Raw genomic sequence first — 42,345 nt, forward strand, 5'->3', positions numbered from 1 at the left:
GTCTATTTATCGCTGGATTCGGGTTTATTTATCAAACAGATGATAAAATGTGGCTCGTGGCATGTGTAGTTGGTATGGCGATCACACTCGGTTCTATGCTGATTCGTTCCGTGAAAGATGATCTTGGACACCATATTCATAAAGAAGAGCTTGAAGAAGATATTAAGAAGGGGGTTGGCAAATAATGAGTCATGAAGATGTACTGAATCCAAAACAGATGCCGCATGATCCGGAAAAAGCCACCCTTGAAGGTGAAAACAAGTTCCTTGCTTTTTGGTTTTTCCTGGGTGGAGAAACCGTGTTATTTGCGAGTCTATTTGGAACCTATATTGCATTAAATAGTTCCACCGTGGGGGAGAATACTCCTGAACACTTGTTTGGGCTGGAGCTTGTCTTTATAATGACCATGATGCTTTTAACAAGTTCTCTTACAAGTGTGTATGCTATGTACCACATGAAGAATCACGATTTCCGTAAAATGCAGACGTGGTTAGCAATTACTGTTCTTTTGGGTCTTGCTTTCTTGGGTTTTGAGATTTATGAGTTTTTCCATTATGTTCATGAGTATGAGTTTACCTTTGGGTCTTCGGCTTTCGCTTCGGCGTTTTATACACTAGTCGGTTTTCACGGAGCACACGTTCTATTTGGATTATCCTGGATCGTTACATTGATGCTCAGAAATCAAAAACGCGGCTTGAACTTATATAACGCTCCAAAGTTCTATGTCGCCAGTCTTTACTGGCACTTCATTGACGTAGTATGGGTGTTTATCTTCACAGTCGTTTACCTTATGGGAAAGGTGGGTTAAGCAATGGAACATAGCTCCCATTCGAAACCATCCAGACAGAGGGAATATGAAAAGAAACAGCATAAAGAAGAGATGAAGCAGCAGGTCATCACTTTCGTACTAATGATTTTGTTCACTTTTGTGGCCTTTGGTATGGTGATTATGGAAGTGAATTCTTACTTCATTATTCCAACTTTAATTATCCTGGCCATAGTACAGGTGGTCTTCCAGCTTTATTACTTTATGCATATGAAGAACAAAGGGCATACCATGCCTGCGATGATGATGTATGGTGGCGCTGCAGTTGCGGGACTGACCATTATCACTTTTGCCTCCATTATCTGGTGGTAATTAAAAACAAAGTAAGAAAAGATAACTCATTACAAAAAGACCGGGTCTCCGGTCTTTTTGTATGCTTGTGGAAGTTATGGCTAAATTATGAACAATCCTTGTTCTCCCTTTGAAGGACTCGTTTTTTTGTGTAAAGTTAGTTAAAATAGAGAAGAAAGAAATAAAACTGAGGTGAGATGCCAATGTGGTTAGAACTTCAAATCTTCGGCTTCCGAGCATTATGGAGTCCTTTTTATTTAGTATTTGTCTGTTTGTTAGCGGCTCTTTATTTTTATATAACCGGACCAAAAAGACCAGAAGGCACGGAACCTCCTTCTATATCACAACAAGTGATGTTCTATTCAGGTATGGTTCTGCTCTATGTCGTTAAAGGGTCCCCTGTCGATCTGTTAGGTCATATTATGTTTACGGCTCATATGACACAGATGGCTCTTTATTATCTGTTATTTCCTATACTGATCATCAAAGGCCTGCCGTCCTGGATTTGGAAGAAGCTTTTCCAGGTAAAAGGCCTGGGGAATATACTACGTTTCTTCACGAAACCTCTATTGTCGCTTCTATTATTTAACGGCTTGTTTTCTTTGTATCATATGCCTGTCATTTTCGACTTTGCCAAATCAGATGAAATTGCCCACGCCATTATTACTACGGTAATTCTGTTTACTGCTTTTGTGATGTGGCTGTCTGTATTCCCTCCATTAGAGGAGTTAAACAGACTTAGTCCGATCATGAAGATTGGTTTCATCTTTGCCAATGGAGTACTTATAACGCCTGCTTGTGGATTGATCATTTTTGCAGGGACTCCTTTATATGAAACCTATTCCCAATCCGGGGCGTGGATTCAGGCGATGAGTCTATGTGTGCCAGCCAATGTACTTAATGATATCGCAGCCAATTTAAGCGGTCCAAGCTACTTTACGCCGATGCCTCTGGTTGAGGATCAGCAGCTGGGCGGAATTATTATGAAAATTACTCAAGAAATTATTTTTGGAGCGATCATCGCTTATATATTCTTTAGCTGGTTTAACCAGGAGAGGAACACCATAGATCCAATGCCTTCTCATATACCAAGCGAATCTTAAGATCGGGGAAAGTCTATCGCAGCGAATAGACTTTCCCTGTACTATTGTTTTAGTTGCCCGAAAAGAGGTGGAAAAATGCCATTATTACCGACCCTTAGTACATTTTTTATCGTATTAAGCGCTGTACTCGTAGCTATTGGTTGGATACTCATTGCGAAGAATAAAAGATCTGCCCATAAAAAAGTGATGGTTGCCGGAGCGATAAGTGCGTTAACGTTTTTTATTATTTATGTAAGCAGGACCATATTTGTTGGAAATACGAGTTTCGGCGGTCCAGATGAAATTAAGATCTATTATACGGTATTTCTGATCTTTCATATTCTATTGGCCACTGTAGGAGCGGTCTTTGGAATTGTTACTTTAACTCTCGCTTTTAAACGTAGAATTCCTAAGCACCGTAAAGCAGGGCCAGTGACAAGTATCATCTGGTTTTCTACTGCTATTACAGGTGTAGCCGTGTACTTACTTCTATACATTATCTATGATGGCGGGACCACAACCAGCATGATTAAAGCTATATTAGGAACTTAGTCAGCTAGAAGAAGCAGCGAACGTACTCAAACGTTTTGCTGCTTTTTTTAGGCTCTTTAAATTTCATTACCTGTTGAAGTTAACGGAAGATGCCTGGTTTTAACCACTTAAAAGCTTCCCAACGAACGTTTAAGTTGTTTAAGGGAGTGGAAGAACAGGTATATAGAACACTATAATTAAGCAGGCTTACATAAGAAAGGAATGGAACCAAATGAGTTTATACACAGAACGTCTTCAGTTGATGCCCGTTTCCATTGAGCTGGCTCAAACCCTAATGAAGAATCCTCTTGCTTTTTATTATAAGTATCAGCTGCCATGGAATAAAAATTGGCCGCATAATGGTTTAAAAGCTATTATGCCCATATATGCAGAGAAGCTTGAACATGATGAAAAAGAGCTTGGTTTCGGTCCGTGGATCATAATGGATGCCACAGGAGACCATGTAGTAGGAGATATTGGATTTAAAGGGAAGCCGGATGATAATGGAATAGTTGAAATTGGATATCATATTGTTAATTCAGAAAGAAATGCGGGGTACGCTTCTGAAGCTGTAGCCCATTTATGTACATGGGCGTTTAGTCATCCTGAAGTAAAGAGGGTGGAGGCAGAATGTGATCAAGGAAACATTGCTTCTCAAAAAGTTTTGATAAATAATGGTTTTCTACATACAGGAAAAAAAGGGGAAATTTTACATTTTAAAAAGGAGAAAAAGGTGCATAACCCAAAGCCTGACTGTTATAAAGAAGGATTATAAAAAGCCTGAAGCTCTTTTGCTTCAGGCTTTTACTATTATAGTTTGAAATTCCATTTGATAATCCCGGCTTCTTTAGCAGAATTGAAAGCGATCACCACTAGAGGACCCAGGATGAAGCCAACCAGACCGATTAACTGGAGGCCAAGGTACATCGCTATTAGAGTAGCGAGGGGGGACAAGCCAATATGACTTCCCATTACTTTCGGCTCGACCGTTCTACGAATAGCCAATAAGATAATTGCTAGTATTCCCAGTTTAGCTCCCATGGAAATGTCTCCAATAATCAGCATATATACTGACCATGGCCCAAGAATTACAATAGAGCCGATTATAGGAATGAAATCAATCATCCATATAATCAGTGACATAATAAGGGCCACTTCGGGAGTTATCCACAACAGCCCCGCTAAAGAGACTATAAATATGATAATACTGACTAGAAACTGGGCTTTTAAAAAACCAAACACTACATAAGCTAAACGTGCGTTCATAAATTTAACTTTTTCAGAAGTCGCTTCCGTAAAACCCGCATGCATTTTGTTCCTTAGGCGAGGCAGCTCCAGCATAAATAAAAATAATGCAATTAAATATACAAGAAAACTGACTAAGTATTCCGGTATTTTGGCAGCTACGGAAGCTATGTTGGACAGTTGAAGCTGCTGAGAAATAGCGTTAGTGGTGCGGTCAAAAGCATTCGTCAACTCACTTGCTACTTTATCTACGAATTCCTGTGGCATATTACGTGTAAAACTATCCATATTGTTTTGCCAATTCAAAAGTACTTGATTCATTTGGTTGATGTATTCTGGAGCATGATCGGCAAGCTGAACAATTTGAGCAACGGCTCGAGTTACCGCAAACGTTCCAAGTAAACCCAGAAACACAAGAAACAGCAGAAATACAATAGTAACAGCCATTTTCCGGTTCATTCGAAATCTGAATTGCATCCATCGAATGGATGGGTTAAGGAATAAAGCAGTCACTAAAGCTAAAATTAATGGGATAGAGACAGGCAGTATATAATATCCCGCAATGACAAGTAGTATAAAAAGCCCTATGAGGACCCATTGTTTTTTAGTTAGATATCGGAACAATTTATGTATGGATCTCCTTTCCCTAAACCAACTCGAAAAAACTGGAAGGCATTTTTAAAAAAAGCCGCTCACCATTTAAGTAATGATGTGCGACTCTGTTGGAACATCCCGATGATCGGATGTGCCTTAACCACCGGCGATCGTTTATTTACGCTGTTCGGGGTTGTTGGAAAGCTCTTTAACTTTTTCGAGAACTTCCTGGTTCTGGTTTTCTTCCGCCCATTTGGTCAATTTCTCAAGCACAATATGCTCGGGCACCTGGTTATGGTATTTATTCGCAGGCTCCTGAATCTTTTTAATTAAATTTCTTGCTTTTTCAATAATTCCTTCAGAAAAGCCTTCCTGCTCGCCGTATTCTACACCGTGCGGGTAGTAATGACGTCCAAGTAAAGGATCCATCAGTCGAATGACAGCATCTCCGCGGTCGACATCCCCTTCAATGGCGAATCCCAGTACACGTACATAATAAGTAACATTCTTCTCTGGAGCATCCAGTTTATAGTCGTAAGTGACACGTTCGTAATCCCAGGAACCTCCTAGAATGAAACCGTTGCTTTCCATTAATTCCGTTAATGGTCTGAAATCAACAACCAGTCCATCTAAACCTGTGCTTTCTAGTTTCATCTCTTCCACCTCACAAATAGTATGTATTTCATTAATTTTAGTACGAAAAAGCTGAAGTTGCAATTTCTGCGATTTCTAACACGCCTTTATTCAGCATTATAGACGTTATCGATTTAATTATACTACAGAAGGATCATGGTTGCATGTAATAATTTCGTTCAAATGGGAACACTAAGCACTGATATTGAATTACTATAAGGAGGATTTCCTATGAAAACAGTGAAAGACATTATGACTAGTGATGTATCTGTATGTCGTACGGATGATACGCTTAGTTCAGCTGCTCAAATTATGAAGCAAAAAAATGTAGGGGCTGTTCCTGTATGCGACAATCAGGGCCAGTTGATGGGTATGGTAACTGACCGTGACTTAGTTCTTCGTGGCTATGCCGATAAAAAACCAGAAACTACTCCAATCCAGCAGGTTATGAGCGATCGTTTATACAACTGTAGTCCAGAGACTACACTTGAAGAAGCAAGTAAAATGATGGCTGAGCATCAAATTCGTCGTCTGCCTGTAGTGGAAAATGGAAAATTAACTGGAATCATCTCTCTAGGAGATTTATCTGTAGAAGATATGTCTGACCATGCGGCTGGCGTAGCTCTTCAAGATATTTCAGAACGCCCTGAACTTCATTAAGTGATTCAATTGGAAGACCTGCTGCTCTCAGCAGGTCTTTCGTTTGCTCAAAGCAAGCAATAGTGATTTTTTAGGCACTGTGGTAACAGGCAGGATCCCTCAGGAGCTCCCTGTTTCTTTTGTTTTCATTCCTCCCAAGAAGCGGCTGCTGGATCTAAGCTTAGTTAACGGGCTACGTGTGTCCATCTGAATTAGCCCTATGATAAGCTTAGTACATCAAAGAAATTAATAAATGAATGAAGCTGAGCTATCGGAAAGGAGGGGAGAAGACGGTCTATGCGCAAGTTTACAAATGAAACTTTTGTTATATTGGTCTCCCTGTGCTTATTCTACATATTTGTCTTGAACGTTAGCGAGATTAATTTTTGGGTCCGAAATCCAGCTTTAATGTGGTTTATGTCGATTGGCGTGGTAGCTGCCAGTCTCTGGATAGGAGTCCAATTGAATAAACGGCTCCGTGACTTCAGGTACTCGTTAACGGTTAAGATCCTTCTATGCGGTGCCATCCTCCTGTTCTTTAGCTATCAACTGTTAACTCCTTATTTTTATTCACGTGACAAGTTAGAAGAAATTGGGATGGAGCAGACAGAATCCTATTTTCAACTTTCCAACGAAAACTCTACAGATAAAGAATATGAAGAAAAGGTACGGGCAACTTTGACGGAAATGCTAGCTTTCTCCACATTAAATGCAGACTACGCCCCTCAAGGACAATTGATTGAATTGAAGCCTGTTAAATTAACTCGGAATTATTCTCAATTTCATTTAACTATGAAGATTGAGCGTTCATTAGAGGCGGACATCGTAACGGATACCTACCAATTTTCATTTATTAAGGAGGATGGCCATTTTAAGATTAACGGCTTCGAGGAAGTAAACTAGGAATTTACCTGAGTTTCTTATGATTTTAACGAGTGTTACGAACGTCCTTGTTTGAAGGTGCATAGGCTATAGAGTAGATCTAACAGTGAGGTGTGAACGTAATGAATACAAATGAATTGCACCCGAATGTCCAGCGCTTTAAGGATTTTGTGGATGAACATCCGCAAGTAAAAGAACAAATTCGTAAAAATCATAAGCTGATTCAAAGTTACTATGAGAAGTGGATGATTCTAGGGGCAGATGACCCTTTTTGGGGATCATTACCAGAAGTGAAAAAAGCCTCCTCATCCAGTAAAAAGGATTGGCTGAAGCAATTAAGTGCTTTGATGGAGGATTTGGACTGGGAAGAAGTGTCTCGTCATATGGATGAGCTAAATGGAGCACTAGGACAATTCCAGCAATTTTTATCCAAAGCTAAGAAAGATTCGAACAAAGACCGTAGAGAGTTAGAATATCCTTATTACTAAAATAAGGGTACTCATAATTTATGGAGCCATATGAATGTTTCATAAACTATGTGAGATCACTTGTAAATTTTTCAAAAGCTTCTTAAGACTACGAGAAAAAACTCATTACAACAAATAGGACAGCAGAGAGTGAGGAAACTCATTTCATTCTGCTGTCCTATTTGATAAGATAGAAGTGGAGGTGGACATTAAAATGCTAGCTACAATGGAAATTGTCGATCTGCTTGATAGTTCAGAAACGATTGGCCACATGGTCATGAATTCAGATACAATGCATCATTATAACGAAGCTAAGTTTGCTCTTGAGAACGATCGTGAGGCACAAGCGCTCATCAAGAGATTTGCTGATATAAAAGAACACTACGAGGATGTACAGCGTTTCGGACGCTATCATCCAGATTATAATGATATTATGAAAAAGGTTCGTTCCGTTAAGAGAGAAATGGACATGCACGAAACCGTGGCTCATTTCAAAAAAGCGGAGCGGGAAGTTCAAAAGCTGCTGGATGAAATAAGTGAAAACGTTGCTTTCAGTGTAAGTGAACAAATAAAAGTTCCTAAAAATGGAATGGCACTTACCGATTCCGGATGCAGCGGCGGGTGTGGAAGCGGCGGCAGCTGTGGATGCTCTTAAACTTAAGTGAATCGAATACAATCATCACAGAAGTTGCCGCAGCAGAACATTTTCCGTTGGGGAACTAGAAACCGGACACGATACACATAGAACGCCTGACTTTTGCGTACATAACTCATCGCAAGGGTCAGGCGTTTTCCTTTCATCGCTTTAGCAGCGGATCGTTTAAGCTGATCTTCTAACTGAGATTGATCAGCTTGATGAGCCGGCCAGAGATACACAAAAGGAAGCCCGGTAATTTGTTTAAACTGAACGTTCTTTATAACAGAAGACCGGTGCAAATCTTCTGAAAAAAGGTCAAATGCCCGTTCGTGGTCCGTTTTCATAGAAAGACTCCTTTTTAAAAGAATAGTCAGAGAATAATTGCCGTTCACCTTTACTTTTGGTACACTGACGGTAAATACTTCGTAAAGCAGGGTGTCGTCATGATTAAAACGAAACGACAAGGTATTATTGTATATTTTCAACACATGAAAAATGTCAGACAAATAAAAAAGCACGGTCATCTCATCCATGCCTCTAAAAAGTTAAAATATGCGGTGTTGTATGTGAATGAAGAAGATTTGGAATTTAAAATGGAAAAGTTAGAGCGGTTACCATTTGTTTCCCGCGTTATCCCTTCTCATAAACCTGATATTCAGACGGATTATGAAAATGCAAAACCTGATAAAGCAAAGCAGTACGATTACAAAATGGGCATTTAGAAAAGAGGTCTCCGATAAGGAGACCTCTTTCTTTAGGACAGTGGGGCGATAAATTTATTCATTCGCAGGATGCCGATTAAATGCTGGTAAAACAACTCAGTCTCTGGAAATAAGCTTGAGGGCTTGATGGTAAATTCGGCTACCTCATTTCCGGCACTTTCAGCCATCTCTTTGAATAAATTAAATCGTTTATTCGGTTGCTCATGCGGGTTCGGGATCCCTTCCCGGCAAATATATATCGGTTGAAACTTATCTCCCCGGGCCGGCTTCATTACCAGGGATAACGAGGCAAGTGGTTTACCGTTTTCTTCGCTATAAAATGCGATCGCATGCTGAATTCTCTCTGGCATAAGAGACCCCAGTTCAATCAGTTCATAAATATCTGCATAACCTTCACCAAGTTCGATGAATTTTTGGATCATATTGATTTACTTCCTTTCCTGAACGCTTTCAAGACTACACTAGCAAAAATCAGTATGCTTGTGAACACTCCGGTTATGGAATGCATAAATTCGGAGAGGTTTCACAGGAGAGGATATGTATAGGTTTGCACAGCACAGGTCTTCCGGATAAGGTTTTACCGGCCTATGAGATCGGTACCTTATGTCCAAAAAAAATAGGGCTGTCCATAATAGACAGCCCTTCTTCCTTGAACCCTAAGATTCAAGAAAGTAAAGGGAGAGGAGAAACCGGAGGAAGTACTTATGGGGATGTAAGCCTTCTCCGTTTTCAGAAGCAGTAATCTGCTTCAACTCTAGTATGGACTTGCTCTATTTCTTTTATTCACTGGAAATAGAATTCTTCATTAAAAACCTTCAATTTCCTGCAGCCTTCATTTTGTGGTAGGATTATGGGGAATGATGACAAAAGAGGTGTAGAAACGATGCGAGTAATTGCGGGTGACTTTAAAGGGCGTCAGTTAAAATCTGTCCCCACTCATAAGACTCGTCCAACAACTGATAAAGTAAAGGAAGCGGTTTTTCACAAGATTGGTCCTTATTTTGATGGGGGTAAAGCTTTAGATCTTTTTGCAGGAAGCGGCGGACTCGGCATAGAAGCGTTGAGCAGAGGTGCATCGTCCTGTATATTTGTAGATCAACAGCAAAAAGCGATCCAGACCATTTATGAAAATATTCACACATTGGATTTAACGGACCGTGTAGAAGTGTTTAAAACTGATGCTAAGCGTGCCATGAAGGCAGCTGGCAAACGAGGGTTAACGTTCGATTACATATTTCTTGACCCTCCCTATAAAAAGTTTTCCTACAAAGAACTAATGGAAGCGCTTTTAGATTATGAATTGTTGGCAGAGCATGGAGTTATCATTTGTGAACACGATGCATCTGAAGAAATTCCTGAGTCGGTTGGCCGATTGAGTCAGATAGATTCAGATGTATATGGAAGTAATATAGGTGTGACAATATTCAAGTAAGGAGGGATTACAATGCCCACATTAGCTATCTGTCCAGGCAGCTTTGACCCGGTTACATACGGTCATTTAGACATTATTCAGCGAGGGGCGAAAGTGTTCGATCACGTGATTGTGGCCGTGTTCAACAATCAGAGTAAAGCACCTCTTTTTGATGTGGAGGAACGCTGCCGGCTCCTGCGGGAAGTAACTAAAAATCTGGACAACGTTTCTGTTGATTCCTGCAGCGGTTTATTAATGGATTATGCGGAAGAAAAGAAAGCCCAGGCCATTATCCGTGGACTGCGCGCCGTCAGTGATTTCGAATATGAGATGCAGATTACATCGATGAATCGCAAATTAAACGCCGATATTGAGACGTTCTTTATGATGACGAATAATCAGTATTCGTTCTTAAGTTCAAGTATCGTAAAAGAGGTAGCCAAATATAGAGCGAGTATTTCGGATTTAGTGCCACCTCCTGTAGAAAAAGCATTATTTGATAAGTTTGAATAACCAATGACCACTACGAAATATGTTCGTAGTGGTCATTTTTATCATCATTTGGTTTTATACGGTTGGACTGCCACTTCACATACATCGTAAACATAATCATGACGATTGTGATCGGCGGACCATAATGGTGAAAGAATTCCAAAAGCGGAACCGTAAGCTGTTCGGTTGGGTTCCATATAGGAAGACTATCGCCTTGCTCCGAAGGGGAGTAGGCAAAAAGATAGAGTAAACCAATTATTAATGATGCAATCGCTCCGTGAGTCAGTCGGGAAAGGGCATAAGGTTTAAAGCGAATGTCAGTGTCTGCTATAATGCTTGCAATCTGCGCCTGGATAGAGAATCCATGAAAGCCAAGGATAAAGCTCACGAGCATGAGTTGAGCCAGCAAAGATTCGTGCGTCTGAGTCACGGCTCCGATTCCGGTAGTCATTTCCAGCATCCCGGCCATAAGCGGAATCGGGAAGCTTTCAGGAAGGCCGATCAAATGGAATAGAGGGGAGAGGGCTGGCAGTACCCCTGTTCGTTTCAGGAGTTCCGTTAATACTGAAAATAACATAATAAAACCGCCGACCATCAGAAGAGTATCAACGGAGCGGGACACGGCGTCCCCCATTAATTTCCCCATCGATCTTCCATCATCTAAACGCGACTGGTGCATGGTAATAAAGGCTTCTCTGAAGGTAGGATAGGTTTGATCGCGAATAGGGGGTTCTTCTTTTCGCTTGTAGAACCGCATAGCTATACCAACGATAAAGTTGCCTCCATAATGAGCGATAGCAAGAATTACTCCAAGGGAAGTATTATGAAAAAAACCTACAGCTACAGCCCCAAAAAGAAAGAGGGGGCTGGACGCATTCGTAAATGAGATGAGGCGTTCTGCTTCAATTTGAGATATTTGACCTTTTTTTCTAAGGTCAGCAGTCCACTTAGCGCCGCTTGGGTAACCGCTCGCCATTCCCATCACCCAAACAAAGCCTCCAGAGCCCGGCACATTAAACAAAGGGCGCATGAATCTTTCGCTGAGGGCTCCCAAGCCATGGACCACTCCAAATCCAATGAGCAATTCGGCTGTAATAAAGAAAGGGAGAAGAGAAGGGAATACCACCTCCCACCAAAGATCAAGGCCCCTTAAACTGGCAGTCAGAGCAGCTTTAGGGTATATAATTAAGGATACGGCAAAACCAAGGGTTAAACAGGTTAGCCATAAAGTCTTTAATTTGGAAATAAGGAACGCCTCCTCAGGTATACGGTTTTCTGTACTTCTAATATCATCCATAGTAGAATGAGGATATATTTGGACATGTAACAGGAAGGCTAGTCTATATTCCATATGTACGCTCATAAGATAAGGATTTATTCCATAAAATAAAGCAAAGTATGGAAGGGGGAATGGCAGGTGGGACGTCCGAAGATCGGTTTGGCGCTCGGTTCGGGAGGGGCACGTGGTTTTTCCCATCTGGGTGTTCTCAAGGTTCTTAAAAGTTACGGAATTCCAATCGACATGATAGCGGGGAGCAGCATGGGAGCTTTAGTAGGCTCTTTTTTTGCGGCTGGACAAAAGATTGAAGATATGTATAAGCTCGCTTTTACCTTTAAACGGAAATATTATTTGGATTTCACCGTCCCGAAGATGGGCTTTATTCAGGGGCGACGGATTAAAGAGTACATCCGGCTTTTTACCTTTGGAAAGAACATAGAAGATTTCCCCCTTCCTATGGCGGTTATTGCGACAGATCTGTATGCCGGGCAAAAGATGGTTTTTACAGATGGTCCTGCCAGTGAGGCGGTCCGGGCTAGCATCGCCATCCCTGGAATTTTCGTGCCGGAACGAATTAATGAGCGGTTATATATTGATGGAGGCGTGATGGATCGTGTTCCAGTCTCAGTGGTTAAGGAGATGGGAGCGGATATCGTAATCGCAGTGGATTGTGCCCATTTTGATGCTGATCCCAATATCAATACTATCTATGATGTTATTACTCAAAGTATAGACATCATGCAGCATGAATTAGTGAATGCTATGGGAGTATCAACAGATGCTGATGTTATGATTCGTCCAGATGTATCCAAATATAGTTCCCGTGCTTTTACAAATATCGAAGACATTGTTGCAGCCGGGGAAGCAGCAGCAGAAGGACACATAAAAAACATCCAAGCCAGACTTGCTGCGTGGAAGGAGCCCTAAACGAATGAAAGCCAATAAGCGCGTATTAATTACTGGAATCATAACCGCACTGATTATTGCATTTTTAGCGGCGTATCGATTACCGTTTTATATTTACAAACCTGGATCTGCTGACGCTTTGGATCCGATCGTTGAAGTTGTCGATGGGTATGAAAGCGAAGGAGATATGCATCTTGTAACCGTAAGAGGCGGTCAGGCTACACCTATTCAGTGGCTGATGGCTAAGATTAGGCCATACAATCAAGTGTATCCTATCGAACAAATCCGTCCAGAGGGTGTAACGGAAGAAGAATACTATCATGCTCAGCTTCAAATGATGGAATCTTCACAGGAAGCGGCTAAAGTGGTCGCTTATCAGGCAGCAGATAGAGATATTGAAATTAATTTCGAGGGCGTCTTTGTAATGAGTGTCATCCAAGGGATGCCTGCAGAAGAGAAGCTTGAATCAGGAGATGAAATTCTGGAGGTCGATGGAAACAAAATTCAGGAATCCAGCGACTTGATTGATTATGTAAGTGACATGGAAAAAGGTTCAAAAGTAAACTTAACCATCAAGAGAGGCGAGGAGACGCTTCAAAAAGAAATTGAGCTTGCTCCATTTCCTGACAATGCAGATAAAGTAGGTGTTGGAATTTCGCTCGTTACGGACCGGTCCGTGAAAGTTAATCCAGAAGTTAAAGTGAAGAGTGGAGAGATTGGTGGACCGAGCGCTGGCTTAATGTTCTCACTTGAGATCTATGATCAGTTAACTGAAAAGGATGAAACAAAAGGATATGAAATTGCAGGAACCGGTGAAGTAAACTACGAAGGGCAAGTAGGTAGAATCGGCGGTATAGATAAGAAAGTAGTAGCTGCCTCTAATGATGGTGCGGACATCTTTTTTGCCCCAAATGAAGAAGGGCGTGAAGGCTCCAATTATCAAGTAGCTAAGAAGACCGCAGAGGACATTGAGACAGATATGAAGGTTGTTCCCGTGGATACGTTCCAGGAGGCTATAAACTACCTTGAGGATCTTGAACCAGTCTGATACTAAAGAAGCAGCCTCAGAGAGAGGCTGCTTCTTTCTAATGTTGAACGGGGGCTCCATACTCCCTTTTTAACATGGCTTTCCTTACAGAGGCTTCCAACACGCTATAGTAGGCAATTGAAGCCCTCTCCTCAATATCAAGCATAAGGTGATTCATTTGCTGCGGCTGAGAGAGTACGGGCAGCCGCATCTGTTTCTTAGTCGAGCGAAGGTAATCTTTACCGGTATCACTCATAGCTAATACTCGTACATAAGGAGGTGGCTGGTTCAGCAGCAGCTGGGCATCTTGTTTTTCCGTACCCGTCAGAATGTGAACGAGCGTGCGCTGCAGCCGTGTCCATGTATAACGTTTTGTTTTCAACTGCTCCATAAACTGCTGAAAGTTCTCTGACTCTTTTATTATTCTTTGAAGACGATGCTCAAGCCCTTCATCGACTCCCTGAATAGAACGGAGGTCTTTCGGTTTCAGTGTTAAGATTTTGTGCTGAAGGAGGGAAAAGTAATGATTCCATTCATGCCACATTCCCTTGCTTTCTTTATATGAAAGCAACTGATTTCGTGTAGATTCCGGAATAGATTCCTGAACGAGGGTGTTCATGCCGTCAGCTAAGAGTTCTTTTCTTATACTCGTGGCACTGGCAATATTCCCTACAATCGTTTCGTCGTGGTAATTATTTTTTTCTCTTTTAATGGTAAGAGGACGAATCTTTTTATCATAGGCCAGGATTTGTTTTACATAGCTGTAGCCCAGGATATTATTGGGCTGAGCCAGATCAATACTGCTTGTGGGCAGCTCGACAGCCTGATAACCAAAACGAGAGGCTTCAGGGAAGGAGTACCCCTGATTTAAGTATTTTCTAACCGTTTCATCATATAACCCTGCGTTTCGATCCAGGTGCTCGTGAGCGCTTAGAAAAGCTTGTATTTCACCGCTTTCACTGCCGAAGCAGATCGATTCCACTCCGATTTCAGAAAGAGTCTGGACGGCTCCCTGACTGAAGTAGTCACTGTGCTCAACAGCGTATATGTAGGGAAGTTCCAGTACGAGATCAGCTCCAGATTTTAAGGCTGCTTCAGCCCGGTGCCATTTATCAATAATGGCGGGTTCTCCGCGCTGCAGGAAATTTCCACTCATGATGGCGATCATACAGTCGGCTTCTGCTGTTTCTTTGGAGCGTTCCAAATGGTAAAGATGACCATTATGAAAAGGATTGTATTCCACGATAACCCCGCACGCTTTCAAATGAGTTCCTCCTTCAATGGTAAGTAGATTTTAATAGGTACCTGAATTTATTTTATCATGAAGAGGGAGAAAATTCGCATGCATAGGGCAAAATATGTTATCTTAATAAAACCATTAAGAAATGGGTCGCATTTGCTGTAAAGAAAAAATATTGACAAATGACGTAAATCCTTTTACAATAACTCTTGTTGCCATGAGGTGATAACTATGAAATTTCCTCTCCAGAAACTTAAACAAGCAGGTGACGAACCGCTGGTTTTTGAAGAAGAGGTAGATATTCGCGAATTAGAAGAAATGAAAAATGACATTCGCAGGATTTCCCCTGTCCATGTCAAAGGTCAAGCCGTCACACACGGAAACGATATTACGGTGACTTTTTCAATTGATGGAGAAATGGTGTTACCTTGTGCCCGGACATTAGTCGATGTGACTTATCCGTTTAAAATTGATGCACTGGAAGCATTCAATCTTTCTCCTTATCATGAGGAAGAAGATGATTCCGAAGTTCATCCAGTGCAGGGAGAAGTGCTTGACTTGACGCCTTATATCAAGGAAAATGTACAGTTGGAGATTCCAACGAGAGTATTTTCTAATGATAGTGAGGCTCAGGATGCAGCCCCCCAGGAAGGGAAAGGCTGGCAAGTAGTTACTGAGGAACCAGAGGAAAACAAAGTGGATCCTCGAATGGCTAAACTGCAATCATTATTAGATGAAAAAGAAGACGAATAAGAAAATCGTTTGGTTTTCTAATCGTAAATAAAAGGAGGTGTAGAACATGGCAGTACCTAAGCGCAGAACGTCTAAGAAAGTCAAAAATCAACGCCGTACTCACAAAAAACTTCACGCGCCAAAAATGCACAAGTGTGAAAATTGCGGTGAGTTCACTAAGCCACACCATGTTTGCAAATCTTGTGGACAATACAACGGAAAACAAGTGGTTAACAACTAAATCCTTGTTGGAGAAAGAGTCTGAACATATAAGTCAGGCTCTTTTTTTTATGTTAAGATCTTTTAAACGTTTTTAATGATCATGTTATACAAGGCTTATTCGACTAAAGGGCCGGATTGTGGAAGACTCCGATTAGAGATATTGTGTGGAGAAAGGGGCTCCAGGGAACGGCTCGCTTTCCGCGGGCATGAGGTGAGCTTCCTCAGGCTTCGCCTTCCGGGATCTCACCGATCATGTTCATCCCGCAGGAGTCTTCGCCGTTCCCTTCCGCCCCTTTGCGATTATTGAGAGCTCAAAATTTTCTGCATAAACGTCTTCCAATGAACAAGGATCATCTATGATTCCCCACTGGTCTTTACTTGTGTTTAATTGTAGAAACCCTGTTATATAAGCATTTGAGGCAAATGCAGCATGGCTTCTTTCTCCTATAGCAGGGGCCCGTTCACTAGATATCGTTGGGTTGGTGGGGAAATGATGAGACTCCCATGGGAGAAGGAACTAGGTGAGATCCCGCAGGGAGTGAAACGAGCGAGGAAGCTCACCGTTCCCCCATAGGAAAGCGAGTTATTTCCCCGCCAGCCCTATTCCAAATAGAGTAACGGGCCTCAGTTATCTCGAAACTGAGTCTTCCAGTAACGGGAGCTTTACTTTAATGTCATTAGGGAGCTTTGACGGTACTTTGTGTTAAATTAATGAATAGAGGTGATGGAGATGGAACAAGTCCGACTGGATATTAAACAAGAAAATTATGCGGTACTCACGCTTCAAAGACCTGAAAAAATGAATGCGGTTACACGTCATATGACAAAAGAGTTGAAAGAAGCGTTGGATCAGGTAAGTTCAGACCATACGCTGAAATTTCTGGTGATCACTGGTGAAGGGGAGCGTGCTTTTTGCACGGGAGGAGATTTAAATGAATTTCATGGTGATATGACAGCTGATCAAGCTTATAACTTGCTCCACCCTATGATGGAGGTACTCCATCAATTGGCTACGCTGCCTATCCCCGTTATCGCCCTATTAAACGGCCAGGCTAGAGGAGGAGGTTGCGAAATTGCTACAGCATGTGATTTCCGTTATGGACGTAAAGAGGCAAAGTTCGGCTTTGTACAGGGGAACCTTGGAATCACTCCCGGCTGGGGCGGAGGAACCCTCCTTTACCGGCGTATAAATTCTGGCAACGCTGCTCACTGGCTGATGGATGCGGAAATGTATGAGGCAGAAAGAGCTCTTAATATAGGCTGGCTACATAAAATAGCTTCTTTGGAAGATATTCATGGTTTAAAAGATATTCAACCTTTCTTAAATAAAACCTCCGCTCAGATGCGTGTATTTAAGAAGCAGCTCCTCAAGCAATGCTTTCCCGAGGATCTTTATGAGCGTATGGAAGAAGAGGTTCGGCTTTGTTCGGAGTTATGGGAAACTGAAGAACATAAACTAGCGGTGAAAAAGTTTATGAGCACAAGAAAAAAGTTATGAATACGATTCTATCAACCATCCTTTCTGCATAACTATATACAAACAATAGAGGAGGGATGGTATGGATGCCCCTAGACAAGACGCCTGGAAGGAAGAGGAAGATATACTTCTGGCTAACACGGTTCTCAAGTACATCCGAGAAGGTAAAACACAGCTTGAAGCCTTTCAGGAAGTCGCTGAACATTTGAACCGAACGCCCGCAGCCTGTGGGTTTAGATGGAATGCGACCGTACGAAAAGAGTATCATGAAGAAATTCAAGAAGCGAAACAAAACCGCAAAGAAAAGCGAACGATTTATACAACTTTACCTTCTGCTGAAGATTCACCACTTTCGATTGATGCCGCAATTTCCTTCTTAAAAGAAATGAAAGTGAAACAGTATGACGAAAAGGGTAAACAGAAACTTGAATATGAATTAAAACAGTTGAGTGAAGATAATCAGAAACTCAGACGCCAGTTGAAACAGTGGGAAGCGGCTTGGAATGAAATGGATAAACTCGTTCATTGGGTCAAACAACATCAGAAGACTCCTCAATAAACGATTAAAGCTATTTTATGTACTATCATTAAATGTAAGATCCGACAGACGGGTTCGCCCGTTTACTAAGTCCGGATAAAGAAAAGGCCCCTACACGTCATATGTAGCGGCCTTGTTTGTATTTGGATATGGTTTTATGCATTTACATCTCTTTCCTCGACACCTGAAGGCATCCAGATCAGTGGATTTTCTCCTAAATCACGCTCTACATCATAATTTGCCTTTTGGAAGCCCATCTTTTCCCAAAAACCGTGAGAATTGATGCGAGGGTTCGTTTTAATAGGCAGTTCGAAGCTTTTTGCAAATTCAACTAAATCTTTTCCAAAGCCCATGCCCCGGTAATCAGGAAGAACTTCAAGTTTCCATAGCTCAAGATAATCTTGAGGAGGAACAAAATAATTATCGTATTTAGCACGAACGCGGTATAAACTCATGCGCGCGACTAAAGCGCTTCCATAATAAACACCAAAAAAAGGTGATTCGCTGTCATTTTCTACAATGTTGCTTTCCAAATCCTCAAGCATAGCAAGCTCCTGGTTGCCATACTCCTTAAAGCGTTTGAATTCTTCTAGTGTTTTATAATTGACCAGTAAAGGCTTAACTTTTGTGGAAGTCATCATAAAGATTCCCCTTTCTATTTATCTGTATCTTCCTTTATTATAATATAAAAATTTTCAGAATGAAATGAACAATTAGTGGAATGACAATTATCGACTGCTATCGTCCATAAGAGTCTGCTACAATAAGAAAATATATATTGAACGAAGTGAGGGAAGATCAATGAATATAGGAATCATTGGGGGAGGTTCCATAGGGCTCCTTACGGCTGCCTATTTAGGCAGAAACCACGAGGTTCATCTATATGTAAGAAGAGAAAAGCAGAGAGAGCATATAGAAAGAGAAGGCGTACATTGTGATGGTCTGGGGGAACCTATTCGGGTACGTGCCCATACCATTGCAAGTGGATTTAGGAACCATAGTCTGCTCATCGTTGCTGTTAAACAGAAAGATGTTGCTCCGTTATTAGAAATGAATTTACCATCGGATGTCCCTTTCCTGTTTTTACAAAATGGGATGGGCCATTTAGAGCGAGTACAGTCACTTTCAAACACGTGCTGGCTTGGTGTGGTGGAGCACGGGGCTCTTAAACTGGATGATACACATGTAAAGCATACGGGGAATGGAAGAATCAATGTGGCCAGTCTGTCCACGCAGGAAGCTGGTCTTCAACAAATGGTTAAAACGCTGCATACCAACGATTTCCCAATCTACGTTCGGGAAGATTATGATGATATGCTTGCCTCGAAATTGCTGGTTAACTCTGTAATTAATCCTTTAACAGGGATCTTCAAAGTGAAAAATGGAGCTGTGTGTACAAACGATTATATTAGAGCTCTGGCCTGGCGTTTGTGTCAGGAAGCCTGTATGGTCTTAGAGCGTAACATGGATGAGGAATGGGAAAGAGTACAATCGATCGCAGAATTGACTGCTGAAAATCTATCTTCAATGCTCAGGGACTTAGAAGCTGGCAGAAAAACAGAAATTGAAGCCATAAATGGATATTTGTTAAAGCGAAGTTCTCGCCCATTACCGAACCATCAATTTGTGCTGGATGCTGTTCACGCAATTGAATTTCAGAATGATAGGAGACGGGAGAAATGATGGAATTCTTGGTTTTCTCACTAGCCGCAATTCTAACTCTGCCGGTCCCGGTGCTGATAATCTTCTATTTATTTGCCAGGAAATTCAAGCGTCACAAGTGGAAAGCTATTCACCAGACCGCTAATTTCACCGCACCCATCTTTATTTTAGCCGTTCATGTCCTATTATTAGTGATATTTGAACAGAATTTCTTTGCTTTTATTATGATTTTTCTATTACTTCTCTTAGGGCTGTCACTTATCGTCCAGTATCGAAAAAATCATGACGTTCAACTAAAACGGGCGTTCAGAGGGTTTTGGAGAGTCAGTTTCCTAGTTTTTACCCTCTTCTATGTAGGTTTGACTGTTTACGGCCTGATGGATCGTTTACTATGGTAAGAAACAGATTAGATGAACTCCCTGAATCTTTTTTGTACAATACTAAGAGGATACATACTACAAAGAATATTTGCCCGATAAAGGAGTAGTTCATAAATGCGTATCGATCCTATTCAATTAAAGCCGAAACAGAGGCTGTTTCATGATTATAAATATAACTTTGAAAACGTTAAAGAAAAATTCTCGTATGCGCCTGGAGATCCTGATTCCTGGAAGAATAGACTGCAGTTCCTGCAATCTCAAACTTATCAGCGCACCAATCTTTCGGAAGTCTTAAAAGAAATGAACGAGCAGTGGGGTGCACCGGAAAGTACAATGGATAATATTGAAAGACTTAAAGATGAAAAGGCAACTGTGGTCATTGCCGGACAACAGGCAGGCTTGCTTACAGGTCCGCTGTACACGGTTCATAAAATCATCTCTGTCCTTCAGCTGGCTAAGAAAAAAGAAGCTGAACTAGGTAAACCGGTTCTCCCGGTCTTCTGGGTTGCAGGAGAGGATCATGATTTTGATGAGATTAACCATATTATGGTTAAGAGTCAAGGGAAAATGAAAAAGATGGCTATTTCCCAGGAGCCTGAACGAAAAGCCTCCGTTTCAGATATTAGGATCGACCGGGAAGCCGGGGAGGATTGGCTGAAGCAAATATTCAGTGAGGTAGATGAGACGGAATACACTGGTGATTTTTATCAACAGGCGCTGCGCTTATTGAACCAATCTGACAGCTATAGCGATTTCTTCGCTAAATTGGTCTATCTTTTGTTTCCTGATGAAGGTCTGGTGGTGATGGATGCTCATCGCCCGGAAGTACGCAAGCTTGAGTCAGCTTACTTTACTTCGATGATTCAGCACAATGCAGAAATCGCGCATCGTGTTTTCTCTGCCATTCAATTAAATGCACAGGATGGATATGAAACAGTATTAGACAGTGAAGCAGAAGATGCTCATTTGTTCTACCATCATGAGGGTGAGCGCGTCCTCCTTACTCGTGAGAAGGACGGGAGCTTCAGAGGCAAACAGAATGAAGTGCTGTTATCAGAAAAAGAATTATTAGATGTAGCAGCAAATCAACCGGAGCGTTTAAGCAACAATGTAGTGACAAGGCCGCTCATGCAGGATTTCTTATTCCCTGTACTCGCCTTTATAGGAGGTCCTGGGGAAATTAATTATTGGTCTGCTCTTAAACCTGGTTTTGAAGCCGTAGGTCTGCAAATGCCTCCGGTACTCCCTCGATTATCCTTTACATTGGTAGACCGTAAATCCGAGCAGGAGTTGAAACACTTCAATGTAGAGCCTTCAGAAGCTGTGCAATTCGGTACCGGTGAAAAGAAAATGAGGTGGATTGCGGCGAAGAGTGCTCCGCCTATTCCTCAGCTTAGTGCACAAGTGAAAGAAGAAATAGAAAGAATTCATAAGCCTCTTAGAGAAAAATCTGCGGAACTCGGACCGGATCTAGAAGGTCTGGCAGATAAAAATCTTCATTACATTTACCAGCATGTTGATTATTTAGAAAAGAGGATGGCGAAAACTCTGGAAGAGAAATACGAAAGAGAAGTAACGCAGTTTAATGAATTGGATTTACTCCTCCACCCTGCAGGAGGTCTTCAAGAACGGATGTGGAGTATTCTCCCATGGGTGAATCAGCATGGTACGGACGTTTTTCAGCGACTTAATCAACATTTGCTAACGTTTGATCAGGATCATTATGTGGTGTATGTATAAAAAAGCCCTCCACCTTTCTCCACTTCATAAAAAAATCGTTTAACCCTTTAAAATCTTGCCTTTTCAGGCAGGATTTTTTTTATGGGTGCAGAAAAATTAAAAGTATGTGGAGAAAAGTGGGGCGATGTGGTAAGGTGAAGACAGAAGGTGGGGAACCAATATGTTCATGGGTGAATTCCAGCATAACATTGATACGAAAGGACGGATTATTGTTCCATCCAAATTTCGTGAAGACCTTGGGGAAACGTTTGTCCTTACTCGAGGTTTAGATCAATGCTTATTCGCTTATCCTATGAATGAATGGAAGCTTCTTGAAGAGAAGCTTAAGAAACTCCCCCTTACCAAGAAAGATGCCCGCGCTTTCACCAGGTTCTTCTTTTCAGGTGCCGTCGAATGCGAGGTGGACAAGCAGGGAAGGATCAATATCCCTCCTCCTCTTCGGAAGTACGCTTCACTTGAGAAGGAATGTGTGGTTATCGGCGTATCAAACCGCATTGAATTCTGGAGCCACGAGCATTGGGAAACGTATTTTGAGGCATCGGAAGAATCATTCTCTGAAATTGCGGAGAATATGCTTGATTTTGATATTTGAAGATGAGAAACGAGTGAGAACATGTTTGAACACTACAGCGTATTAAAAGAAGAAACTATAAAGCACTTAAACATTCATCCTGACGGTACATATGTCGACTGTACGCTTGGCGGTGGAGGGCACTCAGAAGTGATTGCCTCCATGTTAAGCGAGAAGGGCCGGTTAATTTCATTCGATCAGGATGAAGCAGCCCTGGGAGCGGCTCGTGAACGGTTGGATGAATACTCGGATCGAGTCATTTTTGTGCATGCGAACTTCCGCGAATTGGAAAGTGAACTGGAAGAATTAGGTTACACTGAAGTCGATGGGATTTTATACGACCTTGGTGTATCAAGTCCTCAACTGGATGTTGAGGAACGTGGATTCAGCTATCATCAAGATGCACCTTTAGATATGCGGATGAATCAGTCTAATGAATTAAGTGCCAAAGAAGTCGTGAATGAGTGGCCGTATGAGAGTCTAGTGAGAATTTTCTTTAAGTATGGAGAAGAGAAATTTTCTAAACAGATCGCAAGAAAAATTGAAGCCGCACGAACTGAAAAAAAGATTGAAACAACAGGTGAACTTGTCGAACTAATTAAAGAGGGAATTCCTGCACCTGCAAGGCGCAAGGGTGGACACCCGGCTAAGAGGATATTTCAGGCTATTCGCATTGCTGTTAATGACGAACTGGGTGCTTTTCAGGATAGTCTCCATCAGGCAGCACGAGTGTGTGCGGTTAATGGACGAATTGTCGTGATTACCTTCCATTCTTTAGAAGACCGTTTATGTAAGCAAGCTTTTAAAAAATGGAGTTCCAATCCGCCTCTGCCGAAGAATATCCCCGTTATCCCTGATGACAAACAGCCGCCATTCAAGATGGTATCACGTAAACCGATCGTTGCAGAAAGTGAAGAATTAGAAGAAAACCGTCGTTCGCGCTCAGCAAAACTGAGAGTTGTAGAGAAGATTAAACCTTGGAATTCAGAGTTTCAATTTGAAGAAGGGTGGAAGCAAACATGAGTGTAGAAAAAATTAGAAAAGAGGAGCAGCCTTTTCATCAACCGGAGAGACAAAAACAGGTTAAAGTAAAGGTTCGAAAAAAACAATGGATCAGTACAGGGGAAAAAATGCTTTATTCGGCAGCTACAACTTTATTTCTTGCAGCCTCTGTATTCCTTGTGCAATTTTCTGCCTCCATGGACGAACTTAATCGTGATATCAGAAGCTTGGAGCAGGAAATTTCCCAACAGGAATCTCAGAATGAAAACCTCGCTTTTCAAGTGAAAGAACTGAGCAACCCGGACCGCATTCTTAAGATCGCCAAAGAGAATGGACTGGACATCCAAAATGCGCAAGTTAAACAAGCAGGTAATATCGAGTAATAAAATCTTAAAACTGGTGATGTATATATGAAAAACCCAAATACACATAGGGGTGCAGCTCTGCTCATCCTTGTGTTTTCTTTTGTATTTCTGATTATTGTCGGCCGCTTTCTTTATATTGAAACTACAGCGACTGTAGAGGGTGTAGATTTAAAAGAATGGGCAGAAGAAATAAGAACCAGTTCTTACAATATAGATGCCGCCCGAGGCAAGATCTATGATAAGAACGGAATGGTGCTGGCTTATGATCGTCCAATGTATCGTATGCAGGCAATTGTAGACCCGGACTATTCGGCAAACCTTGAAAACCCTAAACACGTAACTGATCCTGAAAAAGTGGCTTCAGAACTAGCTCCTTTGCTTGAAATGGAAGAAAGTGAAGTCATTGAAACGATTAAGAATGGTCAGGAAAATGATCGTTTCCAAGTAGAGTTTGGAGCTAATGGCCGTGAGATTTCTCAAGAGGAAATGGAAGAGATCAAGGATTTGAATTTGAATGGTATCACTTTTCAGGAAGAAGCTAAACGATATTATCCAAATGGCGTGTTCGCTTCCCACCTTATCGGTTTTGCTCGTTCAGAAGATGGGAATATCAAGGGAATTACAGGAATAGAAAAACAGATGCAGGAGTTTCTAAAAGAAGAAGAAGGAAAAATCAGCTATGAGCGTGATAAATACGGAACCAAACTGCTGGATCCAAACCAGGTCATGAAAGAGCCGGATGATGGGGAGAATGTTTACCTGACAATCGACCAGAAGATCCAGACCTTTCTGGAAGATGCCATGGCTCAAGTAGATGAACAATACAGTCCAGAGAAGATCATGGCTGGTGTTATGGATCCGGATACAGGTCAGATTTTAGCCATGAGTAATCGCCCGAGTTATAATCCTAATAACATCGGCAAGGTGGAAAACTGGTACAATGATTTAATATCTTATCCTTTCGAACCAGGGTCCACTATGAAAATGTTCACATGGGCTTCAGCCATTGAAGAAGGAGTTTATGATGGCGATGAGCTATATAAATCCGGAAGGTATCAGGTAACTGAGAATTCAAGTACTATAGGCGATCATAACAACGGAGAAGGCTGGGGTATGATTTCCTTTAATGAAGGGTTTCAGCGATCCTCAAACGTTGCGGCTTCGATCCTTGCTTATGAGAAATTAGGACCTGATAAGTTTAAAAAATATCTCTCGGACTTTCATCTTAATCAACAGTCAGGAATTGACTTGCCAGGAGAGAAAACGGGTTCGTTAGTTTTCGATAAACCAATCGAGCAGATTACAACCTCGTTTGGCCAAGGCTCCACGTTTGCACCGATCCAGCTCATGACGGCTGCAACATCCATTGCAAACGATGGCAAAATGATGAAACCTTATATTCTTTCAAAGATTTCTTCAAGTAAGGACGGGGAAATTCTAAAAGAACGGTCACCTGAAGTTATTGGAGAACCTATTTCAAAATCAACAGCTTCTCAAGTGAGAGATTTAATGGGTCAGGTAATTACATCAGAGAATGGCACGGGTCAGAAGTTTAAACTTGATGATTTTTCCCTGGCAGGGAAGACCGGAACTGCACAGCTCAGTAAACCTGGCGGAGGATATATGACCGGAAGAGAGAACTATACGTTTTCATTCATGGGGATGGCTCCGAAAGACGACCCTGAATTAATAATGTATGTGGCCGTTCAGCAGCCAAATCTGGATAATACGGAGTATGGCTCAGATCCTGTATCCCATATTGTGAAAACAGTAATGGAAAACAGCCTGCATTATCTGGATATTAAACCAGATGAGGAGAGTCAAACTAACGTATCTCAGCTTAAGCTTCCTGATGTCACCGATCTTTCTGTCGAACAGGCTTCCAGCCAATTGAAAGAAGACTTCAATCGCGTGGAAGTGGTGGGACAAGGCAGTGAGGTAGAGAAAATATTACCAGAGCCAGGCTCTGAGGTTGTAAAGAACCAAAGAATTATGGTTATAACCGATCAGCCAACGATGCCTGACTTGACGGGCTACTCCTTACGGGATGTCCACCGTCTGGCTGAGTATTTTGGATTAAAAATAGAAACAATGGGTAACGGCTATGTAACAAAACAAAGCATAGCTCCAGGTTCAGAAATTAATGAAGAAGGATATTTGGTGGTGGAATTAACACCGCCTGACTCCTAGAAAGACCATTCCAGACAGTGTTCTAATCGCTTCTCCAATGCATATAGTGATACAAGCTGACTCTACCGACTTTCAAAAGGAGTTATGTGGATGAGAAGAGTATCGCAAGTCATTGTGAAGAAGCGATTGATCACTGTTTTTCTTGTGGGAATGGTTATTTTTTGTATCATTATTGGAAGGCTCGGATACGTGCAATTTGTACTCAGTGATTTTCTGATTGCTAAAGCAGAAGAGTCCTGGAGCCGCGATATCACGTTTGAACCAGAACGAGGGAACATTGTGGATACGAACGGGGAAGTGCTTGTCGGTAATCAGTCGGCACCTACAGTCATGGTTGTGCCAAGGCAGGTGAAGGACCCTGAATCCACAGCTAAGCACCTGGCTCAGATTCTTGAGATGAGTGTGGAAAAAGCATACACCCACGTCACAAAACAAATATCCATTGAAAAAATCCATCCAGAAGGCCGAAAAATCTCTGAAGATAAAGCGGAAGCTATACAATCCCTGGGGATGCCGGGTGTCTACATAGCGGAAGATTCGGAACGCTACTACCCTCATGGTTCGTTTCTTTCCCATGTTCTCGGATTCAGCGGCATTGATAATCAGGGGCTGCTTGGTCTTGAAGCCTACTATGATGATGAGCTTAAAGGCGAAAAGGGAGCTCTATCTTTCTTCTCAGATGCAAAAGGAAAAAGGATGCCTGACATGGCCGATATTTACAAGCCTCCGGTGGATGGAAAAGATCTTCAGCTTACGATTGATTATAAAGTTCAAGCCATTGTGGAGAGGGAACTGGATATTGCCCAAAGCAAATACAATCCTGATGGAGCGGTCGCTTTAGCGGTGGACCCTGATACGGGAAAAGTTGTAGCTATGGCCTCGCGTCCGAATTTCAATCCAGCTGATTATCAGGAAGTAGAACCAATGGTTTATAATCGCAACTTACCAGTATGGAGTACGTACGAGCCGGGTTCCACCTTTAAAATTATTACACTCGCAGCGGCACTGGAAGAAAATCTGGTAGATCTTCACGATGAACACTTTCACGATTCAGGTGCTGTGAAAGTTGATGGAGCTACATTGCATTGCTGGAAGCGTGGAGGACATGGGGACCAGACGTTTCTGGAAGTTGTGCAAAACTCCTGTAACCCTGGATTTGTCCAATTAGGTCAGCGCTTAGGGAAAGATAAACTTTTTGAATATATTGACCGCTTCGGTTTTGGTGAAAAGACCGGCATAGACTTGGAAGGTGAAGGCAAAGGGATTTTGTTTAAACCTGAAAATGTTGGACCTGTAGAGCAGGCAACAACAGCGTTTGGACAAGGGGTTTCTGTCACACCTATTCAGCAGGTGATGGCAGTAGCAGCGGCTGTGAATGGAGGGTATTATTATGAACCTTACATTCAGGAAGCCTGGCTTGATCCAGTCACAGGGGAAGCAGAGGAAAAGAATGAGCCTAAAGTAAAGGATCGCGTGATTTCAGAAGAAACGTCTGCTCAAATAAGAAAGGCTCTTGAAAGCGTAGTGGCTAAAGGAACTGGCCGGGGGGCTTATGTTGAAGGCTATCGCGTAGGTGGTAAGACCGGTACCGCTCAAAAAGTAGGACCAGACGGAAGGTATATGGAAAACAACCATATCGTTTCATTTATTGGGTTTGCCCCGGCGGATGATCCTGAATTAGTGGTTTACCTTGCCATTGATAACCCGAAGGATACCGTTCAATTTGGTGGGGTTGTCGCAGCTCCTATCGTCGGGAACATCATGGAGGACAGTCTTAGAGCTCTAGAGGTAAAACCGCGTAAAGATGGGTTGGAGAAAGAATACACATGGCCAGATGAGCCATTGGTTGAAGTCCCTAATGTTACAGGGCTTGAGAAGAAAGAGCTCAACCAGCTGCTGACAAACCTGGAAATTGAGGCAAGTGGAAAAGGAGATAAAGTGATCACTCAGGCTCCTGAGGCAGGAGTGAAGGTACCAAGCGGATCAAAGGTGCGAGTTTATATGGGGAATTAATAATGTTCTGTTAAATTATGAATGACTTTAATAAAGAAGCAGGGACTGTTAACAGAATTAAAAAAATAATTATGGGCATACAGAAGGTTCACCAATTTGCTATAATGAATCTTGTATGTAGGTAAGGGTGACAGTTATGAAAATGAAAAAGTTACTGAAGCTTATGCCTTTTTATAAAGTAACTCAACCCCTGTCAGACATTACGGTTAAAGGGATTTCGATGGATTCAAGATCCACGGGTCCCGGAGACCTTTTTATTTGCATTCCCGGCGTTGAAGCTGATGGACATGAGTATGTGCGAGAAGCAGAAGCTAAAGGAGCTGCTGTATTTATAGCTGAAAGAGAAGTCGCGACCAGTCTGCCTGTTGTAATCGTGAATGATACGGTGAGGGCCCTTGCGATGGCGGCTTCTATTTTTTATGGATTCCCATCCGAGCACTTAAGGGTGATCGGAATTACCGGCACGAACGGGAAAACAACAATCACGTATTTATTGGACGAAATCTTTCGGAACAATAAGCAGCGGACAGGAATGATCGGCACGATTCAGGTGTCCATCGCAGAAAAAACCTATCCTGTTAAAAATACCACACCGGATAGTCTCTCACTTCAACGTTATTTTGCGGAGATGCGCAAGGCGAAGGTAGATACGGCAATTATGGAGGTCTCCTCTCATGCGCTGGATCAAGGCAGGGTATATGGCTGCGATTTTGACATTGCTATCTTCACAAACCTTACCCGCGATCACTTGGATTATCATGATAATTTTGACGATTATCTTCGGGCTAAGTCCCTATTGTTTGCTCAGTTGGGTAACGGGTATAATAAGGGGCGGCGTAAATTCGCTATTATAAATAAAGATTCCAAGCAGTCAAAACGTTTTATCCGCTCAACTTCACAACCTCTGCTTACGTATGGGATTCACTCAGCAGCTGATATTATGGCAAAGGACATTACACTAAAAGAGACAGGTACCGCTTATGTCCTGGAAACACCCAAAGGGAATATTGCTATTAACAGCCCTCTGATGGGGCTCTTTAGTATTTATAACATGCTTGCTGCAGCTGGGGCGGCAATTTTGTCAGGTATTCCTCTTTCTGTCATCAAACATGCTTTTGAAACCACTCGTGGTGTTCGGGGACGTTTTGAACCGGTGCGGGAAGGGCAGGAATATGGAGTAGTGATTGATTATGCCCATACGCCGGATTCCCTGGAAAATGCTTTACAGACGATTTCGGAATTCTGTAAAGGTACCACCTATGTAGTAGTGGGATGCGGAGGGGACAGAGATCGGAGTAAGCGGCCGTATATGGCGGATGCTGCTATAAAAGGTGCTGACTACGTAATTTTTACAACGGATAACCCGCGCACCGAGGATCCGAAGCAGATTTTTCAGGATATGACCACTCACCTGAGCGAGCCCTTCGAGTTGATTGAAGATCGGAAGGACGCAATTGAACATGCGCTTAAGAGGGCAAAAGCAGGAGATATGGTACTTATTGCTGGAAAAGGACACGAAACTTATCAGGAAATCAATGGTGTGAGACACCATTTCGATGATAGTGAAGTAGCAAGAATGATATTAAAGAGAATGAAGGAGCGTCCATCATGATTTTAGAAGTGCAAGAACTGACCACTCTCTTCCCTGAATTTAAAGGAGCGGCCCAAGACAGAATTACGTTAAGAGAAATTTTAACCGATACAAGAAAGGAAGCTAAGCAGAGTTTATTCATACCTATTGTGGGAGAGAATTTTGATGCCCATGACTTTATAAAAGATGCCATTATACAAGGGGCGGTCGCAGCTCTCTGGCAGAAGGATAAAGAGCTTCCTACTGCTGTACCGACCGATTTCCCTGTCTTTTTTGTTGAGGATACTACGAAAGGCCTTCAGGAAGTGGCTGCTTATTATTTGCAGAAGGTTCAACCATTAGTCATTGGAATCACTGGCTCTAATGGAAAGACAACCACAAAGGATATGACCGCTTCCGTGTTAAGCCGAAAGTATAAGACTCATAAAACTTCCGGGAATTTTAATAATCATATCGGTCTTCCTCTGACGGTTCTTGCGATGAATCAAGATACAGAAGTGCTTGTTCTGGAAATGGGGATGGACCGGGCGGGTGAAATTTCCGTCTTATCAAAACTTGCTCATCCAACGTATGCCATCATTACAAACATTGGCGAGTCCCATATTGAAAATCTTGGTTCCAGGGAAGGTATTGCTTCTGCTAAACTGGAAATCATGGATGGAATGCCTGAGGACGGTACGGTAATCATTGATGGCGATGAGCTTCTATTAAAAGCCGTTAAGGAAGATAAGCGTTCCTTTTCATGCGGGTTTGAAAGCAATAATAGCATGCAAGCTAAGGTAATCAAAACTTCAGATGACGCCAGTGAATTCACAATAAATGAAAAAGAAACTTATAAGCTTCCTCTCGCAGGAAGGCATAATGTGAAGAATGCGTCTTACGTAATTGCCCTGGCAAAAAAGTCAGGTCTGTCAGCGGACCAAATTCAAGAAGGTTTTGATCATCTCCAGATGTCAGGTATGCGTTATGAAAAACATATGGGGATAAATGATTCCTTAATTATTAATGATGCTTATAATGCATCACCGACCTCAATGAAAGCCCTCATTGAAGTGATGGCTCAATTAACAACAAAATCTCACAAAGTCCTGATACTCGGGGATATGTTTGAACTTGGTGCACAGTCCAGAGCATTACACCGCAGTGTAGCCGAAGCGGTTAACGAGAAAATTCATGAAGTGTACACCATTGGCGAGCATTCCGAAGAAATCTCAAGGGCAGTTGCTGAAAAGCACCCACAAATAACAACTAAGCATTTTACAGATAAAAATACTTTAAGTCATCATGTACGTGCAGCATTAACGGCCGAAACCGTAGTTCTTATTAAAGCTTCGAGAGGAATGAAGCTGGAGGAATTACTGAACGATCTCGTAAAATGATTCATAGGAGATGATGGACAACGAAGTAACAGGAGGTACTAGAAATGAACGACTACATATTACTAATCACCATGGCATTATCATTCGCACTTACCGTTGTGATATCGCCGATCATCATTCCTTATTTGAGACGTTTGAAGTTCGGTCAGGCAATTAGAGAAGAAGGTCCAGAATCACACCAGAAAAAATCCGGGACCCCTACAATGGGCGGGGTGATGATTATCATTGCGGTACTTGTCACTACCCTTTGTGCCTCATACTGGTTTACTCCGGGGGATTCAAGCGTCCACCTGTTTCTTGTTTTATTCGTGCTGCTCGGGTATGGTCTGCTTGGATTTTTAGATGATTATATAAAAGTAGCCTTAAAGCGTAATCTAGGTTTAACTTCAAAACAGAAAATGCTTGGCCAGGTAATTATCGCACTCGTAGTTTATATTATTTTAGAACGAACAGGTTTTCCTACATTTATTACGTTACCTGGTACATCTTTTGAATTGGAACTGGGCTGGGGTTACGGACTGCTCATTTTATTCATGCTTGTAGGTGGCTCCAATGCTGTTAATTTAACAGATGGTTTGGATGGATTGCTTGCAGGAACAGCAGCTATTGCTTTTGGAGCTTTTGCGATCCTGGCATGGACCGATCAGTCTAATGTCGAAGTAACCATTTTCACCCTTGCTGTTGTAGGAGCATTATTAGGTTTTCTCGTATTTAATGCCCACCCGGCCAAGGTGTTTATGGGGGACACTGGCTCGCTTGCTTTAGGCGGAGCGATTGCTATCGCAGCCATATTAACAAAACTTGAACTTATCCTTGTGATCATTGGCGGGGTGTTTGTACTTGAAACTCTCTCTGTTATTATCCAGGTTATATCTTTTAAAACAACAGGTAAGAGAGTCTTTAAGATGAGCCCTCTCCACCACCATTACGAACTGAAAGGCTGGTCCGAGTGGCGTGTAGTCACAACGTTCTGGACAGTAGGTCTTGTATTTGCTGTACTTGGGATTTATATTGAGGTGATGTTTGGATGAAGACGTTAAATAATTTTCCTTATAAAAATGTATTAGTTGTTGGCTTAGCTAAGAGCGGCACGGCCGCCGCCCATCTTCTGCTCGATTCAAAGGTCAACGTTAGAATTAATGATTTGAAGGCGGACAAAGAGAGTGAAGAGGTTCAAAACTTAATTGAAAAAGGGGCAGAAGTCATTACCGGCGGACATCCACTTGAAGCGCTCGACGGAATAGATCTGATTGTTAAAAATCCAGGCATTCCTTATGAGAATCCTCTAATTGAAGAAGCGGTAAATCGGGAAGTGCCGGTAGTTACGGAGGTAGAACTCGCCGGCAGGCTTCATGAGGGCCCGCTGGTTGCGATCACCGGTTCCAATGGAAAAACTACGACCACCACTTTAATCCACGAAATTATTAAAGCTGATCACAAACCCGTTTCCGTAGCCGGGAATATTGGAAAGGTTGCTTGTGAAGTAGCTCGTTCGACAAGTCCGGAAGAGGCCATGGTCGTCGAAATGTCTTCCTTTCAGCTGTTAGGGACAGAAACGTTCAAACCGGACATCGCTGTTCTCTTAAACCTTTACGAAGCTCATTTAGATTATCATGGTACACTTGAAGCTTACCACAATGCAAAAGCGAAAATTTTTGAAAATCAGACCGTTGGAGATACGTTTGTTTATAATGCCGATGATGAGAAGATCAAGAGCTACCTTAAGGATGCCAAGTCAAAACAGGTACCATTTACGATTACCCAGCAGGGTACAGGGGCCTGGGCAGACAATGAATGGATTTATTTTAATGAAGAAGCCATTATGAAAAAATCTGACATCGTGCTGGTAGGGGAACAGAATCTGCAAAATATCCTGGCCGCTTTAGCAGTGGTAAAAACAATCGGGGTTTCCAACGAAGCCATACAACAGGTGCTGACGACCTTTGCTGGTGTGAAGCACCGACTGGAATACGTGCAGGAGAAAAACGGCAGGTTCTTTTACAATGACTCTAAAGCAACAAATATATTAGCCACTTCCTATGCGCTGCGGTCATTCCAGCAGCCGATTATTTTGCTCGCCGGGGGACTGGACCGGGGCAACAGCTTTGAAGGGCTTGCTCCATACCTTTCTAACGTGAAAGCAATGGTCTTATTCGGCGAAACTGCCGAACTATTAAAAGAGACCGGGGAAGCTGCGGGAATTAAAGATATCATTAAAGTTGAGACTATGGATAAGGCTGTAACAGAAGCTTATCGTCTATCCAAGACAGATGATGTGGTTTTATTATCTCCTGCCTGTGCGAGCTGGGATCAATATCGCACATTTGAAGAAAGAGGCAACATGTTTACAGAAGCTGTGCATAAGCTGAAGTAAGGGCTTTATGCGACAAGCTTGAGCCCTGTTTTCCATCCAGATGGGAGGTAGGGCTTTTTTTATGGAGGAAAAACGAAGAAAGCCGGATTTATGGTTAGTTGCCGCTATACTAGGGATATTGATCATGGGGATTATCATGGTTTACAGTTCCTCAAGCATATGGTCCGAGTATAAGTTTGATGACCCCTGGTTCTTTGCGAAGCGGCAAATCCTTTTTGCCTCAGTAGGACTGGTTGCCATGGTGACGTTATCAAGAATTCCTTACTACGTTTGGCACGGGCACTCTAAGTGGATTCTAATCATGTGTCTGGTTTTCTTAATTGCTGTATTGATTCCAGGTGTGGGCATGGTACGAGGGGGCGCCCGAAGCTGGATCGGCGTAGGGATGTTCAGTATTCAGCCTTCAGAATTTATGAAGCTCGGTTTAATATTATTTTTGGCGCGTTTTTTATCAGAGCGGCAAAAGAAAATGAACTCATTTCAACAGGGGTTTCTTCCTGGACTAGCATTAATCCTGGTCCCGTTTGCTTTGATAATGCTGCAGCCTGATTTAGGGACAGGCGTGGTTATGGTAGGGACATGTATGGTGATGATGTTTACTGCGGGAGCCAGAATCAGCCACTTCATGTGGATGGCCGCGGCAGGTATGGCTGGAATGATTGCTTTAATTGCTTCTGCCCCTTACCGAATTAAACGTATTACCGCATTTCTTCACCCATGGGAAGATCCTCTTGGAAGCGGATTTCAAATTATTCAGTCCCTGTATGCGATTGGTCCTGGAGGATTGCTAGGGCTTGGACTCGGAAACAGCATGCAAAAATTCTTTTACTTACCTGAGCCACAAACGGATTTTATTTTCGCTGTACTCGCAGAAGAACTCGGTTTCCTGGGCGGAGCTTTTATCCTGGTTTTATTTTTCATCCTCTTGTGGAGAGGAATCAGGACAAGTCTTTATGCCCCTGACTTGTTTGGTTCTTTACTCGCCCTCGGCATCGTAGGTATGGTATCCATCCAAGTGATGATCAATGTTAGTGTAGTAACCGGATTAATTCCAGTAACCGGGATTACCCTCCCTTTAGTAAGTTATGGAGGATCCTCTCTAACTCTCACTCTGGCCTCTCTGGGACTGTTACTTAGTGTCAGCCGATTTTCAAATCACTAGACGAAGACGATACAGTTTTTATCTGTATCGTCTTTTTATTATTTTTCTGGTTTTATTAACGTAGTCGATGAAATTTATAAGGGGATTATTGAACGATCGGGAGCTGCTCGAATTTAACAGGTACAATTCTTTAATTTTGTTGTGAAACTCATGGAAAATGGATGACGTGAAGCTGTAATTCTGACATACTAGTCAATGGAAGCGGATTAATGAGAAAATAGAAGAAAATATTATTAAACTAGTTCAACTCACGTAATCCGTTAGCGAAAATTTGTGATATAATGGGAGTCATTAGATGAAGAAACTCTCTTCATTGAATTAAGTAATGGTAAATCATTCTTTCATACAGCTTAATGCAGCATCGAAAGGGTGTCTAGCAGTAAGGAGAAATGCCCGTTATGGAAGAGAGAAAAGTCGTTTCCATAGAAGATCGCATACCTAAGTTGAAGCAGACTAGAAGGAAAAAAGCAAACAGAAGATTGATTCTTTATTTGATGATTCTCTTTTTACTCATTGCGGTTGTGATCTATTTGCAGTCACCGCTTAGCAATGTAGGTAATATAGAAGTTCAGGGTGAAAGGCATGTAAGTGCTGATAAAATCAAAGAACTGGCTGGTATTACCACAGAGACCAATTATTGGAAAGTAGATACTGATTCTATAAAAACTAATGTTGAATCTCATAAAGAAATTAAGAGTGTGAATGTAGATCGAGATTTACCTAATACTGTTCAGATTCAGGTTGAAGAAGCAGAGCGGATTGGATATGTGCAAAAGAATGGTGAATTCTCTGCAATTCTTGAGAATGGAACTAAATTAGAATCTACCTCTTCACTCCCAGGTGGAGATGCGCCGATCCTTGCCGGGTTTTCAAAACAGACGTATCTTGAAGAAATGTCCAAGGAGTTGAAGGAGTTACCGCAGAGTGTAACTAACTTAATTTCCGAAATTCATTGGGAGCCTAAAGAGGACAATCCTTATCAAATTAGATTGTATATGAACGATGGCTTTCAGGTCCTGGCTTCTATCCGGAATTTTTCAAATAAGATGACCATTTATCCATCCATTGTATCTCAATTGGAAGATGACGCCGAAGGGATTATTCATATCGATGTAGGCGCTTATTTTGAAGAATATGCTACCTCGGAGGAAGAAGGAGAGACTGAAGGAGAGACTGAAGGAGAGACCGGGGCTGAAACCCCTGAGCAGAATGCGGAATCAACCCCTGCACCTGAGGAGACTACGGAAGCAACTCCAGCGTCTGAAGCAAATAACAATCCTGAAGAAAATCTGGAGCAACCTCCGCCATCTGAACAGGACACGGAACAAAATGGAAGTACGGAAGAGAGCAATGAATCTTCAGAAAATCCAGACCAGAATATTCTTTCTCCAGATGACTCCGGCTCGGAAGAATCTGAGCAGTAAGCTCAGGCTAAGTCTTAAGGGTAAAGGAAAAGGGGAAGTTGAAATGGCTCGGCGGCGGCAGGGTAGGGTGAAACCATATAATTCTTACGAATGCTGCTTGACTTAAATTATAAAAAATGCGACGAATGAAAAGGATATTCTTTAGACTTTGTGGAAATCAACTAAAAGAATAGCTTAAAAAATGAATTGAAGAAAAGCCGGAGTCTCAAAACTTATCATTTGATTTACGAATTGGTTGCAAAGATTGTTTTTTTATCGTAAATTCGATATGCTTTGAACTACTCATATGGCTTGTAATAGGAGGTGCGCCACTGGTGAAACAAGAAGAAATATTAGTTAGCTTAGATATAGGCACGAGTCGAATAAAAGTAATTATTGGAGAAATCTCAAATGATACCCTCAATATTATTGGTGTAGGCTCAGCAAAATCAAACGGTATGAAAAAAGGGGCAATTGTTGATATAGATCAAACGGTCCATTCTATCCGTTCAGCTGTAGAACAGGCAGAACGTATGGTAGATATGAAGATTGACCGTGTAGTGGTAGGTATTAACGGCAATCATATTCAGCTGCAATCATGCCATGGAGTGGTAGCTGTCTCAAGTGAAAGCAGAGAGATTGGCAATGAAGATATTACAAGGGTCATTGACGCAGCCCAGGTGCTTTCCATCCCTCCTGAAAGAGAGATTATTGATGTCATACCCCGTCAGTTTATTGTAGATGGCCAGGATGAAATTACTGACCCTCGTGGAATGATTGGCGTCCGACTGGAAATGGAAGGTATGATTATTACTTGTGCTAAAACCGTTTTACATAACACTTTGAAATGTGTTGAGCGTGCGGGGCTTGAGGTACTGGATGTTTGTCTTCAGCCTCTGGCTTCAGGGACAGTTTCCTTGTCCAGCGACGAAACAAATCTTGGTGTTGCGCTCCTGGATGTGGGCGGTGGATCCACCACAATTTCTGTATTTGAAGATGGCCACCTTAAAGGAACAAGCTTGATTCCGTTTGGTGGAGACAACATTACAAAAGACTTGTCGATCGGATTAAGAACTTCGACAGAAGAAGCAGAAAAAGTAAAAGTCGAGCATGGACACGCATTTTTTGATGATGCTAATGAACAGGAAACATTTTCTGTAACAATCATTGGAAGTAATCGCGAACAGGCATTCAATCAATTGCAATTATCTGATATGATTGAAGCTAGACTAGAAGAAATATTTGTCTTAGCAGCGGAAGAGCTTCAGAGAATGGGAGTAAGAGAACTGCCGGGTGGTTTTGTACTGACTGGCGGAACGATGAACATGCCTGGCATACTTGAACTTGCCCAGGATGTATTCCATTCCAATGTTCGTTTGGCAATTCCGGATTATATTGGTGTAAGAGAACCGCAGTTTACAAGTGGAGTCGGTATCTTGCAATTCGCTTATCGTAATGCGAAAATACAAGGAAAAGAGATTTTCCCATCTGTAACTGAAGAATTTACACAACCAGCGCCTAAAAAACAGAAGCGTGCTGCGAAACAGCAAAATGAAGAAAATGAAAAGCCCGAGAAGAAGAAAGAGTCAGGCTTGTCCAACTTATTGAAGTATTTCTTTGATTAATGACAGGTCAAAGTCGGTCAGCGGACGGACACAAACAATAAATCTTGTAATCTCGTGTATTAGGAGGAACGGAAGATGTTAGATTTTGATACAAGCATGGACCAACTGGCAACCATTAAAGTTATCGGAGTAGGCGGTGGTGGCAGTAATGCCGTCAACCGTATGATTGAGCATGGAGTGCAGGGCGTAGAATTTATCGCCGTGAATACGGATGCTCAGGCACTGAATTTATCCAAAGCAGAAGTTAAAATGCAAATCGGCGGTAAGCTGACTCGAGGTCTTGGTGCGGGTGCAAACCCGGAAGTAGGCCGTAAAGCTGCCGAAGAAAGTAAGGAACAGCTAGAAGAAGCCCTTCAAGGAGCAGATATGGTTTTCGTTACAGCCGGAATGGGCGGCGGAACTGGTACAGGGGCTGCACCGGTCATTGCACAAGTTGCTAAAGAACTGGGTGCGCTGACTGTAGGCGTTGTAACACGTCCGTTTACATTCGAAGGACGTAAGCGTTCTACACAAGCTGCAGGCGGAATCGAAGGATTGAAAGGAAGCGTAGATACGCTGATCGTCATTCCAAACGACCGTCTTCTTGAAATTGTTGATAAAAACACCCCTATGCTGGAAGCATTCCGTGAAGCAGACAATGTCCTTCGTCAAGGTGTCCAAGGCATCTCAGACTTGATCGCTGTTCCAGGACTGATCAACGTTGACTTCGCAGACGTTAAGACCATCATGGTAGACAAAGGATCAGCTTTGATGGGTATTGGAATAGCTACAGGTGAAAGCAGAGCCGCAGAAGCTGCTAAGAAAGCCATCTCCTCACCATTACTTGAAACATCTATTGATGGTGCACATGGCGTATTGATGAATATCAGCGGCGGAACCAACCTGAGCCTGTACGAAGTTCAAGAAGCAGCTGATATCGTTACCTCAGCAGCTGATCAGGAAGTAAACGTAATCTTTGGTTCAGTTATTAATGAAAACCTCAAAGATGAAATTGTAGTTACGGTTATTGCAACTGGTTTTGATGAGACGCAGATTGCTCAAGGGCAAAAGAAACGTCCATCTACAAGCCAACAGAGCCCGAGCCAGCAAAAACCTAGTCAGCCTGAGCGCAGCGTGCGTGAAGAACAACCACGCCGTGAGAGCCCTCAGCCGCAAAACCAAAAACCAAACCAGGAAGAAGACACCCTGGATATCCCGACGTTCTTAAGAAACCGGAATCGTCGCCGTTAAAATGAACTTAAAGACCGCTGCACTTTATAAGGTGCAGCGGTCTTTTTTTTGTGGGCTATGTTAAACGTTATTACTGAGTTTTATAAGCTCATTATTCAACTAAAGGGCCGTTTACTGTAAGACTCGAATTCGAGATATTGAGTTAGAGCGAAGGTCCTGCGGGGGACGATTCGCTTTCCGTGGGCATGTGGTAAGCTTCCTCAGGCTCCGCCTTCCGGGATCTTACCTATCATGTTCATCCCACAGGAGTCTTCATCGTCCCCCTCCGGACCTTGCGATAATTGTGTGTCTCGAACTTCTTTGGAGTAGAGGAATATTACGAGAAAGAGATAACATTCTGAACACATTGGTTTTGTTACGTTACCACGTGAATGACCCTGCTATAGAAGCATTTGAGGCAGATTTACCATGTCTTCTTTTTCCTATAGAAGGGTCCGTTCGCCAGATATCGCTGGGTGGGTTGGGAAATGACGAGACTCCCGTGGGAGAAGGAGCTAGGCGAGACCCCACAGGGAGTGATAACGACTGAGGAGGCTTGCCAGTTCCCCCACAGGAAAGCGAGTTATTTCCCAACCCACCCCTAGCCTTCTTTCCATAACGGACCCAATATATCTCGAAACTGAGTCTTCCACAAACGGGAGCTTATCTGTAAAATCAATTCAAAATTTAATCAGTCAATAAATCACCCTTCGCGATAACTATTTGTTTTCATTCTGTTTGATCAATTATTAATACTTTCGACAGGACTCTCCTGAAAAACGATCTTTGATTATGCAGTAGAGAAGGATAGGTAGGTAAGATATGGTAAGAGTAACGCAGGTTAACTACAATCGGATGGTTATAGTCCGTTACATGATGTTACAAAACTTGCTAGCCTGCTATTCAGATTGTGACAGACTTTTTAGGCGGACAAGCTTATAATTTCTTATAACAATAGATGAAGGGAGCGGGAGTCATCTATCTTGATGCTGTCTGGTTGCTCAATTTTTTAATGGATGCCATGATCCTCTATCTTACCCAGGGGGTGGTGCGGGCCAGATCGTCTAAAATCCGTATGTTTTTTGCCGCTTTTGCAGCCTCCAGCATTGTGCCGATATCTATTTTTATGCCGGATTTATGGTTGACGAGCACCCTTGGGAAGCTGGTCTTTTCTTTACTTATCATCGGTATTGCTTTTTCTTTTACCTCACTTCGCGCATTTTTTCTACAGTTGGTCAGCTTTTATTTTATAACGTTTTCTATGGGAGGAAGCATGCTTGGTGTCCATTATTTTCTAGCCACGGAAATTAGTATTCAAGGGGGGACGGTCGTAACGTTTTCAGGAGGATATGGTGATCCTGTCAGCTGGGTGTTTGTCTGCATTGGATTTCCTTGTTCATTTTTCTTTACTAAGTGGCGGCTGGAGCAAGTCAGTGTCCATCATATGAAACTTGAGAACATTTATGATGTGAAAGTCACTTGGAATGGTAAAGAAGTCCTCTGCCGTGGAATGGTCGACAGCGGAAATCAATTAATCGATCCCATCAGCAGGAAAATGGTATTTCTAGCCGACCATACAGTTATGGAACAGTTTCTTGAACCAGAAGTGCTTGAAAAACTACAAGTAGATCAAATCGTAACTTCAATGGAAGAATTGCCATCATCCATTCAATCGTCTGTTCGCTTAGTTCCTTTTCAAGCCGCAGGAACTAAAGGCCAACTGCTTGTTACTCTGTTAGTGGATCAAATTTCGATTGTAACGCCACAAGGAAATTTAGAAATGAAACAGCCATTGGTAGGTGTGCAGCATCATAATCTTACCCATGATCGTCTTTATCAAATGCTGATACATCCCCACATTATGGTTAAAGGAAAAACTGCCTAAGGGAAGGGGAATGACATGGTCAAATGGTTTTTTAAATTAAGGCTGTGGTTTTATCGTATTTTAATTAAGCTAGGAATCAAGCAAGATGAAATTTATTATATTGGAGGCAGTGAAGCTTTACCACCTCCACTTTCAAGAGAAGAAGAAAAAGAGCTGCTTGAGCTCCTGCCTAAAGGAGATAAGGCCGCACGTGCCATGCTGATTGAACGGAATTTGCGTCTAGTGGTCTATATAGCTAGAAAATTTGAAAACACAGGGTTAAATATAGAGGATCTAATCAGTATTGGAACCATTGGTTTAATTAAAGCCGTCAATACATTCGATCCAGAGAAAAAAATAAAACTGGCCACTTATGCTTCCCGCTGTATCGAAAATGAGATCCTTATGCATCTAAGAAAGAGTAATAAATTGAAAACAGAAGTTTCGTTTGATGAACCGCTAAACGTTGATTGGGACGGAAATGAACTATTATTATCCGATATTTTAGGCACGGAAGAAGATTTGACGACCAAGGGCATTGAGAAAAAAATAGACAAGAAATTACTAATGTCTGCCCTGGATCAATTAAATGATCGTGAGAAGCAGATTATGGAATTAAGGTTCGGTTTAATTGGAAAAAAAGAAAAAACACAAAAAGATGTTGCGGATATGATGGGGATCTCCCAGTCTTATATATCAAGGCTTGAGAAAAAGATTATTCGCCGCTTACAACGTGAATTCGATAAAATGGTCTAATAGAACTAATAAAACAAATGCATAAATTTTCCTCCCAGGGAGATACTGAGAACTGATTACAGCTTCTTGGGAGGGTCTTATTTGACACGACACAAAGTAGAAATATGCGGAGTAGATACATCCAAACTTCCAGTGCTGACCAATAAAGAAATGAAGGCCCTGTTTATACGTCTCCAAAGTGGTGAAACGGAAGCACGTGAGGAATTAGTCAATGGGAATCTTCGTTTAGTATTATCGGTTATTCAGCGCTTCAATAATCGCGGAGAATATGGTGATGATTTATTTCAAGTGGGCTGCATTGGATTAATGAAGTCCATAGACAATTTTGATTTAAGCCATAATGTTAAATTTTCTACTTATGCTGTACCAATGATTATTGGAGAAATACGCAGGTATTTGCGGGACAATAATCCGATACGCGTTTCAAGATCGTTAAGAGACACGGCTTATAAGGCTTTGCAAATGAGAGAGAAAATGATAAGTGAAACCAATAAAGACCCAGCCCCGCATGAAATTGCGGATAGAATGGGAGTGCCACACGAGGATGTCGTATTCGCTATGGATGCCATTCAGGATCCTGTTTCATTATTTGAACCGATTTACAATGATGGAGGCGATCCGATATTTGTGGTTGATCAGTTAAAAGACGACCGTGAAAAAGACTCCATCTGGTTAGATGAACTCTCTTTGCGTGAAGGCATGAAGAAATTGAATGATCGTGAAAAAATGATTTTGACAAAACGATTTTTCCAGGGTAAAACTCAAATGGAAGTCGCTGAAGAAATCGGAATATCTCAAGCGCAAGTATCCAGACTAGAAAAAGCTGCAATTAAAGAAATGAATTCATCTATGTTTCAATAAGTATCATCACACTATCGGTGAGAAGTAATCTGACTGTCGAGAAAGTCTTGACAGTCTTTTTTTGTGTCTGTAAAGCATTCGTCCCTTACGGTAGTAAGTATATAATTTAACTCCATAATGTAGAACGATTCTTGAGTATCAAGTGATCTTTGTTCGTGATTTCTTAAAGCTTTGTTAAGCCTCCCTTGTTAATCTTACAGATAAGCTCCCGTTACTGGAAGACTCAGTTTCGAGTCTTTTGTGAGAAATAGGTCCTGCGGGGGACGATTTCGCTTTCCGTGGGCATGTGGTAAGCTTCCTCAGGCTTCGCCTTCCGGGATCTTAC

General features: G+C 42.1%; 45 protein-coding genes (1 of these 45 running past the window's edge). 38 read left to right on the forward strand and 7 right to left on the reverse strand.

Features of this window, described 5'->3' with window-relative positions; translation table 11 throughout:
- The 6 genes from ctaD to ACTWPM_RS04205 all read left to right on the forward strand — a co-directional run.
- Positions 1–185 carry the end of a cytochrome c oxidase subunit I gene (gene ctaD, locus ACTWPM_RS04180; RefSeq protein ID WP_443131808.1) on the forward strand. The gene continues 1,684 nt to the left of window position 1, outside the view, so 185 of the gene's 1,869 nt are visible here — the last part of the coding sequence; the start codon falls outside the window, past its left edge; it ends in the stop codon at positions 183–185.
- Positions 185–808 carry a cytochrome (ubi)quinol oxidase subunit III gene (locus tag ACTWPM_RS04185; protein ID WP_443131809.1) on the forward strand — a complete coding sequence of 208 codons (624 nt, stop codon included), beginning with the start codon at positions 185–187 and terminating at the stop codon, positions 806–808. The genes ctaD and ACTWPM_RS04185 overlap by 1 nt, the downstream gene beginning before the upstream one ends.
- A gap of 3 nt (positions 809–811) precedes the next feature.
- On the forward strand, positions 812–1,138 hold the full coding sequence (gene ctaF / locus ACTWPM_RS04190; protein ID WP_443131810.1) for a cytochrome c oxidase subunit IVB: 327 nt from the start codon (positions 812–814) through the stop codon (positions 1,136–1,138).
- Between the two features lie 182 nt (positions 1,139–1,320).
- Positions 1,321–2,220 (forward strand): cytochrome c oxidase assembly factor CtaG, encoded by a 900-nt coding sequence (gene ctaG, locus ACTWPM_RS04195; RefSeq protein WP_443131811.1) that lies wholly within the window; start codon positions 1,321–1,323, stop codon positions 2,218–2,220.
- Between the two features lie 75 nt (positions 2,221–2,295).
- The gene (locus tag ACTWPM_RS04200) at positions 2,296–2,751 is read left to right on the forward strand and encodes a DUF420 domain-containing protein (protein WP_443131812.1); all 456 of its coding nucleotides are present in this window, start codon (positions 2,296–2,298) and stop codon (positions 2,749–2,751) included.
- A 211-nt stretch (positions 2,752–2,962) separates the two neighbouring features.
- On the forward strand, positions 2,963–3,505 hold the full coding sequence (locus tag ACTWPM_RS04205) for a GNAT family N-acetyltransferase (protein WP_443131813.1): 543 nt from the start codon (positions 2,963–2,965) through the stop codon (positions 3,503–3,505).
- 35 nt (positions 3,506–3,540) lie between these two features.
- On the opposite strand, the gene ytvI is transcribed toward ACTWPM_RS04205, so the two are convergent.
- Entirely contained in the window at positions 3,541–4,599 is a 1,059-nt protein-coding gene (gene ytvI / locus ACTWPM_RS04210; protein ID WP_443131814.1) for a sporulation integral membrane protein YtvI, read from the reverse strand.
- 144 nt (positions 4,600–4,743) lie between these two features.
- On the reverse strand, positions 4,744–5,223 hold the full coding sequence (locus ACTWPM_RS04215) for a YugN family protein (RefSeq protein WP_443131815.1): 480 nt from the start codon (positions 5,221–5,223) through the stop codon (positions 4,744–4,746).
- A gap of 210 nt (positions 5,224–5,433) precedes the next feature.
- Between ACTWPM_RS04215 and ACTWPM_RS04220 the strand changes: the two genes are divergently transcribed.
- The 4 genes from ACTWPM_RS04220 (at position 5,434) to ACTWPM_RS04235 (ending at position 7,845) form a co-directional block, all read left to right on the forward strand.
- A complete protein-coding gene (locus ACTWPM_RS04220) occupies positions 5,434–5,862 on the forward strand; it encodes a CBS domain-containing protein (protein WP_443131816.1) in 429 nt (142 codons plus the stop codon).
- A gap of 276 nt (positions 5,863–6,138) precedes the next feature.
- The gene (locus ACTWPM_RS04225) at positions 6,139–6,744 is read left to right on the forward strand and encodes a hypothetical protein (protein WP_443131817.1); all 606 of its coding nucleotides are present in this window, start codon (positions 6,139–6,141) and stop codon (positions 6,742–6,744) included.
- 101 nt (positions 6,745–6,845) lie between these two features.
- Positions 6,846–7,211 (forward strand): spore coat protein YlbD, encoded by a 366-nt coding sequence (gene ylbD, locus ACTWPM_RS04230; RefSeq protein WP_443131818.1) that lies wholly within the window; start codon positions 6,846–6,848, stop codon positions 7,209–7,211.
- Between the two features lie 193 nt (positions 7,212–7,404).
- A complete protein-coding gene (locus ACTWPM_RS04235) occupies positions 7,405–7,845 on the forward strand; it encodes a YlbF family regulator (RefSeq protein WP_443131819.1) in 441 nt (146 codons plus the stop codon).
- A gap of 2 nt (positions 7,846–7,847) precedes the next feature.
- Here ACTWPM_RS04235 and ACTWPM_RS04240 read toward each other — a convergent pair whose 3' ends face one another.
- Positions 7,848–8,171: a hypothetical protein gene (locus ACTWPM_RS04240; protein ID WP_443131820.1), complete on the reverse strand. Its 324-nt coding sequence runs from the start codon at positions 8,169–8,171 to the stop codon at positions 7,848–7,850.
- 99 nt (positions 8,172–8,270) lie between these two features.
- Here ACTWPM_RS04240 and ACTWPM_RS04245 point away from each other — a divergent pair, with 99 nt between their 5' ends.
- Positions 8,271–8,549: a YlbG family protein gene (locus ACTWPM_RS04245; RefSeq protein WP_443131821.1), complete on the forward strand. Its 279-nt coding sequence runs from the start codon at positions 8,271–8,273 to the stop codon at positions 8,547–8,549.
- A gap of 32 nt (positions 8,550–8,581) precedes the next feature.
- Here the strand turns inward: ACTWPM_RS04245 and ACTWPM_RS04250 are convergent, their stop codons facing one another.
- Positions 8,582–8,971 (reverse strand): DUF7147 family protein, encoded by a 390-nt coding sequence (locus ACTWPM_RS04250; protein WP_443131822.1) that lies wholly within the window; start codon positions 8,969–8,971, stop codon positions 8,582–8,584.
- 428 nt (positions 8,972–9,399) lie between these two features.
- On the opposite strand from ACTWPM_RS04250, the gene rsmD reads away from it, so the two are divergent.
- Together rsmD and coaD are read left to right on the forward strand one after the other, a co-directional pair.
- Positions 9,400–9,981, forward strand: a complete 582-nt coding sequence (gene rsmD, locus ACTWPM_RS04255) for a 16S rRNA (guanine(966)-N(2))-methyltransferase RsmD (RefSeq protein WP_443131823.1) — start codon at positions 9,400–9,402, stop codon at positions 9,979–9,981.
- A 12-nt stretch (positions 9,982–9,993) separates the two neighbouring features.
- Entirely contained in the window at positions 9,994–10,473 is a 480-nt protein-coding gene (gene coaD, locus ACTWPM_RS04260; protein ID WP_443131824.1) for a pantetheine-phosphate adenylyltransferase, read from the forward strand.
- Positions 10,474–10,483: 10 nt separating this feature from the next.
- Here the strand turns inward: coaD and ylbJ are convergent, their stop codons facing one another.
- Positions 10,484–11,803 carry a sporulation integral membrane protein YlbJ gene (ylbJ, locus tag ACTWPM_RS04265; protein ID WP_443131825.1) on the reverse strand — a complete coding sequence of 440 codons (1,320 nt, stop codon included), beginning with the start codon at positions 11,801–11,803 and terminating at the stop codon, positions 10,484–10,486.
- Between the two features lie 66 nt (positions 11,804–11,869).
- Here ylbJ and ACTWPM_RS04270 point away from each other — a divergent pair, with 66 nt between their 5' ends.
- Together ACTWPM_RS04270 and ACTWPM_RS04275 are read left to right on the forward strand one after the other, a co-directional pair.
- Complete coding sequence (locus ACTWPM_RS04270) at positions 11,870–12,658, forward strand: patatin-like phospholipase family protein (protein WP_443131826.1); 789 nt, start codon at positions 11,870–11,872, stop codon at positions 12,656–12,658.
- 4 nt (positions 12,659–12,662) lie between these two features.
- Positions 12,663–13,685: a SepM family pheromone-processing serine protease gene (locus ACTWPM_RS04275; RefSeq protein WP_443131827.1), complete on the forward strand. Its 1,023-nt coding sequence runs from the start codon at positions 12,663–12,665 to the stop codon at positions 13,683–13,685.
- 37 nt (positions 13,686–13,722) lie between these two features.
- Here the strand turns inward: ACTWPM_RS04275 and ACTWPM_RS04280 are convergent, their stop codons facing one another.
- Entirely contained in the window at positions 13,723–14,928 is a 1,206-nt protein-coding gene (locus ACTWPM_RS04280) for a nucleotidyltransferase (RefSeq protein WP_443131828.1), read from the reverse strand.
- Positions 14,929–15,135: 207 nt separating this feature from the next.
- On the opposite strand from ACTWPM_RS04280, the gene ACTWPM_RS04285 reads away from it, so the two are divergent.
- The 4 genes from ACTWPM_RS04285 to ACTWPM_RS04300 all read left to right on the forward strand — a co-directional run bounded on the left by ACTWPM_RS04285 (position 15,136) and on the right by ACTWPM_RS04300 (position 17,894).
- Entirely contained in the window at positions 15,136–15,657 is a 522-nt protein-coding gene (locus ACTWPM_RS04285) for a YceD family protein (protein ID WP_443131829.1), read from the forward strand.
- 46 nt (positions 15,658–15,703) lie between these two features.
- Complete coding sequence (gene rpmF / locus ACTWPM_RS04290; protein WP_014643101.1) at positions 15,704–15,877, forward strand: 50S ribosomal protein L32; 174 nt, start codon at positions 15,704–15,706, stop codon at positions 15,875–15,877.
- A 711-nt stretch (positions 15,878–16,588) separates the two neighbouring features.
- A complete protein-coding gene (locus tag ACTWPM_RS04295) occupies positions 16,589–17,356 on the forward strand; it encodes an enoyl-CoA hydratase/isomerase family protein (RefSeq protein WP_443131830.1) in 768 nt (255 codons plus the stop codon).
- A 61-nt stretch (positions 17,357–17,417) separates the two neighbouring features.
- Complete coding sequence (locus ACTWPM_RS04300; RefSeq protein WP_443131831.1) at positions 17,418–17,894, forward strand: RsfA family transcriptional regulator; 477 nt, start codon at positions 17,418–17,420, stop codon at positions 17,892–17,894.
- Positions 17,895–18,028: 134 nt separating this feature from the next.
- On the opposite strand, the gene ACTWPM_RS04305 is transcribed toward ACTWPM_RS04300, so the two are convergent.
- Entirely contained in the window at positions 18,029–18,514 is a 486-nt protein-coding gene (locus ACTWPM_RS04305) for an N-acetyltransferase (RefSeq protein ID WP_443131832.1), read from the reverse strand.
- Between the two features lie 160 nt (positions 18,515–18,674).
- Here ACTWPM_RS04305 and ACTWPM_RS04310 point away from each other — a divergent pair, with 160 nt between their 5' ends.
- The 19 genes from ACTWPM_RS04310 to sigG all read left to right on the forward strand — a co-directional run bounded on the left by ACTWPM_RS04310 (position 18,675) and on the right by sigG (position 42,020).
- Positions 18,675–19,556: a 2-dehydropantoate 2-reductase gene (locus tag ACTWPM_RS04310; RefSeq protein WP_443131833.1), complete on the forward strand. Its 882-nt coding sequence runs from the start codon at positions 18,675–18,677 to the stop codon at positions 19,554–19,556.
- Positions 19,553–19,933 carry a DUF3397 domain-containing protein gene (locus tag ACTWPM_RS04315; protein ID WP_443131834.1) on the forward strand — a complete coding sequence of 127 codons (381 nt, stop codon included), beginning with the start codon at positions 19,553–19,555 and terminating at the stop codon, positions 19,931–19,933. Before ACTWPM_RS04310 ends, ACTWPM_RS04315 begins: the two co-directional genes overlap by 4 nt.
- A 96-nt stretch (positions 19,934–20,029) precedes the next feature.
- Complete coding sequence (gene bshC / locus ACTWPM_RS04320) at positions 20,030–21,655, forward strand: bacillithiol biosynthesis cysteine-adding enzyme BshC (RefSeq protein WP_443131835.1); 1,626 nt, start codon at positions 20,030–20,032, stop codon at positions 21,653–21,655.
- 160 nt (positions 21,656–21,815) lie between these two features.
- Complete coding sequence (mraZ, locus tag ACTWPM_RS04325; protein ID WP_443122459.1) at positions 21,816–22,247, forward strand: division/cell wall cluster transcriptional repressor MraZ; 432 nt, start codon at positions 21,816–21,818, stop codon at positions 22,245–22,247.
- 21 nt (positions 22,248–22,268) lie between these two features.
- Positions 22,269–23,249, forward strand: coding sequence for a 16S rRNA (cytosine(1402)-N(4))-methyltransferase RsmH (gene rsmH / locus ACTWPM_RS04330; protein ID WP_443131836.1), 981 nt, complete (start codon positions 22,269–22,271; stop codon positions 23,247–23,249).
- Positions 23,246–23,611, forward strand: a complete 366-nt coding sequence (gene ftsL / locus ACTWPM_RS04335; protein ID WP_443131837.1) for a cell division protein FtsL — start codon at positions 23,246–23,248, stop codon at positions 23,609–23,611. The genes rsmH and ftsL overlap by 4 nt, the downstream gene beginning before the upstream one ends.
- A 27-nt stretch (positions 23,612–23,638) precedes the next feature.
- Positions 23,639–25,783 (forward strand): penicillin-binding transpeptidase domain-containing protein, encoded by a 2,145-nt coding sequence (locus tag ACTWPM_RS04340; RefSeq protein WP_443131838.1) that lies wholly within the window; start codon positions 23,639–23,641, stop codon positions 25,781–25,783.
- A 90-nt stretch (positions 25,784–25,873) separates the two neighbouring features.
- Positions 25,874–27,796: a stage V sporulation protein D gene (locus ACTWPM_RS04345; RefSeq protein WP_443131839.1), complete on the forward strand. Its 1,923-nt coding sequence runs from the start codon at positions 25,874–25,876 to the stop codon at positions 27,794–27,796.
- A 136-nt stretch (positions 27,797–27,932) separates the two neighbouring features.
- Positions 27,933–29,408, forward strand: a complete 1,476-nt coding sequence (locus tag ACTWPM_RS04350) for a UDP-N-acetylmuramoyl-L-alanyl-D-glutamate--2,6-diaminopimelate ligase (protein WP_443131840.1) — start codon at positions 27,933–27,935, stop codon at positions 29,406–29,408.
- Positions 29,405–30,766: a UDP-N-acetylmuramoyl-tripeptide--D-alanyl-D-alanine ligase gene (locus ACTWPM_RS04355; protein ID WP_443131841.1), complete on the forward strand. Its 1,362-nt coding sequence runs from the start codon at positions 29,405–29,407 to the stop codon at positions 30,764–30,766. The genes ACTWPM_RS04350 and ACTWPM_RS04355 overlap by 4 nt, the downstream gene beginning before the upstream one ends.
- Positions 30,767–30,810: 44 nt before the next feature.
- Positions 30,811–31,797: a phospho-N-acetylmuramoyl-pentapeptide-transferase gene (gene mraY, locus ACTWPM_RS04360; RefSeq protein ID WP_443131842.1), complete on the forward strand. Its 987-nt coding sequence runs from the start codon at positions 30,811–30,813 to the stop codon at positions 31,795–31,797.
- On the forward strand, positions 31,794–33,140 hold the full coding sequence (murD, locus tag ACTWPM_RS04365) for a UDP-N-acetylmuramoyl-L-alanine--D-glutamate ligase (RefSeq protein WP_443131843.1): 1,347 nt from the start codon (positions 31,794–31,796) through the stop codon (positions 33,138–33,140). The genes mraY and murD overlap by 4 nt, the downstream gene beginning before the upstream one ends.
- 61 nt (positions 33,141–33,201) lie before the next feature.
- Positions 33,202–34,302, forward strand: coding sequence for a stage V sporulation protein E (gene spoVE / locus ACTWPM_RS04370; protein WP_443131844.1), 1,101 nt, complete (start codon positions 33,202–33,204; stop codon positions 34,300–34,302).
- 398 nt (positions 34,303–34,700) lie between these two features.
- The gene (locus ACTWPM_RS04375; RefSeq protein ID WP_443131845.1) at positions 34,701–35,726 is read left to right on the forward strand and encodes a cell division protein FtsQ/DivIB; all 1,026 of its coding nucleotides are present in this window, start codon (positions 34,701–34,703) and stop codon (positions 35,724–35,726) included.
- Positions 35,727–36,040: 314 nt separating this feature from the next.
- Positions 36,041–37,330: a cell division protein FtsA gene (gene ftsA, locus ACTWPM_RS04380; RefSeq protein WP_443131846.1), complete on the forward strand. Its 1,290-nt coding sequence runs from the start codon at positions 36,041–36,043 to the stop codon at positions 37,328–37,330.
- Positions 37,331–37,405: 75 nt separating this feature from the next.
- Entirely contained in the window at positions 37,406–38,560 is a 1,155-nt protein-coding gene (gene ftsZ / locus ACTWPM_RS04385; RefSeq protein WP_443131847.1) for a cell division protein FtsZ, read from the forward strand.
- Between the two features lie 937 nt (positions 38,561–39,497).
- Positions 39,498–40,424, forward strand: coding sequence for a sigma-E processing peptidase SpoIIGA (gene spoIIGA, locus ACTWPM_RS04390; RefSeq protein WP_443131848.1), 927 nt, complete (start codon positions 39,498–39,500; stop codon positions 40,422–40,424).
- A gap of 15 nt (positions 40,425–40,439) precedes the next feature.
- Positions 40,440–41,159, forward strand: a complete 720-nt coding sequence (gene sigE, locus ACTWPM_RS04395; protein ID WP_014643122.1) for an RNA polymerase sporulation sigma factor SigE — start codon at positions 40,440–40,442, stop codon at positions 41,157–41,159.
- Between the two features lie 21 nt (positions 41,160–41,180).
- A complete protein-coding gene (gene sigG / locus ACTWPM_RS04400) occupies positions 41,181–42,020 on the forward strand; it encodes an RNA polymerase sporulation sigma factor SigG (RefSeq protein WP_443131861.1) in 840 nt (279 codons plus the stop codon).
- Positions 42,021–42,345 lie beyond the last annotated feature (325 nt).

The sequence above is a fragment of the Halobacillus sp. K22 genome (assembly GCF_052246795.1).
Taxonomy (GTDB): domain Bacteria; phylum Bacillota; class Bacilli; order Bacillales; family Halobacillaceae; genus Halobacillus.

Bases quoted from the DNA above. Each gene is read 5' to 3' on its own strand.
- ACTWPM_RS04185 (WP_443131809.1), top strand. From the start codon at position 185: ATGAGTCATGAAGATGTACTGAATCCAAAACAGATGCCGCATGATCCG.
- ctaF (WP_443131810.1), top strand. From the start codon at position 812: ATGGAACATAGCTCCCATTCGAAACCATCCAGACAGAGGGAATATGAA.
- ctaG (WP_443131811.1), top strand. From the start codon at position 1,321: ATGTGGTTAGAACTTCAAATCTTCGGCTTCCGAGCATTATGGAGTCCT.
- ACTWPM_RS04200 (WP_443131812.1), top strand. From the start codon at position 2,296: ATGCCATTATTACCGACCCTTAGTACATTTTTTATCGTATTAAGCGCT.
- ACTWPM_RS04205 (WP_443131813.1), top strand. From the start codon at position 2,963: ATGAGTTTATACACAGAACGTCTTCAGTTGATGCCCGTTTCCATTGAG.
- ACTWPM_RS04215 (WP_443131815.1), bottom strand. From the start codon at position 5,223: ATGAAACTAGAAAGCACAGGTTTAGATGGACTGGTTGTTGATTTCAGA.
- ACTWPM_RS04220 (WP_443131816.1), top strand. From the start codon at position 5,434: ATGAAAACAGTGAAAGACATTATGACTAGTGATGTATCTGTATGTCGT.
- ACTWPM_RS04225 (WP_443131817.1), top strand. From the start codon at position 6,139: ATGCGCAAGTTTACAAATGAAACTTTTGTTATATTGGTCTCCCTGTGC.
- ylbD (WP_443131818.1), top strand. From the start codon at position 6,846: ATGAATACAAATGAATTGCACCCGAATGTCCAGCGCTTTAAGGATTTT.
- ACTWPM_RS04235 (WP_443131819.1), top strand. From the start codon at position 7,405: ATGCTAGCTACAATGGAAATTGTCGATCTGCTTGATAGTTCAGAAACG.
- ACTWPM_RS04240 (WP_443131820.1), bottom strand. From the start codon at position 8,171: ATGAAAACGGACCACGAACGGGCATTTGACCTTTTTTCAGAAGATTTG.
- ACTWPM_RS04245 (WP_443131821.1), top strand. From the start codon at position 8,271: ATGATTAAAACGAAACGACAAGGTATTATTGTATATTTTCAACACATG.
- ACTWPM_RS04250 (WP_443131822.1), bottom strand. From the start codon at position 8,971: ATGATCCAAAAATTCATCGAACTTGGTGAAGGTTATGCAGATATTTAT.
- rsmD (WP_443131823.1), top strand. From the start codon at position 9,400: ATGGGGAATGATGACAAAAGAGGTGTAGAAACGATGCGAGTAATTGCG.
- coaD (WP_443131824.1), top strand. From the start codon at position 9,994: ATGCCCACATTAGCTATCTGTCCAGGCAGCTTTGACCCGGTTACATAC.
- ylbJ (WP_443131825.1), bottom strand. From the start codon at position 11,803: ATGGAATATAGACTAGCCTTCCTGTTACATGTCCAAATATATCCTCAT.
- ACTWPM_RS04275 (WP_443131827.1), top strand. From the start codon at position 12,663: ATGAAAGCCAATAAGCGCGTATTAATTACTGGAATCATAACCGCACTG.
- ACTWPM_RS04285 (WP_443131829.1), top strand. From the start codon at position 15,136: ATGAAATTTCCTCTCCAGAAACTTAAACAAGCAGGTGACGAACCGCTG.
- rpmF (WP_014643101.1), top strand. From the start codon at position 15,704: ATGGCAGTACCTAAGCGCAGAACGTCTAAGAAAGTCAAAAATCAACGC.
- ACTWPM_RS04295 (WP_443131830.1), top strand. From the start codon at position 16,589: ATGGAACAAGTCCGACTGGATATTAAACAAGAAAATTATGCGGTACTC.
- ACTWPM_RS04300 (WP_443131831.1), top strand. From the start codon at position 17,418: ATGGATGCCCCTAGACAAGACGCCTGGAAGGAAGAGGAAGATATACTT.
- ACTWPM_RS04305 (WP_443131832.1), bottom strand. From the start codon at position 18,514: ATGATGACTTCCACAAAAGTTAAGCCTTTACTGGTCAATTATAAAACA.
- ACTWPM_RS04310 (WP_443131833.1), top strand. From the start codon at position 18,675: ATGAATATAGGAATCATTGGGGGAGGTTCCATAGGGCTCCTTACGGCT.
- ACTWPM_RS04315 (WP_443131834.1), top strand. From the start codon at position 19,553: ATGATGGAATTCTTGGTTTTCTCACTAGCCGCAATTCTAACTCTGCCG.
- bshC (WP_443131835.1), top strand. From the start codon at position 20,030: ATGCGTATCGATCCTATTCAATTAAAGCCGAAACAGAGGCTGTTTCAT.
- mraZ (WP_443122459.1), top strand. From the start codon at position 21,816: ATGTTCATGGGTGAATTCCAGCATAACATTGATACGAAAGGACGGATT.
- rsmH (WP_443131836.1), top strand. From the start codon at position 22,269: ATGTTTGAACACTACAGCGTATTAAAAGAAGAAACTATAAAGCACTTA.
- ftsL (WP_443131837.1), top strand. From the start codon at position 23,246: ATGAGTGTAGAAAAAATTAGAAAAGAGGAGCAGCCTTTTCATCAACCG.
- ACTWPM_RS04340 (WP_443131838.1), top strand. From the start codon at position 23,639: ATGAAAAACCCAAATACACATAGGGGTGCAGCTCTGCTCATCCTTGTG.
- ACTWPM_RS04345 (WP_443131839.1), top strand. From the start codon at position 25,874: ATGAGAAGAGTATCGCAAGTCATTGTGAAGAAGCGATTGATCACTGTT.
- ACTWPM_RS04350 (WP_443131840.1), top strand. From the start codon at position 27,933: ATGAAAATGAAAAAGTTACTGAAGCTTATGCCTTTTTATAAAGTAACT.
- ACTWPM_RS04355 (WP_443131841.1), top strand. From the start codon at position 29,405: ATGATTTTAGAAGTGCAAGAACTGACCACTCTCTTCCCTGAATTTAAA.
- mraY (WP_443131842.1), top strand. From the start codon at position 30,811: ATGAACGACTACATATTACTAATCACCATGGCATTATCATTCGCACTT.
- murD (WP_443131843.1), top strand. From the start codon at position 31,794: ATGAAGACGTTAAATAATTTTCCTTATAAAAATGTATTAGTTGTTGGC.
- spoVE (WP_443131844.1), top strand. From the start codon at position 33,202: ATGGAGGAAAAACGAAGAAAGCCGGATTTATGGTTAGTTGCCGCTATA.
- ACTWPM_RS04375 (WP_443131845.1), top strand. From the start codon at position 34,701: ATGGAAGAGAGAAAAGTCGTTTCCATAGAAGATCGCATACCTAAGTTG.
- ftsZ (WP_443131847.1), top strand. From the start codon at position 37,406: ATGTTAGATTTTGATACAAGCATGGACCAACTGGCAACCATTAAAGTT.
- spoIIGA (WP_443131848.1), top strand. From the start codon at position 39,498: ATGAAGGGAGCGGGAGTCATCTATCTTGATGCTGTCTGGTTGCTCAAT.
- sigE (WP_014643122.1), top strand. From the start codon at position 40,440: ATGGTCAAATGGTTTTTTAAATTAAGGCTGTGGTTTTATCGTATTTTA.